The following is a 56629-nucleotide window of genomic DNA, read 5'->3' on the forward strand; positions in this document are numbered from 1 at the left end:
CGATGTACGACCTGTCCACCGTGCTGGGCTCGCAGCTGTACACGCGGGACGGCACCGTCGGCGTCCTGCAGAAGCACATCCGGGACGTGCCGGTGATCAGCCTCGGCCACGCGGGGACGGTCGCCTGCCAGGCGACGGTCATCCCGCAGCTGAAGCACCTGGCGAGCCGCTCCTGGTTCGCCGAGGAGGAGGCACCCGCCGCGCTGTTCCAGCCCGACGCGCCCCTGCCGGCGTTCCGCTACGACGCCCTCGCGCTGGCCGGCGGACGCGACAGCCTCAGCGCCTCGCTGCTGGCGGCCGCCGCGGAACCGGCGGGCCGCGACCCGGTGGAGCGGGCCCTGCGCACGATGGCGGAGCACCTGGTGGAAGAGCTGCGGGACCTGCGCCGGCGGGTCCTCGCACTGCCGCCGCTGGACGGGGGGACGCCGGTGGGGCCGGCCTGGTTCGCGCTGACGGACCGCTACGTGCTGGTCCTGGCGGCCGCGGCCGTGCTCGGCGTACGCCGCCACAACCGCCACGGCCTCGACCCGTTCCTGGCCGATCCGGCCTGGGCGGCGGCCGCCCTGCACCGCATCGCGTCCCGGCTGGGCACCGCGCCCGTGGAGCTGCCCCCCGCGTGCCTGGCGCGCGTCCACCAGGAGGTCCTGGCCCGCTTCGGGGACCGGCGCAGCTACGACCTGCACAACACCCCGCTTCCCGGCTGACGGGCGACGGCCCCGACCACCGCCCCCCCTAGCCCGCACGCAAGGAGTCCAGGGATGTCCCTGCCCGTGTCGCCGCACAGCGCGGCCCCGCTGCACCACTGGCTGACCGACCGCCTCGCCGTCTACCTCGACCGGCTGCCGGAGAGCATCGACCCCACCGTGCCGCTCGCCGAGTACGGCATGGACTCGGTGGGGGCGCTGAGCCTGTGCGGGGACATCGAGGACACGTTCCGCATCGCCGTGGACCCGTCGCTGGCCTGGGACCACCCGACCGTGGTCGCGCTGGTCGCCCACCTCGGCGCCCGGGGCGTGACGGTTCCGGCCGCGGAGGTCTCCCGGTGAGTGCCGCCTCCGTCGCCCTGGTCGGGCTCGACTGCGTCTTCCCGGGCGCGCCGGGCCCCGACGCCTACTGGGACCTGCTGATGCGCGGCGGTGACGCGACCGGGGAGCAGCCGGGCCCGCGCAGGTTCGGGCCGGGGTACGAGACGCCGGTGCGCGGCGGTTTCATCGACGACGCCGACGTGTTCGACAACGACTTCTTCACCGTCTCGCCGCGCGAGGCCGCGGCGATGGACCCGCAGCAGCGGCTGCTGCTCCAGTGCGCCTGGCGGGCGCTGGAGGACTCGGGGCGCTCCCCGCGGTCCCTGGCGGGCGGTGACACCGGGGTGTTCGTCGGCATGATGGGCAGCGAGTGGGGGCAGCTGCACCTGGGTGACTACGGGCGCGTGACCCCGCAGCTGGGCGCCGGGTCCAGTGCCGGCATGGCCGCGAACCGCGTCTCGTACCACCTGGACCTGAAGGGGCCGAGCCTGTCCGTGGACACGGCCTGCTCCTCCTCGCTGGTCGCCGTGCACCTGGCGGTCAACTCACTGCTGTCCGGGGAGTGCGGGACGGCGCTCGCCGGCGGGGTCAACCTGGTCCTGACGCCGGCGCTGGGGCTGGTGTACGCGCAGATGGGTCTGGCCTCGCCGGACGGCCGGTGCAGGCCGTTCAGCGCCGACGCGAACGGCATCGCACGCAGTGACGGCGTCGGGGTGGTGGTGCTGCGGCGGCTGGAGGACGCGCTCGCCGACGGGCAGCGGGTCTACGCCGTCATCCGGGGCACCGCCGTCAACCAGGACGGGCGCAGCAACGGCGTCACCGCGCCGAACCGGCACTCCCAGCGGGAGGTCGTCGCGGCCGCGTACCGCAGGGCCGGGGTCACCCCGGACCAGGTGCGGTTCGTCGAGGCGCACGGCACGGGTACGGCGCTCGGCGACGTCATCGAGTGCGGGGCCCTGGGCGAGGTGCACGGCGTACCGCGCGAGGAGCCGTGCGCGATCGGCTCCGTCAAGGGCAATCTCGGGCACACGGAAGGGGCCTCGGGCATCGCCGGGCTGATCAAGGTGGCGCTCGCGCTGCACCACCGGATCGTGCCGGCGAGCCGGTTCGCGGACCGGGAGAACCCGCAGCTGCGGCTCTCCGAACGGGGGCTGGCCCTGCTGAAGGTCCCGGTCCGGCTGCCCCCCGGTGAGGTCGTGGCGGCCGTGAGCAGCTTCGGCATGGGCGGGACCAACGCGCACGCGGTCCTCGCCGCCGCACCCCGTACGGCCCGTACCCGGCGCCGCCGGGCCGGGGCCGCGCCGGCCGGGGTGTTCACGGTCTCGGCCGACACCCCGGAGGCGCTGCGCCGCAACCTCGCCGCGCAGGCGGAGGCGGTGGCCTCCCGCCCGCGCGGGGACGCCGCCGCGCTGTGCTGGACCAGCAACCGGGTCAAGACGGGGCTGCCCTACCGGGCGGCGTTCACCGCCACCGACACCGTCGAGCTGGCGGCGGCGCTGCGCGGGGCGGCCGAGGACGGACGGCTCGCCGCCGGGATCGCCGACCGGGCCTGGCGTCCGCCGGTCATCGGGTTCCTGTTCACGGGCCAGGGCGTCCAGGAGCCGGGGATGACGGCCGCCCTGTACCGGCAGTCGCCGCTGTACCGGCGCCGGCTCGACGAGGCCGACGCGGCGCTCGCCCCCCACCTGGGCGGCTCGGTGCGCGATCTGCTCCTCGGCGGGGATCCGGCCGTGCACCGCACCCGCTGGGCGCAGCCCGCCCTGTTCGCCGTCGGCCACGCGCTGGCGGCCACGCTGAGCGGCCTCGGTGCGGGTCCGCACGTCGTACTGGGGCACAGCGTCGGGGAGTTCGCGGCCGCCGTGGCCGCCGGGGTGCTCACGCTGGACGGGGCGGCCCGGCTGGTCGCGGAGCGGGCACGGCTGATGGACGCGCTGCCCGAGGGCGGCGGCATGCTGTCGGTGCGGGCGGGGCGCGAAGCCGTCGAGGAGTTCCTCACCACCGGTGCGGGGGTGTCCCTCGCCGCGGTCAACGGCCCGGGGAACACCGTGCTGTCGGGCGGGCTCGCGGCGCTGGAGCGGGTCGCCGCCGTACTGCGCGGGCGCGGTACGCACTGCCGTGCGGTCGGCGTCTCCCACGCCTTCCACTCGCCGCTGATAGCCCCCGTCCTGGAGCCGCTGGCCGCCGCTGCCGCGGGCATCACACCCGCCGCGCCGCGCGTCCCCGTCGCCTCCACCCGGTACGGGCGGCTGCTGGCCGACGAGCCGATGGACGGCGCCTACTGGGCGGGGCAGGCGGCCGGGCCGGTGCTGTTCGCGGACGCGCTGGCCGACCTGGTCGCGCGGACCGCCCCGACCGCGCTGGTGGAGATCGGCCCGGCGCCGCAGCTGATCCAGCTGGCGGGCCGGTCCGGGCTGGCCGACGGGATCCGGCTGCTGCATCCGGCGCCGGGCCGGGACTCGACGGCCCGGGACCTGGCCGAGACCGTCGCCGCCCTGTACCGCTCCGGGCTGGAGCCGCGGTGGGAGGAGCTGTACGAGCCCGCCTGGCGCACGACCGAGCGGCTGCCCCCGTACGCCTTCTCCACCGAGCACCGCTTCTGGCACACCGCGGCCGCCCGCCCGGCGGCCCCGGCGGACCCGGCGGCTCCGTCCGCGCCCCCGGCCGCCTCCGGCGCGGCGGCGACGGCGACGGCCCTCGCGGACGCGGGCGAGCGCGGCGGTTCCGAGGACCCGGTGCTGGCCGCCGTGGTGCGTGCCGTGGTCGAGGTGGGCGGTTATGCGCCCGAACGCGTCGGCCGGCGGTCCCGCTTCTACGAGGACCTCGGCTTCGACTCTGTAATGATCATGCAACTGAAGGACCGGATCGAGACCTCGCTGCCGCAGGCCGGCGGCATCGCGGTGCAGCAACTGCTGCCCGCGCTGCGCTCGGTGGGGACCCTGGCCGACTTCGTCGGCGAGTGGATCAGTGTGGGGGTACGACCGTGACACCTGTGACCGAGACCGCCCTGTACGTCGTGGGCACGGGCACCGCCCTGCCCGGTGACCCGGTGGACAACGCCACGCTGGGCAAGGTGTTCGGGATCAGCGAGGAGTGGATCGACCTCTTCGTGGGGACCCGGAGCCGGCACTTCTGCTGGGACCTGGGCACCGGCATCCTCACCCACAGCCTCGCCGACCTGTGCGCCGAGGCCGCCGGGCGTGCCCTCGCCGGCTCCGGGCTCGCCCCCGCCGACCTCGACTTCCTGATCCTGGCCACCGCCACGCCCGACACCCTGCTGCCCACCACGGCGACCGTGGTCGCCGACCGGCTGGGCCTCAGTCACCTGCCCGCCTTCCAGCTCCAGGCGGGCTGCTCGGGTGCCGTGCAGGCGCTGGACGTGGCCCGCGCGCTGCTCGCGGGCGGCCACCGCGCGGGGCTCGTCGTCGGCGGGGACGTCACCGACCGGTTCCTCGACCCGGAGCGCGAGGCGGTCAGCCTGCCCACGGAGGAGCTCGTCAACTACGTGCTGTTCGGCGACGGGGCGGGAGCGGCCGTGGTGGCCGCGGAGCCCGTCGGCGAGGCCATCGCCGTGCGGAGCCTGCTGCACCGTTTCACCGGGCGCGGCCGCGCCCCCGGCCAGATCGTCGACTGGCAGGGCGCGGCCCGCCCCGCCGCCGGCCGGCAGATGCTGTTCGAGGACTACAAGGCCATCGAGGAGAGCGTTCCCGCCATGGCCTCGGAGATCTTCTGGGAGCTGCTGGCCGACGCCGGCTGGCGCCGCGAGGACCTCGACTACGTCCTTCCCCCGCAGCTTTCGGGGCGGATGACGGCCCGCATCACCGAGCACATGGACGTGGCGGAGCTGCGCGAGGTGTCGTGCGTGGCCGACACCGGGAACACCGGCAACGCCCTGCCCCTGATCCAGCTCGACCGGCTCGCCGGAGAACTCGGCGACGGCGAGCGGGCCCTGGCGGTGGTGGTCGAGTCCAGCAAGTGGATCAAGGGCGGGCTGGCGCTGGAGCGCGTCCCGGAGCCGGGGACCGCCGGATGACCGCCCCCGCCGCCCCGGCCGCGCCCGGTCCCGCCGACCCGGCCGCCCCCGCCGGCCCCGCCCCGGACGCTCCCACCACGGCCGCCGACCCGGTGCGGGAGCTGCGCGCCCTGCACCGCGCGGGCCGGCTCGCCGGGGAATGGCCGCGCGTCGCCCCGCTGCTGGCCGAGCTGACCGACCACGGGGACCGGGAGCCCGAGGCCGTCCGTACCGACCTGGTGCGCGCCGGCCGGGTCCTGGCCGCGCTCCCGGCGGCGGACGTCCTCGCCCGCCATCCGGACACCCCCCTGGTCACGGTGGCCGTCACCGGTCACTCCACCCTGGCCCAGCTCACCGACCCGCTGGTCGCCGAGCTGGCCCGGCACGGGCTGCTCTCCCGGGTGCTGTCCGGGGACCACGGCGCCTACCTGCGCGACCTGCTCGACGGCGGCGATCTGCGCCGTCGGCGGCCCGGCCTGACCCTGTGCGTACTCGACGCCGACGCCGTCTTCGACGAGCTGCCGGAGCCCTGGACCGGGCAGGACGTGGAGGCCGGCTGTGCCCGGCTGCTGGAGCGGCTGCGCGCGGTCACCGCCGCCCACGCGGCGGACGCGGCGGGGCCGCTCGTCCTGAACACCCTGCCCCTGCCCCGGATCCGCCTCCAGCAGCTCGTCGGGCAGCGGGAGCGGGCCCTGCTCGGAGCGGTGTGGCGGGAATTCAACGCCCGGCTGCTGCGGCTGGCCGACGAGCACCCGGCGGTGGCCGTGGTCGACCTGGAGCCGCTGATCGCCGAGGGCGGCCCGGCCTGCGACCCCCGCCTGGCCCTGTATACGCACGCCCCGTACACGGAGCAGCTGCTCGCCGCCTACGCCCGGGAGGCGGTGCACGTGCTGCGCGCCCACCGGGGCATGACCCGCAAGTGCCTGGTCCTGGACCTCGACGGCACCCTGTGGGCGGGGATCCTCGGCGAGGACGGCCCCGAGGGGATCACGGCCGCCGCCGGCACCCTGGCCGGGGAGCCGCACGCGGCCCTGCAACGCACCGCGCGGCAGCTCGCCGCCCAAGGGGTCCTGCTGGCCGTCAGCAGCAAGAACGATGCCGGTCCGGTCCTCGGCGTGCTCCGCGACCACCCGGACATGGTGCTGCGCGAGCGGGACTTCGTACGCGTCCACGCCCACTGGGAGCCCAAGGACGGCAGCCTGCGGGACATCGCCGCCGCCCTCGGCATCGGAACGGACGCGCTGGTGTTCGCCGACGACTCCCCCGCCGAGCGCGCCCTGGTGCGGGCCCGGCTCCCCGCCGCCGCCGTGGTGCCGCTGGGCACCGAACCGGCCCTGCACGTCACCCGGCTGCTGGCGGACGGCTGGTTCGACACCCCCCGGCTGACCGGCGACGACCTCGCCCGCACCGCCCGCTACCACGAGGCCGCCGCCCGCGCGGAGCTGGAGCAGGGCAGCGGATCGTACGAGGAGTACCTGCGCGGTCTGGGCGTCCGCGTCCGGATCGCGCCGCCACGGCCGTACGAAGCCGACCGGATCGCCCAGCTGTCGCTGCGCACCAACCAGTTCAACCTCACCGGTGAACGGCTCGGCGCGGACCGCGTCGCCGCGCTCGCCGCCGACCGCGCGTGCCTGCTGCTCGGGGTGCACGTCGGCGACCGGTTCGGCGACAGCGGCCTGGCCGGCGCGGTCCTCGGCCGGTACGCGGACGACGGGCTGCACCTGGACGGCTTCTGGCTCAGCTGCCGGGTGTTCGCGCGCGGGGTCGAGCAGGCCGTCCTCGCGACCCTGCTGGCGCACGCGGCGGACCGCGGCCTGCCGGCCGTGCACGCCCGGCACCGGCCGACCGCCAAGAACACCAGGACGGCCGGCTTCTACCCCTCACTGGGCTTCGCCGAGACCGCCGCGGACCCCGACGGCTCACTGCGCTACCGCCACGACCTGGCCGCACCGCCCTCCGTACCCGACCACTTGACCATCGACGCACAGCTCGGAGGGGACGACGATGAGCCTGCCGGAACCACCCGCTGATCTCCCGGGCTTCCTCGCCCTGATCAGTGACGAACTCGGACTGGAGCTGACCGAGGAGCAGGCCCGCGCCGACCTGGACACCCTGCCGTCCTGGGACTCCGTGCACCTGCTCCGGCTGGTCATGCTGATCGAGCAGGAGACGGGCCGCCGCGTGCCCGTCTCCGCCGTGCTGCGCGCCCGCAGCATCGCGCAGGTCCACACCGAGGTACTGGCCGCCTCCGGCGCCCGGCCCGCGGCCCGGGGCGGTGCGCGGTGACCGCGCCCGCGTCCGTGGCCCCGGGCGATCCGATCGCGGTGCGCGCCGACGGCACCGACTGGGGGGCGGTCCGCGCGGACCTGCGCACCTACGGGACGGCCCTGGTGTACGGCACCCTCGCCAACTGGCGTCCCCGGAACGCCGACGGGCCCGCCCTGCGGGCCGTGCTGGGCCGTGACTGGGCCCGCTACAACGACATCGCGCACGAGGACATCCGGGAGCGGTACGCGGCGTCGCGCAGGCTGCTCAAGCACGCGGCCGCGGCGGCCCTGCACGCGGACGCCGCGGACCTCGAACTGACCTACGGGCCCACGGGACGCCCGTACCTGCGCGGCTGCGACCAGATCGACATCAGCCTCAGCCACACCGGGGACCTGCTGCTGGTGGGCCTGACCACGCGCGGGCTCGTCGGCGTCGACGCGGAGCTCGCGGACCGGCAGATCTACAGCAAGGGCCTCGACCGGCACATCTGCACCCCGGCCGAGCGCCTGCACCTCGCCGGGCTGGACCCGGAGCGGCGCAATCCGCGTCTGGTGCGGCTGTGGACCCTGAAGGAGGCGTACAGCAAGGCCATCGGACAGGGCATGCAGTTCCGGTTCACCGAGTTCGGCTTCGGGCCCGACGACCGTCCGGCCCGCGTGCACCGGCCCGACGGCACCCCCGGCGCGGGCGCCGAGTGGGCCTTCCGCACGTACGGCCTCGACGTCGGCGGTGTCGCGTTCTGCGTCAGCGCGGCCGTGTACGACGCGGGGCTGGGCCGCACCCTGGACACCGAGATCACCACCATGCTCGACGCCGAGGCCGCCGACGCCCTGGGGCGCGCGCTGCGGGCCGCCACCGGCTGACCGCTGCCGCGGCGGCCGCGGCCGGCCCGCCGGCGGACGGCCCCGTCAGTGGTCCTCCACGACCACGGTGGTCGCCTCCAGGACGGTGCGGCCCGCCTGGGTGAGGGTCAGGGTGAGGGGCGCCGTACGCCGGCCCGCGGCGTCCCGGCCCGGCCCGCCGGTCACCGCGGCGCAGCGCAGCGGCAGGTCGGCCTCGGCGTACCCGCGCACGTGGACCTGGAGCGAGGCGAGGGCGCTGCGCCCGGGTTCGAAGCAGTGGCCGCGCCCCACGGTCAGCAGGGACGTCTGGCGCAGGGCTTCCAGCAGTGCCGGCGCGGGCACGTGCCCGTCCCGCGCGGCCTCCTCGCCGAGCCGGTGCCGGGGCACGGCCACCCCGACCGACAGCCGCCCGTCGCGGGGGCCGGTGGGGCCGTGCAGCAGGACGCCGGCCGGATCGCGGCGCCCCACCTCCGCGGCGTCGACCGGGCCTCCGACGGGGACCGGGTGGTCCTGGCCGGCCGTCGGGCGGAGCGCTGCCAGCCTGCTGTGCTCGCGGTGGTCGCGGTGCACCATCGGGGCGAGGAAGACGAGGTTCGCCGTGCCCGTGGCGCAGGGCACGTCGTCGATCTCGAGCGCGGTACGGAACTCCAGCGCGCGCGGCACCCCGTCGATGACCTTGTCCGGGCGGACGCTCATCGTGGTCGCCAGCCGCCCGGGGGCGGCGCCGGGCCGGCTGCGCCACGGTCCGATGTCGCTCACCTCGATGCCCACCCGGTAGAAGATGCCGGTGCGCTGCGCGGGCACGCGGAAGTGGGTGCGGCCGATGAACTCGCCGACCTCCCGGACCATGTCGGCCGCCGCGACCAGGTCGTGGAAGTGACCGGGGCCGTCGTCGAACAGCGGGTGCGGGTTCGTCAGGTCGCCGAGCAGGACGAACTCCTCCGCCACGGGCGGCGCGGCGGCACCGCCGTGCCGTGCCCAGGGCTGCGGACGGTGCACCAGGTGCCGTGCGGCGGTCCCGGCGGTGGTCGGTCCCGCGGCGATGACTGCGGTGTCCATGGCTGGCCCTCCCTCGGGCCCCACCGGGTGCTGAGGCCGCACGCACCAGGCTGCCGGGGGTCCGGCGGGAGGAACCAGCCGTCGGGCCTGGCAGGTTGCTGCCCGTCAGCTAGTACCCAGCCCGGCGGCGTCCCCCGCTCCGGCGCCCGAGGGGGAGAAGTCGGTGCCGAGGAGCCCGTAGAACGCGACGTTGACACCCGTCTGGAACCGGCTGGTGGACTCCATCTCCTCCATGATCCGGGCGATGTGGCGGCGGCAGGTGCGCACCGACATGCCGAGCCGGCGGGCCACCATCTCGTCCTTGTGGCCCTGCGCCATGAGCCGGATGATCGACCGCTTGAGGTCGTCGGCGATGTCGGCGGCGTCCTCCTCCCCGGGGGTGAACGGCGTGGCCCCGGCCCACATGTGGTCGTAGACCTTGCACAGGAAGGCGACGAGCGTGGGCTCGCGGACCACGATCGCGCCCGGGGAGCGGCCCTCCACCCGCTGCTCGGGCAGGAAGGCCACCTCGCGGTCGTAGATGAGTATCCGGTCGACCAGTTCGTCCGTGGTGCGCACCTCGGCGCCCTCGGCCGTCACCGCGCGCACGTAGTCCGTCGTCGCCAGGTCGCTGCGGACGGTGTGCTGGTACAGGTGCCGGACGTGCACGCCGCGGTGCAGCCGGGCGAGGGTCAGGGGCAGGGCCGTCTCCATGGCGCCGGGCCGGCGGGAGCCGCCCGGCTGGGAGGTGAGCAGCTCGCCGCGGCAGCGCGTACCCCATTCGTCCAGCATCGACTGGAGCACGCCCACGTCGCTGATGACGTCGAAGGCCTCCTCCTGATTGCGCCTGCGGCGGGTTTCGAAGTAGGCGGGCAGCAGTCCCAGCATCTGCGTCTTCACGCTGCTCACCGCCTGCTGCATCTCGCGGATCTCGGCCTCCGCCGGGCCCACCAGGTCCGCGGCCGCCGCGTCCGGGCTCACCGGGACGAGTTCGTCCGGGCGGCCGGGCATGGGGCGGAGCAGGCGGAGCGTGGTGAGCGCCTCCTCCACCCGCCCGGCCTCCAGCTGCGTCATGCGCAGGGCGGACGCGATCTCAGCACGCACGAAACGTCCTAACAGAACGGCGTGTTGATAGGCGGACGCGCTCGCGTCGTCCAACTCGCCGAACTCGGACCCGTGTAGGGAACTCCCCGACATCCCGTTTGACACCCCCATGTGCTGACAGGACTTGCTGCCAGGCAACTTTACGCCTGCCCTTTTTCCTTGGAGACGCCGTGTCCGCTGGTCAGGATGGTCCCGCAAACGAAAGTTGTCGACACGGGGGTCAGACATGAACAGCTCTTCCATCCGAAATGCCGCCACCGCCATCGTTCTGGCGTTCGGTCTGTGGGGGATGGTCCCGGCCACCGCCGCGCAGGCGTCCGGCTCCGGCACCGGAACCGGCACGGCGGTGACCGCTCCCCAGTCCCTCGCCGAACTGAGCGTGATCGAGTCGGCCGCCGACTGCCCGCTGGACGACCGCTGGGAGCTCGCCTGCCTGTGACCCGGCCTTTAGCAGGTCACAAGCGCGGGAGGGCATGATCCGGGCACGGGCTCCCGGATCCCCCGCCGGTAGAGCCGGGCCGTTCAGCCCCGCCTGTTCCGGAAAAGTTTTTCCGGAACAGGCGGGGCTTTCGGCATCATCCGGGCGGCCGGAATAGTCAAAACATACCGCCCGCGGCACTTGTGCCCGGCAGTAGTCAGCGGATATGCGCACTCAAACCGACGACATGCGCGACCTGGGTACGCGAATTCACCCCGAGCTTCTTGAAGATTCTGCTCATATATGTCTCCACGGTCTTCACACTGATGCCGAGCCGGGCCGCGATCTGTTGGTTCGTACGCCCTTCCCCCACCAGCCCCGTGACGACGCGCTCCCGCTCGCTGAGCAGGGACAGCCGGCTCACGTCCGGGGATCCTCCCGCGGGCGCCCCGGTGCGGCGCTCCGCCTCCCGCGCGGCGGCGGCGAGAGCGGGCACGGCGGTCTGTTCCGCGAGCGCGGCCGCCAGCGCGGTGCGCGCCCGTGCCCCCGCGGTGTCGCCGAGGGCCAGCGCGGCCTCCGCCAAACCCAGGGCCAGCAGCCCCGCCAGATGCGCCTGCCCGTGCTCCAGTGCCGCCGCCAGGCCCCGCTCCCCGTGCAGGCCGGCCCGCTCCGGCTCGCCCAGCCCGGTCTCGGCCGCCCCGAGCCAGCGCAGCGCCTCCAGGTGCGCGGCCCGCTCCGGCTCCCCGGTCCGCGCCAGCAGCGCGTGGGCCGCGTCCGCCGCCGCCCTGGCCGGCTCGCCGTCACCGGCCGCCGCACGGGCGGCGGCCAGCAGCGCGTACGCGTGCGCCCGCGCCCCGGGATCGTCCGCCGGGGCCGTCCGCAGGGCCTGCTCGGCCGCGGCGCGGGCCTCCTCCGGGCCCGCCCCCGCCCCCGGCTCCAGGGCCAGCGCCGCCCGTTCCGCGTCGGCGGCGGCGCCTCCCGGGGGCAGGCCGCCGTCCCCGTCGAGCACGGACCGGGCCTGCGCGTGACGGCCGCTCCAGCGCAGCGCGCGGGCCTGCCACACCGCCGTGTCGGTCCGGCCGCCCGGCAGCCGGTCCTCGTGCGAGCGGGGCCCGGTCTCCTCGTAGCCCCGTACCGCCTCCTCGAGGCGGCCCGACAGCACCAGCGCCTTGTTGAGCAGGAGGCGTACCTCCACCGGTACCGGGCCCGTCGCCATCACCCGGCGCAGGGCGGCGGCGGAGCGGGCGGGCCGGGTGTACAGGCCGTCGCGGGCACTCAGCGCCAGGGCGCGGACGTCCTCCAGGCCGACCGCGTCGGCGTGTTCGAGGTGCGCGGCCAGCGCCCGGCGGGCCCCGGCGTCGCCGTCCTCCGGGCCGGTCCCCGTACCGGCCTCGGCCCTCAGCGCCTCCAGGGCCCGCCCCAGTGCCGCACTGCGCCAGCCGGCCCCGGAGGCGTGGTGGACCAGCGCCCGTACCGCCGGGCGGACGAAGCAGAACCGCGTACCGGGGGTGCCCTCGGGCCGGACCAGCCCCTCGCCGTGCAGTTCGTCGAGTCCGGCCAGCGCCTGTTCCGCCGGCACGCCCGCGGTGTGCGCGAGCGCGGCCGCGGTGAACGGGTCGCCGAGCAGGGCGGCGGCGCAGGCGCAGCGCCAGCCCAGGGACGACAGCGTGTGCAGGTCGATCGAGCCGGGCGCGAGCACCGGCGGGACGCCCGTGGCCAGTTCGGCCGTCGCGTGGAAGGACGGGCCGGGCGGGCCGCCCCGGGCCAGGGCGTGCAGCAGTCCCGGCACCCCCGCCGCGTCGCGCAGCACCAGCTCGGCGGCGAGCGGTGGCGTCCCGGCCGGCAGCAGGGCGCGGGCGTCGGCCGGGGGCAGCGGGCCCAGGGCGAGGTGGCGGACCCCGGGCGCGTCGTGCGGCACGGCCGACAGGTGGCGGCCTCCCGGCACGGCGCGGTGCGCGAAGACGGTCAGCACGGCACCCTGCGGCGGGTGCCGGACGAGGTGGTCGAGCAGGTCGAGGACCTCGGGGCCGCAGCGGTGCACGTCGTCCAGGACGAACAGCGTCCCGCGCTCCCCCAGCAGCCCGAGCAGGACGCGCAGGGCACGGGCCGCCGCACCGGGGTCGGCCGGTTCCCCGGCCCCCGGCAGCGTGGCGAGGGCGGGGAGGACGGGCGCCAGCGCGCGCGTGCGCGCCTCGCCGAGCCGCTCGAACAAGGTGCCGTCGGCACGGGCCAGATGGTCGTCCAGGGCGTCGGCCACCACCTCGAAGGGCCGGGTCCGGCCCACCCTGGGCACCCGTCCGGAGGCCACCGTCCACCCCTCCTCGTGCGCGACGGCGGCCAGTTGCCGCAGGAGCCGGCTCTTGCCGCTCCACGGCTCGCCGGTCAGCCGGACGAACCGGGGACCGTCACCGGCCAGCCTCAGCTCCCGGCAGAGGACCGCGAGGTCCCGGGTCCGGGCCGTCGCCGACGGATGCTGCTGGTCAAGCACGGGAATCCCCCTCGTGTGCGCGTTCCCCCCGGGCAGCCTCACCGACCGGCGTCGCCGCGCACAGCCCCGACGGACCGTCACTACCTGCATGTCAGTTACTGCGGAGGGCTACCGCCGTACCCGGCGCCGGGTGTCGGGGCGTTCCCTGACGAGCCGTCCGGGGCGGCCGCCCCGGGGCCGCCGCGACCTGCGGGAAGGGGGAGAAGCACCGACTGGCCGGGGCCGGCCCGGCACGGCGACGATCGGGGCATGTCCCCCCGTACGCGTCTCGGATACGCCTCCGGCTCCCTGGTCACCGGAGCCTTCAACACGCTGCCCGGTCTGCTCCTGCTGCCGTACCTCACCGACACCCTCGGGGTCGGCGCCGCCGTGGCGGGGGCCGTCGTCCTCGTGCCCAAGGTCTGGGACGTGCTGCTCACCCCGCACGCGGGACGGATCGGCGACCGGGCGCACGGCCGGTGGGGACCGCGGCGGGGCCACGTCCTGGGCGGGGGCCTCGGTGTGGCCGTCGGCTTCGCCCTGATGTTCGCCGGGACCGCGGAGGGGCCGGCGGGGGCGCTGTGGACCGCCGCGGGCTTCCTGCTCACCGCGACCGCTTTCGCGTTCTTCCAGGCGGCGTACGCGGCCCTGCCCGCCGAGATCGCCACGAGCGCGGGGGACCGGGTGCGGCTGGTGGGGGGCCGGGTGGCCGGCATCGCCGTCGCCGCCCTGGTCGCCGGATCGGCCGCGCCCGCCGTCGTCGAGGCGGGCGGCGGGGGCCTGTCCGGACACCGCTGGGCCGGGCTGTTCGGCGCCTGCGTGGTCGCCGCCGGGACGCTCGGCGTGTTCTTCGGCACCGCCCGGACCGGCCGGACCGCCCTGGCCGGCCGGACCACCCAGGCCGGCGCTGCCCGGGACCTGCCGCCGGACGCGGGGCAGCCGCGCGGCGCCGGGACCCGCGCGTGGTTCGCCGTACTGCGCGGCAACGCGCGGTTCGCGGTGCTGCTGCGCGGGGCGACCGTCCTCGTCGTCGGCACCGGGGTGCTGCTCGCGGGCTGCCCCTACTACGCCGAACACGTCCTGGAGCGGCCGGGGATGACCGGGGTGCTGGTCGCCGCGTTCGTCCTGCCGAACCTGTTCACCACGGCCCTGTGGTCCCGCGTGGGCGGCCGGTACGGTCACCGGCGGGTACTCGGTCTCTCCTGCGCCCTGTTCGCCGGGGGCACCCTGCTGCTGGCGGCCGCGCCCGTGCTGCCGCCGTTCTGGGCCCCGGTGGCGCTCCTCGTCGCCGGTACCGGGCACGCGGGGCAGCTGCTGTTCCTGTACACGATGCTCGCCGAGTGCGCGGCCGGGGACGCCGTCCGCACCGGACGCAGCCGGGCCGGTGCGATGTCGGGCCTGTTCAGCGCCGGGGAGGCGCTGGGCATGGCCGTCGGGCCGTTCCTGATGGGGCTGGTGCTCCAGGCGTCCGGCTACGTCTCCTCCGGCACCGGGCACGCCACGGGCCAGGGCGCCGGCGCCACCTGGGGCGTCCTGGCCGGGATGGCGCTGCTCCCGGCGCTGGCCACGGCGGCCGGGCTGGTACTGCTGCGCGGCTTCCGGCCCGCGGCCCCGGCCCCGGCTGCCCCGGCTGCCCCGGCGGGGCTCACGCCAGGCGGGCGAAGGCCTCCGGTTCGGGTGTGACGGGCACCGTGCCGCCCCGCTCGCGCACCAGCTCGACCGGGGCGGTGCCGTCCTCGGCGACCGTGCCTATCTCGGCCGCGGACCGCCCGTACGGGTGGGTGCGCAGCGAGGCCAGGACACCGGGCGCGGCGTCCGGCGCGACGAGCAGGCACAGGCAGCTCTCGCTGGAGGCGTGCAGCGGGTCGACGGCCATGGCCTCCAGGGCCATCCGGGCCTCGTACTGCACGGGCAGGGCGCTCTCCTCGACGCGCAGGGTGTGGCCCAGTTCCCGGGCGTACGCGTGCAGCACGGCGGCGAGTCCGCCGCGCGCCACGGTCCGTACGGCCCGGATCCCGTCGCCGGACCCGGCCGCGCGGGCCGTCTCCAGCAGTCCGGCCAGCGGTGCGCAGCCGCTGGGGACCAGGCTCTCGAACCCGAGTCCCCGGCGCACCGACAGGATGTGGGCGCCGTGTCCGCCGAGCGGGGCGCTCAGCAGGACGCGGTCCCCGGGGCGGACGTCGCGGGTGCGCGGCGGGGCGCCGTGGAAGGCGCCGATCCCGGTGGTGTGCAGGTAGACCTGGTCCGCCTCGCCGGCCCGGACGACCCGGACGTCCAGGCCGGCGACCACCACGCCGGCCTCGAGGGCAACGTCGCGCACGGAGCGGGCCAGCCGGTGCAGCCGCTCCAGCGGCAGGCCCGCCTCGACGACCGCCGACAGGGTCAGGGCGAGGGGGCGGGCGCCGGCGGCGGCCAGTTCGTTGACGGCGGCGCACGCGGCGATCCGTCCGATGTCGCCGCTGCCGTAGAACGGCGGGTCGACGACGTGGGTGCCGCTCACCACGGCGGGCGGGTGCTGGCCGAGGGGCGGGCAGGTGCCGCGCACGTCCGCGAGGACGTCCTCCAACAGGGCGCGCGGCTCACCGCCCGGGGGGAGTCCGTCGTCGTGGGCGAGAGCCACCTGGCCGCCGGGGAGGGCGGCCCCGGCGGCTCCCGTGGCCGTCATCCTGTTTCCGGCGGGGTCCGGCCGTCGCGGAAGCGGTTGATGGAGTCGAGGTGCTCGGCCCGCATCTCGTGGTCGCGGACGCCGAGGCCCTCCTGGGGCGCGAGGGCGAGGACGCCGACCTTGCCCTGGTGGAGGTTGCGGTGGACGTCGTAGGAGGCCTGGCCGGTCTCCTCCAGCGGGTAGACCTTCGAGAGGGTGGGGTGGATCTTGCCCTTGGTGATGAGGCGGTTGGCCTCCCACGCCTCGCGGTAGTTGGCGAAGTGCGAGCCGATGATGCGCTTGAGGGACATCCACAGGTAGCGGTTGTCGTACTCGTGCATGAAGCCGGAGGTGGAGGCGCAGGTGACGATGGTGCCGCCCTTGCGGGTGACGTAGACCGAGGCACCGAAGGTCTCGCGGCCCGGGTGCTCGAAGACGATGTCCACGTCCTCGCCGCCGGTCAGCTCGCGGATCCGCTTGCCGAAGCGCTTCCACTCGCGCGGATCCTGGGTCCGCTCGTCCTTCCAGAACCGGTAGCCCTCGGCGTCGCGGTCGATGACGGCGGTGGCGCCCATCTCGCGGCAGATCTCCGCCTTCTCCGGGCTGGAGACGACGCAGATCGGGTTGGCGCCGCCGGCCAGGGCCAGCTGGGTGGCGTACGAGCCGAGGCCGCCGCTGGCGCCCCAGATCAGGACGTTGTCGCCCTGCTTCATCCCGGCGCCGTTGCGGGAGACCAGCTGGCGGTAGGCGGTGGAGTTGACCAGGCCGGGGGAGGCGGCCTCCTCCCAGGTGAGGTGGCGTGCCTTGGGCATCAGCTGGTTCGACTTGACCAGGGCGATCTCGGCGAGGCCGCCGAAGTTGGTCTCGAAGCCCCAGATCCGCTGCTCGGGGTCGAGCATCGTGTCGTTGTGCCCGTCGGCCGATTCCAGCTCGACCGACAGGCAGTGCGCGACGACCTCGTCGCCGGGGTGCCAGCGGTTGACGCCGGGGCCGGTGCGCAGCACGACGCCCGCCAGGTCGGAGCCGAGGATGTGGTACGGGAGGTCGTGGCGCGCGGCGAGCGGGGACATCCTGCCGTAGCGCTCCAGGAAGCCGAAGGTCGGCAGCGGCTCGAAGATCGAGCTCCAGACGGTGTTGTAGTTGACCGAGGAGGCCATGACGGCGACCAGGGCCTCGCCGGGGCCGAGCTCCGGCAGCGGTACCCGCTCGACGTGCAGGGACTTGCGGGAGTCGCGGTCGCGGGTCGCGATGCCCGCGAACATGTCCGTCTCCGACTTGTGCACGGTCACCGCGCGGTACGACTCGGGCAGCGGCAACGCCGCGAAGTCGGCAGCGGTGACAGCGGGAGAACCGCTGCCAGATGCGGTCGACGCGGCGATCGCGTCGAGGATTTCCTTCACAGAGGCCTCCGGCGGTTCGGACGTGACGTTCCACTGATACGCACCCCGGCCCCCGAAGTCCCGGGACCGGCGCGGGCAGTGGGGTCCGCACGGGCGAGGTAGGGGTGCCCCCGGTCCCGGGGTACGGTGCGCGCCGGCACCGGGGCGGCCGCGTGCAAGCCGGGCTTTAGCCCTCCGCCGGACGCTCGTCGCCGCGCACCGGCCGGACCGGCGCGTCTGCGTCGAAAGGGGCCCTCATGAGCACCCAGGAGGAGATCCGGTACTCGTCACTGCGGGAGCGCACGGCGGAGCTCGCCGTCCTGCGGGAGCAGGTGGTACGGGGTCCGGACGAGAAGGCGACCGAGGCCCAGCACTCCAAGGGCAAGCTGACCGCCCGCGAAAGACTCGGACTCCTCTTCGACGAGGGGACGTTCACCGAGATCGAAGGGCTGCGGCGGCACCGTGCCACCGGCTTCGGCCTGGAGTACAGGAAGCCGCACACCGACGGCGTCATCACGGGGTGGGGCCTGGTCCACGGCCGGACCGCCTTCGCGTACGCCCACGACTTCCGGATCTTCGGCGGCGCGCTGGGCGAGGCCCACGCGGAGAAGATCCACAAGCTGATGGACCTCGCCGAGACCACCGGGGCGCCCCTGGTGGGCCTGTGCGACGGGGCGGGCGCCCGCATCCAGGAGGGCGTCACCGCGCTCGCCGGCTACGGCGGCATCTTCACCCGCAACGTGCGCGGCTCCGGGGTGATCCCGCAGATCTCCGTGGTCATGGGCCCGTGCGCCGGCGGGGCCGCGTACTCCCCCGCGCTGACCGACTTCGTCTTCATGGTCCGCGGGACCTCGCAGATGTTCATCACGGGACCCGACGTGGTCCAGGCGGTCACCGGCGAGGCCGTCACCAGCGAGACCCTCGGCGGGGCCGACAGCCACGCGGAGACCTCCGGCGTCGCGCACTTCGCGTACGACGACGAGGAGAGCGCGCTGGAGGACGTGCGCCACCTGCTGTCGCTGCTGCCCGCCAACAACCGCGAGCTGCCGCCCGCCGGCGACACCGACGACCCGCCCGGCCGGCGCTGCGAGCGCCTCGCCGACCTGGTGCCGTCGCGCCCCAACCAGTCGTACGACATCCGCGAGCTGATCGAGGAGGTCGTCGACCACGGGGAGCACTTCGAGATCCACGCCGGATGGGCGCGGAACGTCGTCTGCACCCTGGCCCGGCTCGGCGGCCGGACCGTCGGCATCGTCGCCAACCAGCCGTCCTGCATGGCGGGCGTCCTCGACATCCGGGCGAGCGAAAAGGCAGCGCGCTTCGTGCAGTTCTGCGACGCCTTCAGCATCCCGCTGGTGACGCTGGTCGACGTACCGGGATTCCTGCCGGGCGTGGACCAGGAGCACGGCGGGGTGATCCGGCACGGGGCCAAGCTGCTGTACGCGTACTGCAACGCCACCGTGCCGCGGATCTCGCTGATCCTGCGCAAGGCCTACGGCGGCGCGTACATCGTCATGGACTCGCGCTCCATCGGCGCGGACATCGCGCTGGCCTGGCCGTCCAACGAGATCGCCGTGATGGGCGCCGAGGGCGCCGCGAACGTCATCTTCCGCCGCGAGATCGCCGCGGCCGACGATCCCGACACGGTGCGCCAGATGAAGATCAAGGAATACCGGACCGAGCTGATGCACCCCTACTACGCCGCGGAACGAGGCCTTGTGGACGACGTCATCGACCCCGCCGAGACCAGGTCCCGGCTCATCGACGCGCTGGAGATGCTGCGCGGCAAACACGCGCCGCGCCCCAGCCGCAAGCACGGGAACCTCCCCCTGTGAACCCCGCCGAGGCCCGGCTCCGGCAGGCGGCCTTCCACGTGACCGGCGGGTCCCCGACGCTGGAGGAGGTCGCGGCCATCGCCATGCTGCTCACCGCCCGGATGATGGGCGCCGAGATCGCCCCGCCCGATCCGCGGCCGCTCCGCGCCGCCTGGCCTGCGGAGGACGAGGACTTCCGCGCCCCGGGCTCGTGGGCCTCGTAGGGCGGGCGGTTCCTCCGGTTTAGACCAGCTTTAGCGGTATCCCCCATTCTGTGCGGGCAGGCAGTGAGGCCGCTGCCTCCGCACCCGGCCGAAGGAGACGACGACCATGACAGCGCAGAGCCCGAACGTCATACTCAGCGGCGGTCCCGCGACCAGTGTCGAAGCGCTGGACCGCATCCGCTACGTGGAGGACACGAGCGCGAAGGTGAAGGTCCTCAACGGGAACCGGTACGAACACTTCGAGCCCACCGGGGGCACCGTGGTGGACCCTGAACTCGAGCTCGAGCTCCTGGTGTACGCCTACAGCGGCCACACCTACATCGCCGAGTAGCCGGAACCGTACGGAGGGGGCGCCGCCGCGGCCGCCCCCTCCGGCGCGAGCGGCACGAGGGCGGCTCGCCGTCCGGCGGTGATCAGCACGCCTGCTACTCGGGCAGGTGTGGCGGGTCGGTCAGAGACTTGAACAGGTGCACATCAGCGTGTCCACCGGGAATGCCCGGTGTCCTACCGGTCTCCACGAAGCCGTGACGCTGGTAGAAGCCGGGAGCCTGGAACGTGAAGGTGGAGGCGGAGAGGCGGTCGCAGCCACGCCGCCGCGCCTCGGCCTCGGCCGCCCGCAAGATCCTGCTGCCCCAGCCGTCCTCGCGGCTGTCCTCGCGCACCCACAACAGCTCGATGCCGCAGAGGCCGCCCCACGTGCGTGCGGTCAGCCCACCCACCAGTTCACCAGCCTCATCGGTGACCTTCACCGAGAACGTGCCGCGGTCGGGAGCGCCCGTGGCGGCACTGTTGAAGGCGGTCAGCGCTTCGGTCAGCCGGTCGTCGAGCTCCGGGTCGCGCTCGCCGACGGTCAGGGCCGGGCCGGCGCCGTGGTCAGTCGTCACGGCGCGGAGTATGCCAGCACCCTGGTTCCGCAGCACGCCCTTACCCCCGTTCCCGCCTGCTTCCGGCTCCCTGCGCTGCGGTCTCACGCCGGCTGGACGTTGCCGACGGCGGTGGTGAACTCCCGCCCGGACGCGCCCCGGATGTACGCGAGCTCCATCCAGCGCTCGACGCCCGTGTCGGAGACGTTCTCGTTGACGACGGCCATCAGCACGCCCTCGACGCCGGACGCGATGTCCCGCACGCGCTCGCGCAGCAGCCGGTGCGGCACGTACTCGTACCGCTCACTCATCCGCCGCCTCCCCGAAGGTGGCGAGGAAGCCCTCCCACCCGACGCGCGCCCGGTCGAGCAGCTCGGCACTGGGCAGGGACAGCGACGCGATACCGGTCCGCGGCCCGGAACCCGGACCGATGCCGTCAGGAAGGTCCAGGCTCAATACGCCGCGTGAAGGTGGACTGGTCAAAGGGGCTCCCTATCGCGGATGCGGGGTGGTCACGAAGCGGCCTCGCCTCGCGCTGCTGTGACCAGTCAACGCCGTGCGCCCACGGAGGAACAGGAAGGGCTCCCCTGTGGCCGCACGTCAGGGACCGGAAAACTTTGCGTGCGCGTTACGGCTCTCCTTGCCCGTGGTGTGAGCCCGGTACTACGTTCGGCGGCATGGCCGGGAACGCCGTATTACGGGAACGCATGGCTGACCTGGGGCTCACTCAAGAGGAGTTGGCAGGTCGGATGAACACCGCGCTCCTGGCGATCACCGGTCGTTTCGGTGACGTCTCCGCGCGCACGGTGCGGAACCTGCTCAGCGGCGCCACCCGACGGCCGATCGGGCGTACGCGCGCGGCGCTCGAGGCCGTGTTCGGATGCCCGAGCACGGATCTGGGGTTCGAACCAGCCGCTTCCGCCAGACCTTCGGAGGAACCTGTGCTCCGCCGCTCCTTCCTCACCGCCACGGCCGGCTCATTGACCGCCTGTGGTCCGGGAATCGCGAACAGCCGGTCGGCGGGAATGTCGGACGTGATCCGCCTGCGGAACGGGATGGCCGCGCTCACGGCCCTCGACCAATCCCGTGGAGGACACGGAGCACTCGAGAGTGCCGCCCTCGCCCGGGCGGCCGAGGCCGTTCGACTACAGCGGAACGCCGTGTCGCAGACCGTCCGCCGGCGCCTCCTCTCGGTGGCCGCGCACTACACGTCGACGGCGGCATGGTCGTGCGTGGACGCCAGGCAGTTCGCCCGGGCGCGTGCGCACCTGAACGAGGCCCTGCGTATGGCGGGCATGGCCCAGGACTCCGCAGCCCAGTTGCGGGTCTGGAATTCCACCGCGATGCTCGCGCACCAGCGGCAGGACCACGGCGAAGGCATCGCCGCCTCGCAGGCCGCCCAGTCCACCCTGGCTGCACGGCGTGATCCCCTGCTGTCCTCCCTCGCTCACGCCCGAACGGCCATCGGGCACGCCTCACGCGGGGACCGCAACCCTGCCCTGCACTCCCTGAGCCACGCGGAAGCCGCCCTCGCGAAAGCAGACCCGACGGTGCCTCGGGCGCCATGGATCGGGTTCTACGGACCGGCCGAACTCGCAGCGCTCGCCGCGATCGTGCACGAGCTGCTCGGCAAGCACGCGCACGCCGAAGCCGCCTCTCACCACGCCCTCGCCTCCCTGCCCGAGGAGCTGCGGCGTAACCGGTCGATGACCATCGCCCGGCTCGGCGCCGCACAACTGCACCAGGGCGAGGTGGAACAGGCATGTGCGACGACGAGCACCGTCTTCGAGCTGATGGCCGGTGACCCTCTCCCAGGCCGTCTCCGCACGATGATCGGGGATTTCCACCGCTCCTTGTTCACCGCTGCCGCATCCACCCGGGTGGCCCGTGAGTGGGCGGACCGCTACCGCACCGAATGGAGCACCAGGTGACCATCGAGCTGAACCGCTACGGCCACGACGATCTCGGCGACATCCGCCAGACCCTGCTGGACGTCCACGAGGACGCCTACGCGGATCGGCGGGAGGAGGAGTTCGTACAGCGCTTCCCCTGGTTCGTGGACCACTGGGGCGGCAACCCTGGTTTCACCTGCGTGATCGCCTGGCAGGGGCCCCTGCCTGTCGGCTTCTCCTACGGCGCCCCCGCCGCGCCCGGGAGGGAGTGGTGGCAAGGGCACCTCACCACCCCGCCGGAGCGGGGCGGCACGTTCTCCGTCTCTGAACTCATGGTGCGTCCGAAGTGGCGGAAGACGGGCCTGGGCCCGCGCCTGCACGACGCGCTGCTCGACGGACGGCCGGAGGCGTTGGCGGTCCTCACCGTGGACACGAAGCGGCCCCGGCTCCAGGCGATGTACGAACGGTGGGGGTACCGGAAGATCGGGGAGAACCAGCCTTTCGCGGACTCGCCGGTGTACGCGGTGATGATGACCAGCTTGACCGGCCGGTGAGGGCGCGGCAGCGGATGAACGTCGCCGCACGGCGGTCCACGTCCGTGGTCGAGGAGTCACGACGATGGACCTGAAGTGGTACACGCACGCCGACGCGCAGGACGTCCGCTCCCTGCTCCTGGACATCCACGACGAGGTGTACGCGAACGACCCCGACCCCTTCCACTCCCGCGAACGGTTCTCCTACTTCGTGGACCTGTGGTCGCGGCGCGAGGACTGGACGTGTGTCTCGGGGTGGGAGGACGGCGCTCCGGTCGGGTACGCGTACGGGTCCACGTTCAAGCCGGGCGGCTGGTGGAAGGGGGCCGACCGGCCCGAGGGGGTGCGTGGCCGGATCTTCGCCCTGTCCGAGCTGATGGTGATACCGCGGTGGCAGGGCACCGGCCGGGCGCAGCGGATCCATGACGCGCTGCTCCAGTCGGTGGACGTGCACTTCGCGACGCTCCTGGTGGACTCCGCCCACCCGAAAGTACAGGCTCTGTACGAGGGCTGGGGCTACGAGAAACGGGATGAGGCCAAGCCCTCCGACGACTCCCCCCTCTACGCGGTCATGGTCCGGGATCTGCGGCATCCCCCTGGCGGCGGAGGCGATGTGAGCGAACGGCCCGGCAAGCCGCCCCGGCAGCGGAGTGGGCCGCGAGACCTGGAGGACGTGGGATGACGACCCGGCTGCGTCGGTTCACGGAGGCGGGGCGGGTGCGGGGCCCGCTCATCGCGGTGTACGCCGAGGTGCGGGAGCCGTTGCTGCACCTGCGGAACTACGCCGTCCCGCCGGGGACCTCTGGTGGAGGCGGATCGGCGACGTGGACCCGAAGTACACCGCCTCGCCGGTCCTGGCCCTCCGGGAGACCCGCGTGACGCCCGCCCGCCGGGGTACGGGGCCGGCCCGGCGGGTCCATGACGAGCTGCCGGCCGGTCGCGAGGAGCGGTACGCCTCGTTCGTGGTCAACCCGGCCGCCGGGGAGGGGAAGGTGCAGCGGGTCTACGAGTCGTGGGGCTACGAGGCGATCGGGCCCGTACGGCCGGCCCCGGAGTCGCCCGTGCTCATGGCGATGGTCCGGCCGTCGCACCCGTGAGGTGACGGCCGCCGGTGCCGGAGGCCGGCGCGGGCGGCTGGTCAGTGACCGAGGGGTGCCTCCTGGGCCCGGACGGCCGCCTCGAAGGTGTGCAGGGCGCGGGCCCAGACGCCGTCCCACTCGGCCAGCCGCAGCAGGTGCGGGGTGAGTTCGGCGGAGAAGGCGGTGGCGGCCTCGACGGGGAGGAGGGAGGGGAGGTTGTCGATGGCGATGAGGTCGAGGGGGCGTTCGCCCTCGCGGAGGGTGCGTACGGGCTCGGTCCAGGTGGTGGTCTCGTCGTAGACCGGCAGGACGTTGCAGTCGGAGGTGACGTCGCAGGTGACGTCGCTGACCAGGGAGAGCCGGCGGCCGGGGTCGTCGAGGTCGGCCTTGGTCAGGAAGGGCGGTACGGGGCTGGTGGTCAGGACGGTGTTGACCAGCAGGTCGTGCCCGAGCAGGGCGGGCCGGTCGATGTTCCGGGTCTCGGCGAGGTCCCAGCGGGCGGGCTCCAGCCCGGCCTGGACGAGGGCGTCGCAGGCGCCGCGGCCGCAGCGGCCGAGCGCCCCGATGACGAGCGCGGTGGCGGTGCCGGGGGCGGCCGCGCCGGCGGCGAGGAGGGCGTCCAGGGTGGGGCGGTCCGTGGGGCGCAGCGGGGCGGTGAGGGCGCCGCGGTGGTGCAGGACGGCGAGGGCGGCGCCGACGTAGCCCGCCCAGTAGCCGAACGCGGCGACGCGGCGCCCGGCTTCGTCGGTGAGGTACTCCATGTCGAGCAGGGCGCCGCCGCCCTCGGTGAAGCGGGCGAGCAGCTCGCGGGCGCCGGCCTGGCCCTTGTAGGCGTGGCCGAAGTAGATGTGCCGGTGGCGCAGGGCGGGGGCGCCGGGACCGGCGGGGAGTTCCTTGAGGCCGAGGACGTACGCGTCGTCGGGGGCCTGTTCGTGCCAGGAGCCGGCGGGGGCGGTGGCGCAGCCGGCGGCGGTGTAGCCGGTGAGGGGGAAGGCGCGCTGGTCCGACTCCTCGACGGTGATCCGGATGCCGGCCGCGACGAGGCGGGCGGCGTCCTGGGGGGTGAGGGGGGCCCGGCGTTCGGTGGGGCGGGCCTCGTGCCGCATCCAGAGGTGAAGGGTGTCCGACATCGTAGGGTTGTCCTGTCTGAGGCGTAGGGGTGACCGACCGCCCGGCCTGATCGCGGTCGCGGGGGCCGCGCCGGTTTCCGTCGGGGACGGCCCGCGCGCTAGAGGAGCGGGATGCGTGCGTTGGCCAGCGGGCGGTAGGCGGGGGTCGCGGTGGTGCTCAAGCCTGCCGCGCGCAGTTCGGTGACGACGCCGGTGGCGAGGGCCGTGGCGAGCTCCGCCCCCGGGCAGCGGTGGGCCGCCGCGCCGAAGGTGAAGACGGCCGGATTCACCCTGCCGGGGGTCAGCGCGTGCGGGTCCGGATTGACGGCGGGGTCGCGGTTGGCGGCGGCGAGGAGGACGAGCACCTGCTGTCCGGGCTCCACGGTGGACCCGGCGTGCGTGAAGGGCCCGGCCGCGAAGCGGCGCGTGTTCTGGATCGGGGCGTCATGGCGGACCACCTCGCGCACCAGGGCCTCCACGTCCCGCCCGTCCGCTCCCCGGGCGAGGGCGACGAGGGTGTTGCCGATGAGGCCGGCGGTGGCGTCGTAGGTCTGGGAGAGGAAGCCGATGGCGTTGGACAGCAGCGGCCCCGGGTGCGGCCACCCGTCCCGCCCGGCGGCCGTGACCAGCTCCCGCAGCAGCCCCCGCGCCGGGTCCAGCGCCGGGCCGAGGAGTGCGCGCAGGCGCTCCGCCGCCGCCGCGGCGGCCTGCTGCTGCGCGGGCGTCGCACCGGCGGGGATGCACTGGACGAAGTCGCCGATCGCGCGGGCCGCCTCCCGGCCGGCCCCTTCGGTGAGGCCGCTGAGCTCGGCCACCACCCGGGCCGGCACGGCGAACATCAGCTCCTCGTACGGGACGTCACCGCCCGCCGCCAGGGCCTCGCGGGTCAGGCGGGCCGCCACCGAGGCCGCGTACGCGGTGTCCGCGCGGGCCAGCGCCCCGGCGACGATCCCCTTCAGCCGGGCGGCCGGGGCGCCGTCCGTCATCCGCACCAGCTCACCGAACACCTCCCCGGCGGCCGTCCCCGCGATCCCGGCCGGGACCGGCTCCGCGACGGGCCTCACCCGCAGCGCGCCGCTGCCCAGCACCGCGCGCACCGCCGCCGCGTCGGCGGCCACCCAGACGCCGAGCGCCTCGTCCCGGGCGAAGGGGCGCTCGGCGACCAGGCGCGCGTAGGAGGGGTACGGATCGGGGAGACGCACGGCCTCGACGGGACCGCTGACGGCGGTGGTGCCCATGGGAGAACTCCCCTGTGTGACGGCGGGGGCCTCGGCCGGTGCGGAGGCCGCGGGTGGGGCGTACGGACGGCTCACGGTGCCGGATCGCTCTCCGGGCCGGCGGACGGGACGGGGGCGGCGGCCAGCAGGGCGTTGGCCTCGTCGTACGGGAGGGCGTCCGTGACGAAGCCGAAGGTGCCCGTCCCGGTGATCTCGCGGGCGGCGCGGGTGAGGGCGCCGAGTGCGGCGCGGGAGAGCGCGGAGCCGGTGCTGATCCGGCGTACGCCGAGGGCTCCGAGGTCGGCCACGGACAGCTCGAGTGCGGCGGTCATGAGGACGTTGACGGGCCGTTCGACGGCGGCGCAGACGGCGCGGACCGCGTCGGCGTCCGGCAGGGCCGGGGCGTAGAGCACGTCGGCGCCGGCGGCCTCGTACGCCTTGAGGCGGCGGATGGTGTCGTCGAGGTCGGGCCGGCCCTGGAAGAAGTTCTCGGCGCGGGCGGTGACGGTGAAGGGGAAGTCGAGCCCCTTGGCCGCCTCGACGGCGGCGGCGACCCGTTCGACGGCCTCCTCCAGGGGGCGTACGGGGTCCCCGTCGCGGCCCGTGGAGTCCTCGACGGAGCCGCCGACCAGGCCCGCGTCGGCGGCGAGCCGGATGGTCTCGGCGACGTCCTCGGGCCGCTCGCCGAAGCCGCTCTCCAGGTCGGCGGTGACGGGCAGTCCGGTGGCGTCGACGATGGCGGCGGCGTTGGCGAGTATCTCGGCGCGGCTGACCCGGCCGGCCCCGTCGGGGCGGCCGAGGCTGTGGGCGAGGCCGGCTCCGGTGGTGGCGAGGGCGGCGAAGCCGAAGGAGGCCAGGATGCGCGCGGTCCCCGCGTCCCAGGGGTTCGGGACGACGAAGGGCCGGGGACCGGCGTGCAGGTCCCGGAAGACGACGGCCCGCCGGAGCCGGGCGGCGCGGTCGGTGCTCGGGGGCGTGGGCTGCATGGGTTCCTCGCAGGATGCCGGCGTACGGGCTGGACCGGCTCAACGTACCCGGCGCCGTTGCGCGTTGCTCCGGCCGCCGTGCGGGGCCTGCGGGCGCGGGACGGAGGTGACGGCGCTTTCGGCCGGTCCCCGAAGCAGGAGCGGCCGCCGGCCGTCCGGTGCCGGTCGGGGGCGCGGCGCACGCGCGGGACCACGCGTCGAGCGCGGCGGGCACGGCCGGCGGGAGCGGGAGCGGGAGCGCCGGGCCGGCCGGCCGGCAGGCAGGCAGGCAGGCAGGCAGCGGTAGCCGTAGCCGTAGCCGTCGTGGCAGCCGCAGCGGTAGCCGCCGGCCGTGCGGAAGTCGGCCCGCGGTGCGGCAGGAGGGGTCCCGCACGGCCTCGTCCTCCAGTACCCGGGGGCGGTCCGCCGAAGAAGCCGACGGCCCCGGTGCAGGGGGGCGGTCCGCGCCGCCGTCCCGGCAGGATCCCGGCGCCCCGAACCGGCTCCGGCTCGGCTGTCCGCCGGCCGCCTACGTCCCTTCACCGCTCTCCTCGGCCACCCAGGCCAGGTAGGCGGCCGATCCGCCGGCGACGGGCAGGACGATCCACTCGGGCACCTCGTAGGGATGGGCCCGCGCGACCCACTCGGTGAGGGCCGGCAGACGGTCCCGGGCGGTCTTGTAGGAGACCCGCCACTCGGTGGCCGTCCCGACGCTCCCCTTCCACCTGTAGACGGCGGTGAGGGGAGCGTCGACGTGCGCACAGGCGGCGAGCCGCTCCTCCACCGCGCCCCGGGCGAGCCCCAGCGCCCGCTCCTCGTCGTCGACGGTGGTCTGCGCGATCACGATGTCGGTCCCCACGGCTCTCCCTCTCTCCCGGTCCCGCCGACCCTACGGGCCGTCCCGGTCGGGCGCGCGGCGCCGGCGAAGGCGCCGCGGAACGCGCCGCGGAAGGCTACGGAAGGTCCTTGACGAACACCAGCCCGTCGCTGCCGGCCAGGCGGGCGGGGTCGAAGGGGGCGTAGCCGAACCAGGCCGAGGCGCGCGGCGCGGGCGGCGGCGCGTCGCCGAACACGGCGGCCAGCCGCCGGGCGTCGACGAGGCAGCGGTCCTCCGGGAGCGCGTACAGGAGCCCCTCGAGGGTGTCCGGCTCCGGCGCCTCCACGCCCCGGTGCCGGATCGTGCCGAGGGCCGTGGGCAGGAAGGCGTACTCCTCGCCGAGGCGCGCGGCGGCCAGAGCACCGGCGCTCCACCACTCCAGCGGTTCCCCGCCCATCCGCATCGAGCTCTTCTCCCGCTGGAGATGGGCGTTGTGGGCGTGGACGAAGACCGGTCCCCGCTCGGCGAGGGCCAGCAGGTTGCGGGCCATCATCCGGTCCCGGACCGCCACCAGACGGGCCATCCGGGCGGGCGAGTCGTCGGCCATGCAGTGGTGGTAGCGCAGCAGTCCCGTGGCCGTCCGCGCGTACAGGCGCGCCCGGTCCCAGGCCTCGCGCCCGGCGGCCGCGATCAGGTGCGGGGCCTGCTCCTCCAGCAGCGCCGCCAAGTCGTCCGCGATCAGCCGCAGTCGGGCGGCGTCGGCCGTCTTCCCCACGGACCGGGCCGGGTCCCTCATCGCGGCGGGTTCGGTCCACCGGCCGTCGGGGCCCAGCAGCCGGTCGAGGGCCTCCCCCGTGCAGGGCAGCAGGTCCGCGTCCACCCGGGCCGCGAGGTGGCCGTGGAGGGCGACGAGGGCCTGACGGGGGCTCGCGGCGCCGGTGATCTCCAGCGGGCCGTCGAAACCGGCGAAGCGCACCCGCTCCCCGGCCGGCCGTCCTTCGTTGTGGGCGCGCATCCAGCGCACCAGCTCGCGGTTGGCCGCCGAGGTGCCCCAGCCGTGGCTGATGCCGTGCTCCACGACCTCGCCGAGGACGCCCTCGCCGGTGGTGACGTGGTCGTCCACGACGAGGCCCCTCAGGCAGTCGCTCTCGATCGCGATGGTCCGGTAGCCCTCCTCGACGAGTTGCCGGAAGAGCTCGTTGCGCAGCTGGAGCAGGGTGTCCTCGCCGTGGGTGGGCTCGCCCAGGGCGAGCAGCCGGGGCCGCTCCGGCAGCAGCCGCAGGACCGCGGCAGCGTCGAGGGCATGGACGGTTTCCTTGATGCGGGTCGCCATGACCTCAACGCTATCGTTGAACCTCCGGTTGAAACTTGGGCCGCTATCCTCGCCGAACATGGGCCCGAACCTTAAAACCCCCCGGCAGCTGAGGCCGGTCGACCTGGCACGCGGGCACGGTCTCTCCACCCAGGCGGTCAGGAACTACGAGGAGGCCGGCATCCTCCCGGCCGCCGCCCGCTCGCCCCACGGCTACCGTGCGTACACCCCGCTGCACGCGGACGCCCTGCGGGCGTTCCTCGCCCTGGTGCCCGGCCACGGCCACCGGACGGCGGCGGCGATCATGCGGGCCGTGAACCGGGGGGCGGCCGAGGACGCCTTCCGCCTCGTCGACGAGAGCCACGCGCAGCTGCTCGAGGACCGCCGCACCCTGCGCGCCGTGGAGGGCGCCCTGCGCGACCTGGAGCCGGTCCCGCTCCCCGAGCCCGGCGGCACCTTCATCGGCCCGCTGGCGGCGAAGCTCGGGATCCGGCCCGCGACCCTGCGCAAGTGGGAGGACGCCGGACTGGTACGCCCGCACCGCGACCCCCGGACGGGGTACCGCGTCTACGACGGGGCCGCCGTACGGGACGCCCGCATGACCAGCCAGCTCCGCCGGGGCGGCTACCTGCTGGAGCAGATCGCGCCGCTGATCGACCGGGTCCGCGCGGCCGGCGGCCCGGAGCCCCTGGAGTCCGCCCTGCACGACTGGCACGGCCGCCTGTCCGCCCGGGGCCGGGCCCTGCTGGCCGGCGCCGCCGCACTGGACGCCTACCTCCGCGCCCGTGGATGACCGGGCGCGGCGCACGGCCCGCCCGGCCGCACCGCTCCCGGGATCCCCGGCCGGATCCGCTCCCGCGATCCCCGGCCGGACCCGCTCCGGGAGCCCGCGCCGGACCCGCTCCCCGGGATCCCCGGCCGGACCCGACGCGGCGCGGGGGTCAGCCCGGCGCGGTGAACGCCGCCAGGTCCTCGGCCACCGCCCGGACCACGGCCTCGTGCCGCTCCGCCAGGTAGAAGTGCCCGCCGGGGAAGCTCCGGAAGCCGAACCCCGCCCCCGCCAGCGCGCGCCAGCCCATCGCCTCGGCCACGCTCGCCCGCGGGTCGGACTCCCCGCAGAGCACGCTGACGGGAGTGCGCAGCGGCGGTCCCGGCTCGTACCGCCAGGTCTCGACGGCCTTGAAGTCGCCGCGCAGCGCCGGGAGGATCAGCGCCCGGACCTCCGGATCGGCCAGCAGGGCCGGGTCGGTGCCGGCGAGGGAGTGCACCCGGGCGAGGAGGGTGTCGTCGTCCCGCGTGTGGAGGTCCTCCTCCTCCCGCACGATCAGCGGGGAGCGGCGTCCGGAGACGATCAGGCCGCGCGGCGTGTCGCCGGCCGCCTCCAGCCGGCGCGCCAGCTCGAAGGCGAGGACGGCGCCCATGCTGTGCCCGAACAGGACGAGGGGCCGCTCGCGCCACGGCAGGAGCGCCCGTTCCACCCCGTCGGCGAGCCCGGCGACGGTGTCCGGGACCGGCTCCCCCAGCCGCTCCTGGCGGCCGGGGTACTGGACGGTGAGCACCTCGGCGTGGGCGGCCAGGTCGCGGGAGAGCGGGAAGTAGAAGGAGGCGCTGCCGCCCGCGTGCGGGAGGACGACGAGGACCGGGGCGTTCCCCGGCGGCGCCGTCGGCGGGTGGAAGCGGCGGATCCAGGGGCTTCCCTGCGCGGTGGTGCTCACCCGGCTTCCCCGGGCCGGTCCGTGAGGAGGAGCTTCTTCTGCGGTTTGCCCATGGCGTTGCGCGGGATCGCGGCGACGAATCGGACCTCGCGCGGGCGTTTGTGCACCGACAGGTGCGCGGCGACGAAGTCGGTGAGTTCGGGGCCGGTGACCCCTTCGGCGACGACGAAGGCGACGACGCGCTGTCCGAGGTCCGCGTCCGGGACCCCGACGACGGCCGCCTCGGCGACCTTGGGGTGGTCCAGCAGGGCGTTCTCGATCTCGCCCGCGCCGATGCGGTAGCCACCGGATTTGATCATGTCGATGGAGGCGCGGCCGACGATGCGGTGGACGCCGTCCCGCGGGTCGACGGCGGCGATGTCACCCGTGCGGAACCACCCGTCCTCGGTGTACGCGGCCGCGGTGGCCTCGGGGCGGCCCAGGTAGCCGGAGAACAGCGTGGGCCCGGTCAGCTGGAGTTCGCCGATCTCGGCGCCCGGCTCGGCCGCGATCCGGGTGCGGATGCCGGGCAGGGGGGTGCCGACGGTGCCGGGCCGGACCTCGCCGCCCGCGCGGCCGCTGAGGGTGATCAGGGTCTCGGTCATCCCGTAGCGCTCCACGGGGCGGTGGCCGGTGAGGCGTTCCAGGTCCCGGAAGACGGGCGCGGGCAGGGCGGCGCTGCCGGAGACGAGGAGACGGGCCCCGGACAGCGCGGCCGCGTGCTCCGGTTCGGCGGCGATGCGGGACCACACGGTCGGCACCCCGAAGTACAGGCTGCCCCGGGCGGCGGCGTACGCCCGCGGGTCCGGGCGGCCGGTGTGCACCAGGCGGCTGCCGGTGCGCAGGGCGCCGAGGACGCCGAGGACCAGGCCGTGCACGTGGAACAGGGGGAGCCCGTGCACCAGGGTGTCCTCGGCGCTCCACTGCCAGGCCCCGGCGAGGGCGTCGAGGTCGGCGGCGAGGGCGTCGGCGGTCAGGACGACGCCCTTGGGCGGGCCGGTGGTCCCGGAGGTGTACAGGATCAGCGCGGGGTCCTCGGGGCCGCCGCCGCGGGGCGGGGCGGCGGCGGAGCGGCGGGCGAAGTCGACGGCGGTCTCGACGGCGCCGGAGTCCCGCAGGATGTGCTCGCGTTCGGCGGGGCCCGCGTCGGGGGGCAGCGGTACGAAGGGCACCCCGGCCAGGAGCCCGCCGACGGCCGCCGCCACGGTTTCGAGGGAGGCGGTCGCCGTCACGGCGAAGGCGGGGGCCCCGGCGACGTCGGCGGCGACGGCCCTCGCCGCGCCGAGCAGTTCCTCGTACGAGGCGGTGCGGCCGGCGACGCCGATGGCGTCCTCGCGGTCGCCGTACGTCCCGTCAAGCGCGGTCAGCACGCGGCAACTCCCTGTCGGTGGCGGGCGGACCCCCAGGCTACGCCGCCGCCCCCCGGGGCCGGCGCGAGCGGTCCCCGGGGGGGGGCGGCGGGCCGTGGGGCAGGGCTCAGATCACGCCCTGGACCAGCATGGCGTCCGCCACGCGTTCGAAGCCGGCGATGTTGGCGCCCGTGACGTAGTCGCCCGGGGCGTCGTAGCGGGCGGCGGTCTCGTACGCCACCTCGTGGATCGCGCTCATGATGCCGGCCAGCTCCGACTCGACCCGGTCGCGGGTCCAGGCGGTGCGGCCCGCGTTCTGGGCCATCTCCAGGGCGCTGACGGCGACGCCGCCCGCGTTGGCGGCCTTGCCCGGTCCGAAGGCGACGCCCGCCGCCCGGAAGAGGTGGACCGCCTCGGGGGTGGTGGGCATGTTGGCGCCCTCCGAGACCGCCTTGACGCCGTTCCCGATGAGGGCGCGCGCGTCGTCGGCGCCGAGTTCGTTCTGGGTCGCGGAGGGGAACGCCACATCGGCCGGGACCTCCCAGACCCGCCCGCCCGGCACGAAGCGGGCCGAGGGGCCGCGCCGGGCGGCGTACTCGCTGACGCGGCCCCGCTCGACCTCCTTGATCTGCCGCAGCAGCGCCAGGTCGATGCCCTTGTCGTCGACCACGTAGCCCTGGGAGTCGGAGCAGGTCAGCGGGTTGGCGCCGAGCTGCTGGAGCTTCTCGACCGTGTACAGGGCCACGTTCCCGGAGCCGGAGACCACGGCCGTCAGGCCGTCCAGGGACTCGCCGCGCACCTTCAGCATCTCGGCGGCGAACAGGACGCTGCCGTAGCCGGTGGCCTCGGGCCGGATCGCGGAGCCGCCCCAGCCCTGCCCCTTGCCGGTCAGGACGCCGGCCTCCCAGCGGTTGGTGATGCGCCGGTACTGGCCGAACAGGTAGCCGATCTCGCGGCCGCCGACGCCGATGTCCCCGGCCGGGACGTCGGTGTGCTCGCCGATGTGGCGGTGGAGTTCGGTCATGAAGGACTGGCAGAAGCGCATGACCTCGGCGTCGGAGCGGCCGTGCGGGTCGAAGTCGCTGCCGCCCTTGCCGCCGCCGATGCCCAGGCCGGTCAGCGCGTTCTTGAAGATCTGCTCGAAGCCGAGGAACTTCACCACGCCGATGTCCACGGAGGGGTGGAAGCGCAGCCCGCCCTTGTAGGGGCCGAGCGCGCTGTTGAACTCCACCCGGTAACCGCGGTTGACGTGGACGCGCCCGTGGTCGTCGGTCCACGGCACCCTGAAGATGATCTGCCGCTCCGGTTCCAGCAGCCGCTCCACGAGCCCGGCCTCGGCGTACTCGGGGCGCGCCGCGAAGACGGGGGCCAGGGTGTCCAGGACCTCCCGTACGGCCTGGTGGAACTCGGGCTGGGCGGGGTTGCGGCGCTCGATGTCGGACCGCAGTGCGTCCAGCCTGTGCTTCGGGTCGGTCACGGTCTGATTCCTCTCCGGCGTCCTGGGGGGCGTGCGGGCCCAGCGGGAGGGTACCGCGCGCCGGGGGAACCCCCGGCTGCCAGGGCGGAACCGGCCATCCGGCCCCGCCGGGCAGGAGCGTGGGGCCGGTACCCGCCGGGGGACCGGACGGGAACGGCGCGTATGGGCGGCGCGACGGCCGGGGATGGGCGAGAATCCGGCCACCGCGGTGCACGGCACGCACCCGCGGCACCTACGGGTACGGGGGGACACATGGAAACGGCACGGCTGCTGTCACTGATCGCCGCGACCCTCACGACGGGCCTGGTCGGCGGCCTCTTCTACGGGTTCTCGGTGGCGGTGATGCCCGGCCTGCGCGCCTCGTCCGACCGGACGGCGATCGAGACGATGCAGCGCGTCAACGTGGCCATCCTCAACGGCTGGTTCCTGCTGGGCTACGTCGGCTCCCCGCTGTTCACCGGACTCGCCCTGGGCCTGCACCTGCCGGGTGACGGACGCCACGCCCTGCTGCCGCTGGCCGGTGCGTTCGCCGCGTACCTGCTCGCGATGACGGTCACCGCCCGGGTGAACATCCCGCTCAACACCGCCCTGGAGCAGGCGGGCCCGGTGGACCGGATCACCGATCCGGCCGCCGTGCGCCGCGCGTTCGAGGGGCGGTGGGTCCGCGCGAACGCGTGGCGCACGGTCCTGTGCACGGTGTCGTTCGGCCTCCTCACGTGGGCACTGGCCCTGCACGGCCACCACGCCTAAGCCGTCTCTTTCGGATCTTGCCGGTCAAGCCCGCGTCGTCCGGTGCCGTGCGTCGCAAGGCGGAGAGGCTCCCGATGACCGGACGTCCTCGGGTGCCTCGACAACGCGGCGAGGTGCGGTGCCGGACGACGCGGGTCAGACAAGATCCGGAAGAGACGGCGTAGGCCGAGGGCGGTGCCACATCTGCGGGCTTGCCCTCAACCGCGCTTGAGGTCGTACGTTCGCCGCACGGCCCGCACGGTGTGCGGGCTCCGCACCGGAACGTCCAGGAGGCCCCCATGACGACCCAGCAGATGACCGACGCCGAACTCGCCGGGCAGCCCGCCGCGTACTGGACCGGTATGGCCTACGAGGCGCTCATCGCGTTCACCCGGGCCCGGCAGGCCGAGAAGGGCTACACCCAGCCCCAGTTCTGGCTCCTGCGCAACCTGTCGGCGAACGACATCTCCCCCGACGGGGAGGGGATGACCCTGGCGGAACTGCGCACGGCCATGGCCTCCTACATCCGGCCCGAGGACGATCTGGCCGCGGAGGCCGAGGTGCTCCTCGAGCGCGGCTGGCTGACCCGGGACGCCGGACAGCGGCTGTGGCTCACCGAGGAGGGGGAACGGGCCCGGGTCGAGCTCGCGGCGAACGCCCCCGCGATCCGCGCCGCCCTCCACGAGGGCATCGACGACGCGGACTACGTCACCACGGTGAAGGTGCTCCAGCGGCTGCTCCACAACGCGGGCGGACCGGTCGCCTGACGGGCCGCACTCCCCCGCGCTCCGAGCGCTCCTCGAGTCCCCGTCCGGGCTCCGTGCCCGCCACGGCCGGATTCAGCCGTTCTTGAGTCCGCCTCCACCCGCTGTGAGCAGCATCTCTCCCGCATCACCTCGTGGCAGGACGGATGGGTGAGAAGAAGACGATGGCTGAAGACACGCGTGGTCCCCTCCCGGACGCTGCCGTGCCCGCCGACGACCGGATCGCCGTCGTCGGCCTGTCCTGCCGCCTCCCTCGGGCCCCGGAGCCGGGCACCGCGCGGCGGTCGCCGGACGACGGTGCCGACGCGTTCGACCCCGCCTTCTTCGGGATCTCCCCGCGTGAGGCCGCGTCGATGGGTCCGCGCCGGCGGCTGGTGCTGGAGCTGTGCTGGGAGGCCCTCGAGCACGCGGGGATCGTGCCGGGGTCGCTGCGGGGCGAACGCGTCGGCGTGTTCGTCGGCGCCGTGCGCGACGAGCACACCGCCCCCTCGTACCAGCACGGCCCGGAGACGATCGGCCGCCGCACCGGCGAGCTGCTGGGCCTGACCGGCCCGAGCGTCACCGTGTACACCGGCCGTTCCTCCTCCCTCGCGGCCGTGCACCTGGCCTGCGAGAGCCTGCGCGGCGGGGAGGCCGGCACCGCCCTGGTCGGCGGGCTCGGACCCGAACCGGTCGCCGGCAGCGCTCACGCGGGGTCCGGGGCCCGCGGGCCCGTACGCGGCGAGGGCGGCGGTGTCCTCGTCCTCAAGCCCCTCGCCCGGGCCCTGGCCGACGGCGACCGGGTGCTCGGCGTCATCGCGGGCAGCGCCGTCGACGACGCCGGGGGCGCGGCACCGGCCGCACCCGGCCCCCGGAGCCGGGAGGACCGCGACGGCCGCGAGGACGCGCTGCGGCGGGCCTGCGAGGCGGCCGGCGTCGACCCGCTCGGGGTCCGGTGCGTCGAGCCGTACGGCGCGCTGGGCATCACGGACCTGATCGGGACGCTGCTGGACCTCGGCCGCGACCGCGGCGCGCCGGCGCCGGGCCCGGGGCCCGACCGGCGGCTCGTCGCGGGATGCAACTGTCACGTCGTCCTGGAGGAGGCACCGCGCGGCGCCCCGGCCGACGGGCCCGACGGGCCCGAGGATGCCGACGCGCCCGCGCACCCTCTGCCGTACACCGTCTCCGGCGCCACCGCGGAGGACCTGCGCGCCCAGGCCCGGCGGCTGCGGAGCTGGCTCGCCGAGCACCCGGACGCGCGGCCGGGGGCGCTCAGCCGGGCGCTCGCCACCACGCGTACGGCGTTCGAGCACCGGGCGGTGGTCGTCGCCGCGGACCGGGAGGAGCTGGCGCGGGGGCTGGACGCCCTCGCCCGGGACCACCGGGCCGCGGGCCTGGTCCGGGGGACGGCGAAGGAACGGCGGGACCTGGCCGTCCTCTTCTCCGGCCAGGGCGGCCAGCGGCCCGGGATGGGCCTCGGGCTGTACCGGGCCTTCCCGGTCTTCGCGGCCGCCTTCGACGAGGTGTGCGCGGCGCTCGGCGGCGGGGTCGGGCGGGCCGTCTTCGGTGACGACGCCGACGCCCTGACCCGGACCGGGACCGCGCAGCCCGCCCTGTTCGCCGTCGAGGTCGCGCTCTACCGGCTCGTCGAGTCCTGGGGGGTCGTACCGAAGTTCGTCGGCGGGCACTCCGTCGGCGAGGTCGCCGCCGCGCACGTGTCCGGGGTGCTGTCCCTGGAGGACGCGGCCGCGCTCGTCACCGCGCGCGGGCGGCTGATGGAGGCCCTGCCCGGGGACGGGACCATGGTCTGCGTCCGGACGGGAGAGGAGGAGGTCGCCCCGCTGCTGGTCCCGGGGACGGCCGTCGCGGCCGTCAACGGGCCCCGGGACGTCGTCGTCTCCGGCACGCGCGAAGCGGTCCGCACCGTCGTCGGGCGGCTCGCCGAACGGGACGTCAAGTCCAAGGCGCTGCGGGTCAGCCACGCCTTCCACTCGCCGCTGATGGACCCGGTGCTGGACGAGTTCCGGCGGGCCATCGCCGGTCTGGACTTCCGGCGGCCCCGGACCGCCTTCGTGTCCGCGCTCACCGGCGGGATCGTCACCGAGGAGGTCGCGCACCCGGACTACTGGGTCCGCCACGCCCGCGAGACCGTCCGTTTCCACGACGCCGTCCGCGCCCTGGAGGCCGAGGGCGCCGGCGCCGTTCTGGAGCTGGGGCCCGACGGCGCCCTCACCGCCATGGCCCGGTCCTGCCTCACCGGCCGGGGCTCCGCCGTCGTGGTGCCGGCCCTCTGCCGCCGGGGCGACGAGCCCCGGGCCCTGCTGACGGCGACGGCGAGCCTGTACGCCCACGGCGCCCTCGGCCGGCTGCCGCTCGGACTCCCGCCCGGGCCACCGCTGTACGGCCTGCCCACGTACGCCTTCCCGCGCGGCCGCCGCCGGCCGGGCGACGGCCCCGCCGCCCGGGCGGCGCAGTCCCCCGCCGCGGGGTCCGTCCGGACGCGGCCGGCGCCGGCCGGGGGCCGGGGGACGTTCCGGCCCGCGGACCCGCCCGGCGCGGGCGCGGCCGGCTCGGGCGCGGCCGCCGCCTGCGGGATGACGGCGACGGGGCATCCGCTGGCCGCGTTCCGCCTGGACCTGCCCGGGGCGTCAGCCGTCCTGTTCACGGGCCGCGTCCGCGCGGACAGCCACCCCGAGTTCGCCGCGTCCGGGGGTGTCCCGGCGGAGGCGCTCGTGGAGGCCGCGCTGGCGGTGGGCGGCGCGGTCGGTGCCCCGGAGGTCGAGCAGGCCGCCGCGGAGGCGGCCCTGACCCTGCCCGAGCGGGGCGGCGTCCTGCTCCAGCTGCTGGCGGAGGCCCCCGACGGGGCGGGCCGGCGGCGGCTGACGGTGACCTCGCGGGCCGAGGACACCGACGCGCGGGAGCCGTGGGTACGGCACCTGACGGCCGTGCTGGCCCCGGGCCGGACGCCGTCCTTCGGCCCGGCCCCCTGGCCGCCGCGGGACGCCGAGCGGCTGGAGGGGGCCGAGGCGCACCCGGCGGTGGAGCGGGCCTGGCGGCGGGGCGAGGAGTTCCTCGCGGAGGTCGCACTGCCGGCCGGGCTGCACGGGCGGCCGTACGCCCTGCACCCCGCGCTGCTGGAGGCGGCGCTGCACCCCGTGGCGGCCGCGGCGGGGAACCCGCTGGCGGCGCGGGCCTGGAGCGGTACGGCCCTGTACGCGACCGGGGCCGCCTCCCTGCGGGTGCGTGCCGTACGCGGCGCGGCCGGGGTGGTGGCGCTGGAACTGGCCGACGCGGAGGGCGGGCCGGTGGCCGCGGCGACCGTCACCCTGTCCGAGGCGCCGGGCGGGCGGCCCGGACGGCCCGTCACCCCGCTGGCGGTGGTGTGGGAGCGGGCGGCCGAGGCGCCCGAGCCGGTGGGCGCGGGGCCGCGCCGGGCGCTGCTCGGCGCGCCGGACGGCGGCCACGGCGAATCCGCCCCGCCGGACGGCGGCGACGGCCGGTCCCCGCTGCCGGACGGCGACGGGACGCCCGCGTACGGCGGGCTGCCCGCCCTGCTGGCCGCGGCGGCGGACGGGAGCCCGCTGCCGGAACTGGTGCTGGCCCGCGCCGCGCGGCCCGCCGGCGCGGAATGCGGCGGCCGGGGCGTGGCGGCGGCGGTGGACGAGGTGCGGGAGCTGATCGGTGCCTGGCTCGCCGAGGAGCGGCTGGCCGGTTCGGTGCTGGCCGTGGTCACGGACAGGGCCGAGGAGGTGCTGCCCGGGGAGGGCGTCGCCGATCTCGCCGGGGCGGCGGTACGCGGCTTCGTGCGCTCGGTGCAGGCATGGCTCGGCGGCGCGGGAGCGGGCCGCATCGTGCTGGTGGACGTGGACGGCGGCGACGCGAGCCGCAAGGCCCTGCTGCGGGCGCTGGTCGGCGGCGAGCCCGACCTGGCCCTGCGCGACGGCGTCGCGTACGCGCGGCGCCTAATACGGGCCGGGGCCGTGGTGCCCGGGACGGACGCCGGCGTGCCGGGGACGGTCCGGCTCAGCGGCGCCGTCGAGGGGGCGCGTGCCGAGGAGTGCGCCCGCCACCTGGTGGAGGCGCACGGCGTGCGGCCGGCCGGACCCGGCGGGGAGGCGGCCGCGATCGTGCACCTGACGGGTCCGGACGGGCCCCCGCTGGAGGCTTCGGTCGATGCCGCGCTCGCCCTGGAGGGGCACCCGGCCGCGCTGGCGTTCGTCACCACCGTGGGGGCGGCGCTGGGCGCGGGCGGTCCGGAGGACGCCGCGGCGCTGGGCTCGTTCCTCACCGCTCTGGCCGCCCGCCGCCGCGCGGCCGGGCTGCCCGCCGCCGTACTGGGCTGGGGCGCCGACGCCGGGGGTTTCCCGGCGGGGCTCGCGTCCCCGGCCGGGGACGGCCCCGGCCTGCTGGGGCACGTGCTCGCGCGGAGCCTGACCCTGGTCGCCGCCCGCCCCGAGGAGGGCCCGATGGGCGCCGCCGCGGCTCCTGTGCCGGCGCTGCTGCGGAACCTGGTCGCCGAGCGTCCGCGCCGGGCCGCCAACCGGTGGGCGGGCGGCGGGTTTTCGCCGCGCGAGCGGCTCGCGGCGCTGCTCGCGGAGCGGGGCCCGGCGGTGGGCGGGCCCGAGCCGGCCGCCGAAGCCGGGGCCGCCCCCGAAGCCGAAGCCGGGGCCGCCGCCGGGGGCACGCTGGCGGGGCTGCTGCGCGGGGCGCACGCGCAGGGCCGTACCGCCGAGGGCACGGCGCTGCTGATGGCGGCGGCCGAGCTGCTGCCCGGCTACGACTCCCGGTCCGGGGTGGAGCGCTGGCCGGCTCCGGCGCGGCTGGCGTCCGGGCGGGAGGGGACGGCGGGACTGTTCGCGTTCCCCTCGCTGGGCGCGGCCTCGGGCCCGCACGAGTTCCTCGGGCTCGCGGCGGCCCTGGACGGGCGGCGGGGTCTGACGGTGCTCGCGCATCCGGGCTTCGCGGGTGACGCGGTGCTGCCGCGCGGCCGGCAGGCGCTGGTACGGGCCCAGGCGGAGGCGGTGGCCGAGGCGGCCGGTACGGCACGGCCGGTGCTGCTGGGGCACTCCTGCGGCGGGTGGGTCGCGCACGCGGTGGCCCGGGAACTGCTGGAGATCGGCCGTGAGGCGGCGGCGGTGGTGCTCCTCGACACGTACGCGCGGGGCGGGAACCGGCACGGACTGGCGGTGCTGGCGGCCCGTCTGCTGGACGCGGACGGCCCGCTGGGGCCGCCCGACGACGCGCGCCTGCTCGCGATGGGCGGCCACCTGCGGCTGTTCGCCGACTGGACGCCCGAACCGGCGGCGGCGCCCACGCTGCTGGTGCGCGCCTCGGCGTCCGCGGCCTCGGCCGCGGACGGCTGGGAGTACGCGGACCACCTCGCGGAGGTGGACGGCGACCACTTCTCGCTGCTGGGCGCGGACGCGGCCGCCGTCGCGGACACCGTGGACGGCTGGCTGCGGGAGGTGACGGGCTGAGGGCGGGCGGCGGCCCCGGCGGCCGCCCGCGCGGGGCGGTCGTACGCCGGTCGAGCGTGTCTCCAGCGGTACCGGCGACCGTGGGACACCCATGCCGCCGAGCCGCCGTGCGGGGCATCCGCGGCGGCGTTCGCCCCTGTGAGGAAGCGTCCCGATGAGCACCGAACCCATGACCGGGTCACCCGCCGGAGAGGACTACGTCTCCGCGGAGCTGTACACGCGGATCCAGCAGTTCTACGCCGGCCAGATGGCGATGATGGACGAGGGGCGCGCCGAGGAGTGGGCCGCCACGTTCACCGAGGACGCGGTCTTCCCGCCCTCGGTCAGCAGCCGGGCGGGGCGTGCCGACTCGGCCCGGGCGCACGCCGAGAAGCTCCTCCGGGAGAAGACCGACCTGCGCCACTGGCTCGGCATGCTCGACGTGCGCCCGCAGCCGGACGGCAGCCTGCACGCGCGCGCGTACGTGCTGACCGCGCGCACGGTGCGCGGTGAGGAGCTGCGGATCACGGCGAGCGTGGTGTGCCGCGACCGCCTGGTCGAGGAGGACGGCCGGTGGCGGGTCGCCGAACGGACCCTGCGGCGTGACGGGGCTGCCTGACCGCTCCTGCCGGAACCGGCTTGACCTCGAGTCGGCTTGAGGTTCTACGTTCTGACGCGGGCCCCGGGCCACGACGCGCCGCACCGCACGGGGCCCGGGCCGCGGCGCCCCGCACCACCCTTCCCGACGCATTCCCTGTCGAAATGAGGTACCACGATGTCCGGCAACCCGCTCAAGGTGGGCGTTCTGGTCGGCAGCGTCCGCACCGGCCGCTTCGCCGACAAGGTCACGGACTGGTTCGTCGCCGAGGCCGGCCGCCGCGATGACATGGAGATCCACGTCATCGACCTGTCGGAGCCGGCGCTCGTCGAGGAGCTGAAGCTGAACCTCGACCCGCTGGGCACCCCCGGGGAGGCCCCCGCGCTGGCCTCCCGGATCGAGGGGCTCGACGCGTACGTCGTCATCACGCCGGAGTACAACCACGGTTACCCGGCCTCGCTGAAGCTGGCCGTCGACTACGTGTACAGCGGCTGGCGCGCCAAGCCGGTCGGCTTCGTCTCGTACGGCGGCATGGCGGGCGGCCTGCGTGCCGTGGAGCAGCTGCGGCAGGTCTTCGCCGAGCTGCACGCCGTCACCATGCGGGACACCGTGAGCTTCCACAACGCGTGGGAGCGGTTCGGCGAGGACGGCCGGCCGCACGACGAGGACGGCAGCTCGAAGGCCGCCACCGTGCTCCTGGACCAGCTGGCCTGGTGGGGCCTCACCCTGCGGGACGGCCGCGAGGCGCGTCCGTACGAGGGCTGACCGCTCCGCGCGGACGGCCGGGGCCCGGTGGACGACGACCGTCCGCCGGGCCCCGGCCGTGTCTCGGGCCGGCCGCGTCTCAGGCCCGGGCCAGCGAGCCGGAGCGCCTCTCGGGCGGGGTGTCGCGCAGCGAGTCGGCGACCTCCATGACGTAGCGCCCGTACCCGGACTTGCCGAGGAGGGTCCCGAGCCGGTGGCACTGCTCGGGGTCGATGAAGCCCATGCGCAGGGCGACTTCCTCGATGCAGGCGATGCGCATGCCCTGGCGGCGCTCCAGGGTCTGGATGTACTGCCCCGCGTCGAGCAGTGAGTCGTGGGTGCCGGTGTCCAGCCAGGTGAAGCCGCGGCCGAGGTCCACCAGGCCGGCCTTGCCGCGGGCCAGGTACTCCAGGTTGACGTCGGTGATCTCCAGCTCGCCGCGGGGCGAGGGCTTCAGGGCGCGCGCGATGGAGACCACGTCGTTGTCGTAGAAGTACAGGCCCGTGATGGCCCGGTTGGAGCGGGGCTCGGCCGGCTTCTCCTCCAGGGAGATCAGGCGCCCTTCCTCGTCGGCCTCGCCCACTCCGTACCGCTCGGGGTCGCGCACCGGGTAGCCGAACAGCAGGGCGCCCTCGGTGTGCGGCATGTACTGCTGGAGCAGCCGGGCGAAGCCGGGGCCGTGGAAGATGTTGTCGCCGAGGACCAGGGCGACGGAGTCGTCCCCGATGTGGTCCGCGCCGATGGTGAAGGCCTCCGCGAGGCCGCGCGGCTGCTCCTGCTCGGCGTAGGAGAGGGTGAGGCCGAGCGCGCTGCCGTCGCCGAGGACCGTGCGGAACTGCGGCAGGTCGCGGGGGGACGAGATGATCAGGATGTCGCGGATGCCTGCGAGCATCAGCACCGACAGCGGGTAGTAGATCATCGGCTTGTCGTAGACGGGCAGCAGTTGCTTGGACACCCCCAGGGTGATGGGGTGCAGCCGGGTTCCGCTGCCTCCGGCCAGGATGATTCCCTTCACTGCTCGCCACCTCATGTCGTCTCGGCTTCGTGGCCGCACGGGCCCGCGGCCGCCCAGGCTGCCGGGAGCCGGTCGAGGACGGGTCGAGGCGGGCCGGGCCGGTGTCCGCCGCCTCCGCCGTCGAGCGCCTTTCCAGCGGCGCTGGATCCGCCGCCGCCAGGGTGACTCCGTCGCCACCGGATGGCGCGCCGCCACGAACGAGCGAGGAAAGTGGTACTGATGCCGAGCTTCCCGTCATCGGACACGGATCTGCATGTCAGAGCACAGGAGTTGGCTTCCGTGGCCGTCCGGTACGCGGAGCGGGCCGACGCCGATCGCGCGCTGTCGCGCACCGTGTCGGACGGGATCGTCGACGCCGGCTTCGCCGGGCATTTCGTGCCGGCCCGCTGGGGCGGCCGGGACGGCACCGCGACCGAGCTGCTGCACGCCGTCTCCGCCCTCGCGCAGGGCTGTACCTCGGCCGCCTGGTGCGCCTCGGTCATCGCCGGTGCCGGCCGGATGGGCGCCTTCCTCCCGGAGGAGGGGCAGCGGGAGCTGTGGGCCAAGGGCGCGGACACCGCCGTGGTGGGCGCGCTGATGCCGCGCGGCACGGCCACCGCGGTCACCGGCGGCTGGCGGGTGTCCGGGGAGTGGGACTTCACGAGCGGGGTCGGCTTCTCCGACTGGGCCCTGGTGTGCGCGCTGGTGCCGCGGGACGGCGCTCAGGTTCCGTGGTTCTTCGCGCTGCCCCGCCAGGAGTACCGGGTGGCCGACACCTGGACCTCGATCGGCATGCGCGGCACCGGCAGCAACACCCTGGTGGCCGACAACGTGTTCGTGCCGGCCCACCGGGGCTTCACCCGGCAGGACATGATCGAGGGCCGGAGCGTCGGTTCGGACGCCCGCTGCCACACCGCCCCGCTGCGCCTGCTGAGCGGGCTGCTCTTCGGCGCCCCCGCGCTCGGCGCGGCCCGCGCCGCCCTGCGCGTGTGGGCCGAGGACTCCCGTACGGGCGCGGAGGAGGAGGCGCTCGGGCTCCGTACGGCCGCTTCCCGCGCGGTGATCGCCGTCGATGCCGCCGAGCTGCTGCTGGAGCGCGCCGCCCGCGTCGCCGACGCTCCCACGGCGACGGCGCTCGAGCTGGTGCGCAACCCGGCCGACTGCGCGTACGCCGTCGAGCAGTCGGTGGAGGTCGTCGAGCGGCTGCTGCGCGCGTCCGGCAGCTCCGGCCAGCTCGCCGCCCACCCCATGCAGCGGATCTGGCGCGACGTGCACAGCCTCGCGAGCCATGTGGCGCTGCGGTTCGATCCGGCCGCCGGCGCCTACGGGTCGCGGCTGTTGTCCTCCACCGCCGGGCTCGGCGCCCCCTGACCCAGACGACGACGCAAGCGATGCCGGCACGCCGGCTGATCCAGGAAAGGCAGCTCGTATGAGCGACTCCACCCCCAGCACCCCGCGCACCGCGGCGGAGCCCTTCGTCTCCGCCGAGCTCTACACGCAGGTGCAGCAGTTCTACGCCCGGCAAATGGGTCTCCTCGACGACGGCTTCCCCGATGCGTGGGCGGAGACGTTCACCGAGGACGCCGTCTTCCAGGAGGCGAGCCGTCTGGACGAGCCCCTGCGCGGCCGCGCCGCCATCCGGGAGTCCTCCCGGGCCCGCAAGAAGCGGCTCGAGGCCGACAAGATCGACTTCCGGCACTGGCTGGGGATGCTCGACGTGCGCCCGCAGGCGGACGGCTCTCTGCACGCCCGCAGTTACGCGCTGGCGATGCGCACGAGGACCGGCGGCGAGCTCGACATCTTCGCCAGTGTCGTGTGCCACGACCGCCTGGTCCTCGTCGACGGCACCTGGAAGGTCGCCGAGCGGGACCTCCACCACGACGGCTCCGGCCGCGACTGACGAGGCTGAGGAGCTTTCGTGAAATTCGGGATCGTCTTCTTCCCCACGGTCGGCCCTGCCGACAAGTCCGCCCAGCAGTACTTCGACGAGGCGCTGCGCCTCGTCGACCTCGCGGAGGAGCTGGGCTTCGACCACGTGAAGATGGTGGAGCACTACTTCTTCTCGTACGGCGGCTACAGCCCCGACCCGGTCACCTTCCTCGCCGCCGCGGCGGGCCGCACCAAGCGCGTGCGGCTGGGGACCAGCGCCACCATTCCGGCCTTCCAGCACCCGGTGAAGCTGGCCGGCAAGCTGGCGATGCTGGACAACATCTCGAACGGGCGCGTCGACGCCGCGTTCGGGCGGGCCTTCCTGCCGGACGAGTTCAAGGCGTTCGGCATCGACATCGACGAGTCGAAGGACCGTTTCGTCGAGGGCGTCGAGGCCATCACGCGGCTGTGGACCGAGGAGGACGTGGTCTTCGACGGCCGGTTCCACCAGTTCGGCCCGGTCACGCTGCTGCCGCGGCCGGTGCAGGCCCCGCACCCGCCGGTGTTCGTGACCACCGCGCGCAGCGCCGAGTCCTGTGCCGAGGCGGGCCGCAACGGCCACAACCTCCAGACCGTGCCGAACGTCATGTCCACCGAGGAGCTGCAGAGCCGGCTGGCGCTCTACCGGGCGGAATGGGCCGCCTCCGGCCGTGCGGCGGGCACCGAGCAGATCCACTTCAGCTACCCGTGCGTGGTCTCCGAGGACGGCGAGGAGGCCCGCGCCAAGGGCCGTCTCGACGACGACCGCAACTCGGCGGCGATCCGGGACGCCGTCGCGTCGTGGGGCACCACCCGCTCCGAGGCCTACCCGGGCTACGAGAAGCTGGTGGAGGCCACCCGGACCTCCCACTTCGAGAGCAAGATGGAGCAGCAGAAGCTGCTCATCGGCGCCCCCGACCAGGTACGGGCACAGCTCGAGCAGATCTCCGAGTGGTTCGGTGACGACATCACCATCAGCCTCGGCGTGCACTCGGGCCACCTGTCCTTCGAGGACGCGGCCACCACGATGCGGCTGATGGCCGAACGGGTCATCCCGAAGCTGGGGGCGGGCGCGTGAGCCAGGACAAGCGCGTCGTCACGGTCATCGGCGCGGGCACGATCGGGCTGGGCTGGATCGCCCTGTTCCTGGGCCACGGGCTCAACGTACGGGTCAACAGCCGGCGCGAGGACGCGCCGCGGATCGTGGCCGAGGGCCTGGAGCTGTTCGGTCCGTACCTGCCGGAGGGCAGCGCGGACCCGGCCGGCTTCGCCGAGCGGCTCAGCTTCGAGCCGGACCTGGAACGGGCGGTGGCGGACGCCGACGTCATCGTCGAGAACGCTCCGGAGAACCTGGAGCTGAAGCAGGAGCTGTACGAGCGGATCGGCAAGGCGGCCCCGGCCTCCGCGCTGCTGCTGTCGTCCACCTCCACCCTGAACCCGGACGACATGGGCGCCCGGATGGCCGACTCCAGCCGGCTGGTCGTGGGTCACCCCTTCAACCCGCCGCACGTGGTGCCGCTGGTGGAGGTCGTGGCCGGCGAGCGCACCTCCGCCCGGGCGGTGGAGGAGGCCGTCGCCTTCTTCACGTCGGTGAGCCGCAAGCCGGTCGTCCTGCACAAGCCGATCATGGCGTTCGCCGCGAACCGGCTCCAGTCGGCGCTGCTGCGCGAGTCGGTGCACCTGGTGCGCGAGGGCGTGGTCACGCTGGAGGAGCTCGACCAGGTGGTCACCCACTCCATCGGGCTGCGCTGGGCCACCGTGGGGCCGTTCCTGGCCTTCCACCTGGGCGGTGGCCAGGGCGGCCTGCGCAAGTGGCTGGGCACGCTCGGCTCCAACCTGGAGCGCGGCTGGGAGGGGCTCGGCCGTCCGCCGATGGACGACGAGACCATACGCTCGCTCATCGAGCAGGCGGAGGCCGCGTACGGTTCGAAGACGTACGAGGAGCACGTGCGGGAGCGGGACGCCAAGCAGACGGCGATCCTGCGCTCCCTCGCCGAGGTGAACGAGCGGGCGTGACCCGCGCGGGGGCGTGACCCGCGCGGCACGGAAGAGTCCCGGTACGGCCCACAGGCCGTACCGGGACTCTCGGGTTTGCGGGGGGGGTCAGGCGCCCGAGGGGGCGGCCGCGCGCGGCCGGCCGGCGGCGCCGTCCTCGGCGGGGACCCGGGGGGCGGGGGGCGAGGCCTGCGGGACGGGGCTGAGCAGGCGGGCCTGGAGCTGCTTGAGCTCCAGGGAGGGTTCCAGGCCCAGTTCGTCGGCGAGCAGCCGGCGTACGTCCTGGTAGGCCTGGAGGGCTTCCGCGCGCCGGCCGGCGGCGCCGAGGGCGCCGATGAGCTGGCTGTGGAACCACTCGTTGAGCGGGTACTGGTTGATCAGCTTCCGCAGCTCCGGGATGGACTCGCGGTGCCAGCCGAGCTGTTCCTCGCAGGCGATGCGGATCTCGAAGGCCCGGATGCGCAGCTCCTCCAGGTGCACGATGTGGCCGGCGAGCAGGTCGCCCGCGGGGAAGTTCGACAGGGCGGGCCCGCGCCAGAGGTCGAGCGCCTCGCGGACGGTCCGCAGCGCGGTGAGCGGATCGCCCTGGGCGAGTTCGCCGCGCGCCTGGGAGACGAGCCCCTCGAATATCCGGATGTCCGTCTCGGAATCGTCGACGCGGATCGCATAACCGGGCGGGCTGGTGATGATCAGAGGCCGGTCCGCCGGTACCAGCCGTTCGTTCGCGAACATCCGGCGTGCGTGGTAGATGTACGTCTGCAGCGTCGTCACGGCGCTGCGCGGCGGTTTCTCGCCCCACAGTTCCCGTATGAGCGCGTCGGCCGTCACGATTTCGTTGGGTCTCGTGAGCAGCAGGGCCAACGTCTGGCAGACCTTGGGCGTTCCCGGGCGGTAGGCCCTGCCGTCGTCCGTGACGATCTCAAAGGGTCCGATGAGATTGAAACGCATGGGTGGTTCTCCTCGTCAGCAAGACAGCGGCAATTTCCGAACGGTCATCGACGGAGTTGGGAATGCGATAGGCAGTCCGCCTGAGTTATAAGAAGTCTCTTCCAGGTCTCCGACGCCCGTCAACCAATCGCATGTCAGGGCGCCGTCAACTTGCGTCAGAATTGCGCTGCCTTTCCCCCTGTTCGGGGAACCTGCGTCAGGAATACAAAAAAGCGGCCGCCCTGCCGGAGAAATCCGGCAGGGCGGCCGCCTAGGTGCGGACTACCTGTTTTCCGCGCTTACCCGTTCCTACTCGCCGAGCAGGTACCGGATGTGCTTGACCAGCTCGCCGATGTCCTCGCGCAGCAGGCTGTAGTGGTCGGCGTCGAGGTCGATGACCGTCGGCGGCTCGGCCGAGTAGCCGCTGCTGTTCTCGAGGAACGAGTAGTCGTCACCCTCGGCCTTGAAGATGCTGATCGGCGCCTGGAGGGTGCGCTCGGCCAGCTCGCGGAACGAGTACTCGAATTCGTAGGTCTGGCCCACGACCGAGATGATCCGCTTGGCGAGGTCGACGTCGATGCCCTTGAGCTCGCTGATGAACTCGGCGAAGGACGCCTCGTCCGTCACGGTCTCCAGGCACTTCTCCAGGTCCGGGCCGGAGATGGTGCCGGTGAACACCGAGAAGAGGATGGTCGTGTAGGCGCGGTTGGCGAAGGACGCCTCGCGGCCCCACACCTTGCCGTTCTCGGCGCGCACCTTCGGCGACCCCGGGGCGATCAGGAAGAGGTTGTCGACCTTCTCGCCCGCCTGCTCCAGCTGGTAGGCCGTCTCGAAGGCCACGCGCGCGCCGAAGGAGTAGCCCCACAGGGTGTAGGGGCCGGTCGGCTGGAGCTCCTTGATGGCCTCGATGTCCGCCTTGGCCATCTCGACGATGGTCTCGTACGGGGTCTCGCCCTCGTTGATGCCGTACGACTGGACGCCGTAGAACGAGCGGCCGAGACCGATCTCGCCGGCCAGGGTGCGCAGGTTCATCGGGTAGCCGCCCAGGCCCGGCCAGCACAGCACCGGCTTCTGCTTGCCGGTCTCCGCGTGCAGGCGCACCAGGCGCGAGGACTCCTGGGCGACCTCGCGCTCCAGGCGGCGCGCGAGCTTCTCGACCGTCGGGGACTCCAGGACGGTCTGCAGCGGCAGGGAGACGCCCAGGCGCGAGTTGAGTTCGCGGACCAGGCCGACGGCGATCAGCGAGTTGCCGCCGGACTCGAAGAAGTCGTCCTGGACGGAGACGCTCTCGCGGCGCAGGGCCTTGCCCCAGATCTCCGCGATCTCCTTCTCGGTCTCGGTGCGCGGGGCGACGAAGGGACGCTCCACCAGCTCGGCGTTGACCTGGTCGGAGACGGCCAGCGCCTTGACGTCGATCTTGCCGTTGGCCGACAGCGGCAGCCGCTCGAAGACCACGACCCGGTTGGGGATCATGTAGTCGGGCAGGAAGCTGACGAGGTCGTCGCGGATCAGCTCCGCCGGACCGCGCATGTGGACGCTGTCCTCGCGCATGCCCTCGTGGCCGAGCTGCTCGTCGCTGACGCGGCCGCCGACGAAGAAGTACATCGGCCCGCCCTCGACGCCGTTCTCGGCGAGGACGGCGTCCATGCGGCGCGAGGCCGGCAGCGGGTTGCCCGTCTTGGAGCTGTAACCGGAGGACATGAAGCCCAGGTTCAGCCCGTTCATCATCAGGTGCTGGAGCTTCTTGCCCAGGGTGATGTAGTGCAGCCACTCCTCGGGCGCCCGGCTGTAGACGCTGATGCCGAAGCTGGCGGCCTGGTACACCGACTGGTTGATCGCGATGACGTGCTTCTTGAGGACGATGTCGTCGGAGAAACGGCTCAGCGCGCCGTTCTCGTAGCGGTACTGGCCCTCGGGCAGGCCGGCGACCTTGCCGCCGTGCGTCTGGACGTAGACCTCGGCGTGGTCCTCGCGCTCGCCCGCGTTCGGGACGAGCTCGAAGGTGCCCAGGTAGTAGTCCTCGTCGGCGACGTCGAGCAGCTCGCGGACGGCCGGCTCGTAGGCGCGGTCCTGGATGTCCAGGCCGTAGGCCGGCAGGACCTGCTCGAAGAGGCCGACGATGTGGCCGGTCTCGATCTCCAGGACTTCCTGGATGTTGTTCTTGTAGACCGGCTCGATGCCGCTCTTCTTGCCGATGAAGTGGATGTGCGCGGTCGGCTTGCCGGTGGGGGCCTTCTCGCTGATCAGCACGAGCTGGTGACGGACCGGCTGGTAGTAGTAGTAGCCGGGCCGCAGCCCGCCGACGCCCTCCAGCTCGAAGTACATCTGCGTCGCGTACAGCGCGCCCGGGGAGGCGTAGCCGTACTTCGGGAGCAGCCGCTCCTCGCTGACGTACTGGCCGAACCAGCGCAGGATCTGGCCCAGTTCGGCCGGCGCCAGATCGGCCGCCTTGCGGGAGTAGGCCGCGGTGACCTTGGCGCCGAGCAGCTTCAGCAGGTCGTCCTGGGTGACGGCGCCGCCCTCGTAGAAGCGGTACGTCTTGCGGGCGAAGACCCGGGCGCGCTGCTCGGGGGTGGGCGCGGCGCCCTCCAGGTCGAAGGCCGGGCGGGCGGCCAGCTCGGCGTCGTCGCGCAGGCCCGGGTTGGACAGCTGCGCCTTGACCTGGAGCTTGCTCTTCTTCGACGCGTGGTGGGAGCCGTGGTTGCCCTGGTCCATCAGGGCGGCTTCCTTCTCGCTCAGCTCGACGCAGGCGATCAGGTTCTGGAAGCCGGTGCGGCCGTCGTTCTTGACGATGACGGCGGCGTTGCGGACCCAGTCGTGGTTCTCGATCGCCAGGGATATCTCGTCCAGCTCGACGCGGTAGCCGCGCAGCTTGACCTGGTTGTCGGCGCGGCCGGCGAACTGCACGGTGCCGTCCGGGTTCCACTGGCCCAGGTCGCCCGTCTTGTACAGGCGGGTGGGCGCGGCGCCCTCCTCGAGCTGGATCTCGAGGAAGCGCTCGGCGGTCAGGTCGGGGCGGTGCAGGTAGCCGCGCGCCAGCTGCACGCCGCCGATGTACAGCTCGCCGATCTCCCCGACGCCGACCGGCTTCAGGGTCTCCTTGTCGAGGATGTGGTACGTGGTGCCGTGCACCGGGCGGCCGATGGAGATGGACTGCGGTCCCTCTTCCAGGTCGGCGGGGTCCACCACGAAGGAGGAGGAGTTGATGGTGGTCTCGGTCGGGCCGTAGACGTTGATCAGCGCCCGGCCCGGCATCTCCTGCGTGGTCTGGATCGCCAGCAGGCGGGAGAGGGCCTCGCCACCGCTGAAGATCTGCTGGAGGGAGACGCACTCGCCGAACTTCTCGGTGTCGAGCAGGCCCTGGAGCAGCGTCGGGACGCACTGGAGGGTGGTCACGCCGTGCTTGACGATGGTCTCGATGAGGCCCTCGGGGTCGGCGTAGACGCCCGGGGCGCCCATGACGACGGTGGCGCCGTTGGCCGGGGAGAGGATCTCCCACTGGGCGGCGTCGAAGCTCATCGGGGTCTTCTGGAGCACGACCTTGCTGCGGTCGATCGCGTAGGTCTCGCGCAGCCAGCCGAGCTGGCTGACGATGCTGCCGTGCTCGATCATCACGCCCTTGGGCTTGCCCGTGCTGCCGGAGGTGTAGATGACGTACGCGAGGGAGTCCGGCCGGGCGCCCTCGGCGGCCGGGAGCTCGTGGCCCTCCGGGAGGACGAACGCCTCGGACTCGCGCAGGGTGACGACCCGGACGTCCTGCGGGGCCAGCTCGCGCAGGCGGGACACCAGGCGCTGCTGCGCCAGGATGATCTTCGCCTGGCTGTTCTCGATCATGTAGCGGAGCCGGTCCTCGGGGTACTCCGGGGACAGCGGCAGGTAGGCGGCTCCGGCGCCGAGGATGCCCCACGCACCCACCATCAGGTCGATGGAAGGCTCGACGAAGAGGCCGACGCAGTCGTCCGTGGAGACACCGAGGTGTCTCAGGTACTCGGCCAGGGCCGAGCTCCGGGAGGCCAGCTCACGGAAGGTGAGCTTCTCCTCCCGGTAGGCGACGGCGACCGCGTCGGGGTGCTCGGCCACGCGCTCCGCGAGCAGGCCGGGCAAGGTGGTGGTGCCGCGCAGGGTGGGCTCGAGCACGCTGGTCTCCTGAAGAGTCATTTCCCGCTTCCTTAAGTTCCGTTTGTGGAGCAGCGGGCGCGTCGGCCGCCCCCGCAGGCCGGGCTCCGCGAGGCAGCGAGCCCGGTGGACGACGCCTCACCGCCGGCATGGGGGCGGTGTCCGCGCGGGGCGGGCACCGCGCAAGCGGTGCGGCGTCAGTGGCCGAGACGACTGCTCGGCCGGATGAAACCGAAGAACTGAGGGGCGCAAGGGCAAAGCCTCACCACCCGGAAAGACCGGAACGGCGCGGTGCGTGCGGCCGCCTCCCCCTACGGACGGACGGGCCCTCCCCGGGCCGCCCGTCCGGGCGATCACCGGCTCCGCAGGAGCCGGGTTACTGACCCGTTGTCGAACACCTCCCTCGTGGCGCCCGCGATGAGCGGGGCGATCGGAAGGACGGTCACCTTGTCGATGCCGAGTGCCGCGGGCACCGGAAGGGTGTCGGTGAAGACGAACTCGCTGACGCGCGAGTTCTTCAGGCGGTCCGCGGCGGGGCCCGAGAGGACCCCGTGCGTGGCCGCCACGATGACGTCCCGGGCGCCCTGCGCGAACAGGGCGTCGGCGGCGGCGCAGATCGTGCCGCCGGTGTCGATCATGTCGTCGACCAGGACGCAGACGCGGTCGCGGACCTCGCCGACCACCTCGTGGGCCGTGACCTGGTGGGCCACGTCCTTGTCCCGCCGCTTGTGGACGATGGCCAGCGGAGCGCCGAGGCGGTCGCACCAGCCGTCGGCCACGCGCACGCGGCCGGCGTCGGGCGAGACGACGGTGAGGTCGTCCCGGTCCACCTTGGAGCCGATGTGGTCCGCGAGGACCGGCATGGCGAACAGGTGGTCCACCGGACCGTCGAAGAAGCCCTGGATCTGGTCGGCGTGCAGGTCGACCGTCAGGATCCGGTCCGCTCCGGCGGTCCTGAGCAGGTCCGCCACCAGGCGGGCCGAGATGGGTTCCCGGCCGCTGTGCTTGCGGTCCTGGCGCGCGTATCCGTAGAACGGCAGGATCACCGTGATGCTGCGGGCCGAGGCCCGCTTCAACGCGTCGACCATGATGAGCTGTTCCATGATGGACTTGTTGACCGGGGCCGTGTGGCTCTGGATCACGAAGCAGTCCGCGCCGCGCACGGAGGCGTGGTAGCGGATGTAGATCTCGCCGTTGGCGAAGTCGACCGCCTTCGTCGGGACCAGGGTCGTGCCCAGCTCGGCCGCGACGGCCTCGGCCAGCTCGGGGTGTGCGCGCCCCGAGAAGAGCAGCATCTGTCGGGAGCTCACGCGGCGCCGGCCCCTTCGAGCGTCGGGTAGTCGGTGTAGCCGGTGTGGTCGCCGCCGTAGAACGTGCTCTGGTCGGCCTCGGCCAGCGGGGCGCCCGTGCGGATGCGCTCGGGCAGGTCCGGGTTGGCGATGAAGGACGCGCCGAAGGCGACGGCGTCGGCCAGGCCGGCCTCCACGGCCTCGGTGGCGATCCGGGCGTTGACGACGACGCCGTTCTCCGGGTGGGGGCACAGGACGACCGCGCCGCTCCACCGTGCGCGCAGGTCCGCGACGTGGTCGCGGTTGCCGCCCTCGAGGACGTGCAGGAAGGCGAGGGGCGGCAGGGCCGCGAGGAGCGCCTCGTAGACGGCGCGGGTGTCGCCCTCCTCGATGTCGTTGTACGGGTTCGAGGGCGAGATTCGCACGCCGACGCGGTCGGCGCCGATGCGCTCGCAGACCGCCCCGATCACCTCGGCCGGGAAGCGGACGCGGTTCTCGACGGAGCCGCCGTACGCGTCGGTGCGCCGGTTGGTGTTCTCCGCGAGGAACTGGTGCAGCAGGAAGCCGTTGCCCGCGTGGATCTCCACCCCGTCGAAGCCCGCCTCGATCGCGAGCGCGGCGGAGTCCGCGAACTCCTCGACGATCCCGGCGATCTCCCCGGTCGTCAGGGCGCGCGGCTCCGGGTAGTCCAGCGGCCCCTCGGGGCCGTAGGCCTGGCCGGCCGCGGTGACGGCGGACGGGGCGACCGACCGGTGGCCGCTCGGGTACAGGGAGGGGTGGCCGATGCGGCCGCAGTGCATGAGCTGCGCGACGATCAGTCCGCCGCGGGCGTGCACGGCCCCGGTGACCGGCTTCCAGGAAGCGGCCTGCTCGGGGGTGTGCAGGCCCGGGCTGTTGCCGAAGCCCTGGCCGGTGACCGACGGCTGGATGCCCTCGGTGATGATCAGGCCGGCCCCCGCGCGCTGACCGTAGTAGGTGGCCATCAGTTCGGTGGCCAGACCCTCGCCGGTGGCCCGGTTGCGGGACATGGGCGCCATGACCACTCGGTTGCTCAGGGCCAGCTTCCCCAGAGTGACCGGCTCGAACAGCTTCTCGGACATGTGTGTGTCTCTCCAGACTGAGGTCAACGCGTGGTGCGGGGGCGGTTCGTGTGCGCTCAGCGGCCGGCGAGCTCCGCGAGGTGGGCGGAGTGCGCGACGGCCAGGCGGCCGGCCGCCTCGGCGCAGGAGGCGAGGACGGCCATGTTGGCCCTGGCGGAGCGGCCGTCCGTGGCGGCGTCGACCGCCCGCATCAGGTACTTGGTGATGGCCTGGCCCGAGACGCCGTCCCGGGCGGCCTCGGCGACGGCGGCGCGGATGGCCGTGTCCACCTCGGCGGAGTCGATGGCGTCCTCCTCCCTGACCGGGGTGGTGATCAGGAAGGAGCTGTTGTTGCCGAGGGCCCAGTGGGCCTCGATCGCACGGGCGATGACCCGCTCGTCGTCCAGGCGGTGGGGGGCCTTGTGGCCGCTCGTACGGCAGTAGAACGCGGGGAAGTCGTCCGAGCGGTAGGCGACGACGGGGACGCACTGCGTCTCCAGGTACTCCAGGGTCAGGCCCAGGTCGAGGATCATCTTGGCGCCCGCGCAGACGACGGCGACCTTGGAGCGGGTGAACTGGATCAGGTCCGAGGACACGTCCCAGGTCTCCTGGGCGCCCCGGTGCACGCCGCCGATGCCGGCGGACGAGAAGAACGGGATCCCCGCGAGCTCGGCCGCCACGACCGAGGAGGCCACGGTGGTGGCTCCCGGACCGCCCTGCGCCAGGACGACGGGCAGGTCCCGGCTGGACACCTTGGGGATGCCCGGCAGGGAGGCGAACCGCTCGATGTCGGCGTCCGACATGCCGACGCGGATCTCGCCGGCCTCGATGCAGATCGTCGCGGGCACGGCGCCCCCGGACCGTACGGCGTCCTCCACCTTGCGGGCGGTGGCGGCGTTGTCCGGGTAGGGCAGGCCGTGGGTGATGACGTTGCTCTCGAGGGCGACGACGGCCTTGCCCTCGTGGAGGGCCTCTCGGACCTCCTCGGTGTAGACGACGGGGACGCCGCTGCTCGCGCTCATCGGGATGTCTCTCAACTCTCGTTCCAGTAGCCGGGCCGCCTGACCAGGAGGTCGCGGCGGGCCGCCATCTCGGTGAGGACCTGGGCGTCCCAGTCCTCGGGTGCCACCGGCTCCAGGGAGATGGAGACGGTGTCCTCGCCGGTGGCGAAGGTCCGTGTCACGGCGGCGGTCACCGCCTCGTCGATCGCCCTCAGCTGTTCGGCCGTGAAGTCCCTCGGGTAGTGCCTGATGTGGACGTGGGGCACGGACTCGGTCCTCTCACGGTCTGGGTGTCTGGTGGGTGGGTGGCACACCGCGGACGGGGGAGGCCGCGGTGTGCCACCACCGCTCCCCGCCCTGCTCCCGGGGGGCAGGGCCGGGCGGGGAGTCGTGGGCGGTGATCCGTCGCGTTACGTGCTGACGGATTCCCGCGGGGTCTCTCGGGCCGGCTCCGGCTGCCCGGGTTCCTTCCTGCCCGTCTTCGGCTGGGCCAGGACCACCGAGGCGACCACCGTCAGCGCTCCGACGATCTGGAGCGGCGAGAGCGCCTGGTCGAGGACGAAGTAGCCGAGGAGGGTGGCCGTCAGGGGCGAGGCGAAGCTCAGGAAGGACACCGCCAGCGCGGGCAGCCGCTGCACACCGCGGAACCAGATCGCGTAGGCGACCAGGGCCCCGATGATGCCCAGGTAGGCGAAGCCCCAGAGGTTCTCGGCGGTGATCTCGGCGGGCAGGCCCTCGCCGATCAGCGCGACCGGCAGCAGGACCAGGCCGCCGACGGTGAGCTGCCAGCCCGTGAAGGGCAGCAGGCCCACCCCTTCGGGGCGTCCCCAGCGCTTGGTGAGCACGATGCCGGAGGCCATGCTGAGCGCGCCGAGGAGACCCGCGACGACACCGGTGGCGTTGAGCCCGGCGTTCGGCTGGATGACGAGCAGCGCCACACCGGCCGTGCCCAGGGCGCAGGCGGCCAGGTGGATCCGCCTGATCCTCTCCTTGAGCAGGACGGCGCCGAGCAGCAGCACGATCATCGGCTGGATGGCCATCACCAGCGCCGCGACGCCGCCCGGCAGGTTGTAGGCGGCCACGAAGAGCAGGTAGAAGAAGGCGCCGATGTTCAGCACGCCGAGCACCAGGGCGCGCCACCACCAGATGCCCTTCGGCAGCGTCCGGCCGATGGCCACCAGGATGAGGCCGGCGGGCAGGGCACGGAGCAGCGAGGCCAGCAGGGGCCTGCCCTCGGGCAGTAACTCCGTGGTCACCAGGTACGTGGACCCCCAGACCGCCGGGGCGAGCGCGGTGAGCGCGGAGTCCGCGAGCGTTCGGCTGCTCCTCATCAGGCCGCTGCCGAGTCGGTCGTGCCGAAGTAGCGGTCGCCGAAGTCGCCGATGCCCGGGATCATGAAAGCGTTCTCGTTGAGGCGTTCCTCGATGGACGAGGTGACGATGGTGACGGCCGGGTGCTTGGCGTGGACCGCCGCTATGCCCTCGGGCGCCGCGAGGAGGTTGACGAACACG

51 protein-coding genes (2 of these 51 only partly in view) are annotated in these 56629 nt (G+C 74.4%); 26 read left to right on the forward strand and 25 right to left on the reverse strand.

Annotated elements, in window-relative coordinates:
* The 7 genes in view from ACZ514_RS26210 to ACZ514_RS26240 are tightly spaced (at most 54 nt apart) and all read left to right on the forward strand, a layout consistent with a single transcriptional unit that may run on beyond the window.
* On the forward strand, positions 1–704 hold the end of the coding sequence (locus tag ACZ514_RS26210) for an acyl-CoA dehydrogenase (protein ID WP_468699771.1). 1084 nt of this gene lie to the left of the window's left edge; 704 of the gene's 1788 nt are visible here — the last part of the coding sequence; its start codon lies off the left edge, out of view; it ends in the stop codon at positions 702–704.
* 54 nt (positions 705–758) lie between these two features.
* A complete protein-coding gene (locus tag ACZ514_RS26215) occupies positions 759–1046 on the forward strand; it encodes an acyl carrier protein (protein WP_468170471.1) in 288 nt (95 codons plus the stop codon).
* Positions 1043–4009, forward strand: coding sequence for a type I polyketide synthase (locus ACZ514_RS26220; protein ID WP_469125820.1), 2967 nt, complete (start codon positions 1043–1045; stop codon positions 4007–4009). The genes ACZ514_RS26215 and ACZ514_RS26220 overlap by 4 nt, the downstream gene beginning before the upstream one ends.
* A gap of 5 nt (positions 4010–4014) precedes the next feature.
* Positions 4015–5055, forward strand: a complete 1041-nt coding sequence (locus ACZ514_RS26225; protein WP_469125821.1) for a 3-oxoacyl-ACP synthase III family protein — start codon at positions 4015–4017, stop codon at positions 5053–5055.
* On the forward strand, positions 5052–7064 hold the full coding sequence (locus ACZ514_RS26230; protein WP_469125822.1) for an HAD-IIIC family phosphatase: 2013 nt from the start codon (positions 5052–5054) through the stop codon (positions 7062–7064). Before ACZ514_RS26225 ends, ACZ514_RS26230 begins: the two co-directional genes overlap by 4 nt.
* Entirely contained in the window at positions 7039–7320 is a 282-nt protein-coding gene (locus tag ACZ514_RS26235) for an acyl carrier protein (RefSeq protein WP_468170483.1), read from the forward strand. The genes ACZ514_RS26230 and ACZ514_RS26235 overlap by 26 nt, the downstream gene beginning before the upstream one ends.
* Positions 7317–8165, forward strand: a complete 849-nt coding sequence (locus ACZ514_RS26240; protein WP_469125823.1) for a 4'-phosphopantetheinyl transferase family protein — start codon at positions 7317–7319, stop codon at positions 8163–8165. Before ACZ514_RS26235 ends, ACZ514_RS26240 begins: the two co-directional genes overlap by 4 nt.
* Before the next feature lie 45 nt (positions 8166–8210).
* Here the strand turns inward: ACZ514_RS26240 and ACZ514_RS26245 are convergent, their stop codons facing one another.
* Positions 8211–9203 carry an AfsA-related hotdog domain-containing protein gene (locus ACZ514_RS26245; RefSeq protein ID WP_468170489.1) on the reverse strand — a complete coding sequence of 331 codons (993 nt, stop codon included), beginning with the start codon at positions 9201–9203 and terminating at the stop codon, positions 8211–8213.
* A 105-nt stretch (positions 9204–9308) separates the two neighbouring features.
* Complete coding sequence (locus tag ACZ514_RS26250) at positions 9309–10286, reverse strand: LuxR C-terminal-related transcriptional regulator (RefSeq protein WP_468170492.1); 978 nt, start codon at positions 10284–10286, stop codon at positions 9309–9311.
* Between the two features lie 226 nt (positions 10287–10512).
* On the opposite strand from ACZ514_RS26250, the gene ACZ514_RS26255 reads away from it, so the two are divergent.
* Positions 10513–10725, forward strand: coding sequence for a hypothetical protein (locus tag ACZ514_RS26255; RefSeq protein WP_469125824.1), 213 nt, complete (start codon positions 10513–10515; stop codon positions 10723–10725).
* Between the two features lie 196 nt (positions 10726–10921).
* Here ACZ514_RS26255 and ACZ514_RS26260 read toward each other — a convergent pair whose 3' ends face one another.
* Entirely contained in the window at positions 10922–13192 is a 2271-nt protein-coding gene (locus ACZ514_RS26260; RefSeq protein ID WP_468170498.1) for a helix-turn-helix transcriptional regulator, read from the reverse strand.
* A gap of 249 nt (positions 13193–13441) precedes the next feature.
* Here ACZ514_RS26260 and ACZ514_RS26265 point away from each other — a divergent pair, with 249 nt between their 5' ends.
* A complete protein-coding gene (locus tag ACZ514_RS26265) occupies positions 13442–14854 on the forward strand; it encodes an MFS transporter (RefSeq protein ID WP_469125825.1) in 1413 nt (470 codons plus the stop codon).
* Here ACZ514_RS26265 and ACZ514_RS26270 read toward each other — a convergent pair.
* Positions 14817–15836 carry an AIR synthase-related protein gene (locus ACZ514_RS26270; protein ID WP_469125826.1) on the reverse strand — a complete coding sequence of 340 codons (1020 nt, stop codon included), beginning with the start codon at positions 15834–15836 and terminating at the stop codon, positions 14817–14819. The genes ACZ514_RS26265 and ACZ514_RS26270 overlap by 38 nt on opposite strands.
* Positions 15833–17215: a crotonyl-CoA carboxylase/reductase gene (ccrA, locus tag ACZ514_RS26275; RefSeq protein ID WP_468699780.1), complete on the reverse strand. Its 1383-nt coding sequence runs from the start codon at positions 17213–17215 to the stop codon at positions 15833–15835. The genes ACZ514_RS26270 and ccrA overlap by 4 nt, the downstream gene beginning before the upstream one ends.
* Before the next feature lie 236 nt (positions 17216–17451).
* On the opposite strand from ccrA, the gene ACZ514_RS26280 reads away from it, so the two are divergent.
* The 3 genes from ACZ514_RS26280 to ACZ514_RS26290 all read left to right on the forward strand — a co-directional run bounded on the left by ACZ514_RS26280 (position 17452) and on the right by ACZ514_RS26290 (position 19563).
* Positions 17452–19029, forward strand: coding sequence for an acyl-CoA carboxylase subunit beta (locus ACZ514_RS26280; protein ID WP_468170510.1), 1578 nt, complete (start codon positions 17452–17454; stop codon positions 19027–19029).
* Positions 19026–19232 (forward strand): acyl-CoA carboxylase epsilon subunit, encoded by a 207-nt coding sequence (locus tag ACZ514_RS26285; protein ID WP_468170513.1) that lies wholly within the window; start codon positions 19026–19028, stop codon positions 19230–19232. The genes ACZ514_RS26280 and ACZ514_RS26285 overlap by 4 nt, the downstream gene beginning before the upstream one ends.
* Before the next feature lie 106 nt (positions 19233–19338).
* The gene (locus tag ACZ514_RS26290) at positions 19339–19563 is read left to right on the forward strand and encodes a DUF5988 family protein (RefSeq protein WP_467896434.1); all 225 of its coding nucleotides are present in this window, start codon (positions 19339–19341) and stop codon (positions 19561–19563) included.
* Between the two features lie 94 nt (positions 19564–19657).
* Here the strand turns inward: ACZ514_RS26290 and ACZ514_RS26295 are convergent, their stop codons facing one another.
* The 3 genes from ACZ514_RS26295 to ACZ514_RS26305 form a co-directional block, all read right to left on the reverse strand.
* Positions 19658–20116 (reverse strand): GNAT family N-acetyltransferase, encoded by a 459-nt coding sequence (locus ACZ514_RS26295; protein WP_469125827.1) that lies wholly within the window; start codon positions 20114–20116, stop codon positions 19658–19660.
* 83 nt (positions 20117–20199) lie between these two features.
* Entirely contained in the window at positions 20200–20406 is a 207-nt protein-coding gene (locus tag ACZ514_RS26300) for a hypothetical protein (protein WP_468170519.1), read from the reverse strand.
* Positions 20399–20551, reverse strand: coding sequence for a hypothetical protein (locus ACZ514_RS26305; protein ID WP_469125828.1), 153 nt, complete (start codon positions 20549–20551; stop codon positions 20399–20401). The genes ACZ514_RS26300 and ACZ514_RS26305 overlap by 8 nt, the downstream gene beginning before the upstream one ends.
* A 221-nt stretch (positions 20552–20772) precedes the next feature.
* Here ACZ514_RS26305 and ACZ514_RS26310 point away from each other — a divergent pair, with 221 nt between their 5' ends.
* The 4 genes from ACZ514_RS26310 to ACZ514_RS26325 all read left to right on the forward strand — a co-directional run bounded on the left by ACZ514_RS26310 (position 20773) and on the right by ACZ514_RS26325 (position 23617).
* Entirely contained in the window at positions 20773–22026 is a 1254-nt protein-coding gene (locus ACZ514_RS26310; RefSeq protein ID WP_469125829.1) for a helix-turn-helix domain-containing protein, read from the forward strand.
* The gene (locus tag ACZ514_RS26315; RefSeq protein WP_469125830.1) at positions 22011–22541 is read left to right on the forward strand and encodes a GNAT family N-acetyltransferase; all 531 of its coding nucleotides are present in this window, start codon (positions 22011–22013) and stop codon (positions 22539–22541) included. Before ACZ514_RS26310 ends, ACZ514_RS26315 begins: the two co-directional genes overlap by 16 nt.
* A 64-nt stretch (positions 22542–22605) precedes the next feature.
* A complete protein-coding gene (locus tag ACZ514_RS26320) occupies positions 22606–23202 on the forward strand; it encodes a GNAT family N-acetyltransferase (protein WP_469125831.1) in 597 nt (198 codons plus the stop codon).
* A gap of 142 nt (positions 23203–23344) precedes the next feature.
* Entirely contained in the window at positions 23345–23617 is a 273-nt protein-coding gene (locus ACZ514_RS26325; RefSeq protein ID WP_469125832.1) for a hypothetical protein, read from the forward strand.
* Positions 23618–23658: 41 nt separating this feature from the next.
* On the opposite strand, the gene ACZ514_RS26330 is transcribed toward ACZ514_RS26325, so the two are convergent.
* From ACZ514_RS26330 to ACZ514_RS26350, 5 genes are all read right to left on the reverse strand, one after another.
* The gene (locus tag ACZ514_RS26330; protein ID WP_469125833.1) at positions 23659–24729 is read right to left on the reverse strand and encodes a saccharopine dehydrogenase; all 1071 of its coding nucleotides are present in this window, start codon (positions 24727–24729) and stop codon (positions 23659–23661) included.
* Positions 24730–24827: 98 nt separating this feature from the next.
* Positions 24828–25946: a cytochrome P450 gene (locus tag ACZ514_RS26335; protein WP_468170536.1), complete on the reverse strand. Its 1119-nt coding sequence runs from the start codon at positions 25944–25946 to the stop codon at positions 24828–24830.
* Between the two features lie 71 nt (positions 25947–26017).
* Positions 26018–26911 carry an isocitrate lyase/PEP mutase family protein gene (locus ACZ514_RS26340; RefSeq protein ID WP_468699786.1) on the reverse strand — a complete coding sequence of 298 codons (894 nt, stop codon included), beginning with the start codon at positions 26909–26911 and terminating at the stop codon, positions 26018–26020.
* 508 nt (positions 26912–27419) lie between these two features.
* Entirely contained in the window at positions 27420–27749 is a 330-nt protein-coding gene (cutA, locus tag ACZ514_RS26345; protein ID WP_468699787.1) for a divalent-cation tolerance protein CutA, read from the reverse strand.
* Between the two features lie 94 nt (positions 27750–27843).
* On the reverse strand, positions 27844–29040 hold the full coding sequence (locus ACZ514_RS26350; protein ID WP_469125834.1) for an erythromycin esterase family protein: 1197 nt from the start codon (positions 29038–29040) through the stop codon (positions 27844–27846).
* Positions 29041–29098: 58 nt separating this feature from the next.
* Here ACZ514_RS26350 and ACZ514_RS26355 point away from each other — a divergent pair, with 58 nt between their 5' ends.
* Positions 29099–29812, forward strand: coding sequence for a MerR family transcriptional regulator (locus tag ACZ514_RS26355; RefSeq protein ID WP_469125835.1), 714 nt, complete (start codon positions 29099–29101; stop codon positions 29810–29812).
* A 148-nt stretch (positions 29813–29960) separates the two neighbouring features.
* Here the strand turns inward: ACZ514_RS26355 and ACZ514_RS26360 are convergent, their stop codons facing one another.
* The 3 genes from ACZ514_RS26360 to gdhA form a co-directional block, all read right to left on the reverse strand.
* Positions 29961–30734 carry a thioesterase II family protein gene (locus ACZ514_RS26360; RefSeq protein WP_468170551.1) on the reverse strand — a complete coding sequence of 258 codons (774 nt, stop codon included), beginning with the start codon at positions 30732–30734 and terminating at the stop codon, positions 29961–29963.
* Entirely contained in the window at positions 30731–32083 is a 1353-nt protein-coding gene (locus ACZ514_RS26365; protein WP_468170554.1) for an AMP-binding protein, read from the reverse strand. Before ACZ514_RS26365 ends, ACZ514_RS26360 begins: the two co-directional genes overlap by 4 nt.
* Positions 32084–32189: 106 nt before the next feature.
* Positions 32190–33539 (reverse strand): NADP-specific glutamate dehydrogenase, encoded by a 1350-nt coding sequence (gene gdhA, locus ACZ514_RS26370; protein ID WP_468170557.1) that lies wholly within the window; start codon positions 33537–33539, stop codon positions 32190–32192.
* Positions 33540–33791: 252 nt separating this feature from the next.
* On the opposite strand from gdhA, the gene ACZ514_RS26375 reads away from it, so the two are divergent.
* The 5 genes from ACZ514_RS26375 (at position 33792) to ACZ514_RS26395 (ending at position 41830) form a co-directional block, all read left to right on the forward strand.
* Positions 33792–34289, forward strand: coding sequence for an anthrone oxygenase family protein (locus ACZ514_RS26375; RefSeq protein WP_469125836.1), 498 nt, complete (start codon positions 33792–33794; stop codon positions 34287–34289).
* 278 nt (positions 34290–34567) lie between these two features.
* Complete coding sequence (locus ACZ514_RS26380) at positions 34568–35035, forward strand: MarR family transcriptional regulator (protein WP_469125837.1); 468 nt, start codon at positions 34568–34570, stop codon at positions 35033–35035.
* A 161-nt stretch (positions 35036–35196) separates the two neighbouring features.
* On the forward strand, positions 35197–40488 hold the full coding sequence (locus ACZ514_RS26385; RefSeq protein ID WP_469125838.1) for an acyltransferase domain-containing protein: 5292 nt from the start codon (positions 35197–35199) through the stop codon (positions 40486–40488).
* Between the two features lie 154 nt (positions 40489–40642).
* Positions 40643–41086 (forward strand): nuclear transport factor 2 family protein, encoded by a 444-nt coding sequence (locus ACZ514_RS26390; RefSeq protein WP_468699794.1) that lies wholly within the window; start codon positions 40643–40645, stop codon positions 41084–41086.
* 156 nt (positions 41087–41242) lie between these two features.
* Complete coding sequence (locus tag ACZ514_RS26395) at positions 41243–41830, forward strand: NADPH-dependent FMN reductase (RefSeq protein WP_468175438.1); 588 nt, start codon at positions 41243–41245, stop codon at positions 41828–41830.
* A 79-nt stretch (positions 41831–41909) separates the two neighbouring features.
* Here the strand turns inward: ACZ514_RS26395 and rfbA are convergent, their stop codons facing one another.
* Positions 41910–42824 (reverse strand): glucose-1-phosphate thymidylyltransferase RfbA, encoded by a 915-nt coding sequence (gene rfbA, locus ACZ514_RS26400; protein WP_468175441.1) that lies wholly within the window; start codon positions 42822–42824, stop codon positions 41910–41912.
* 279 nt (positions 42825–43103) lie between these two features.
* Here rfbA and ACZ514_RS26405 point away from each other — a divergent pair, with 279 nt between their 5' ends.
* Genes ACZ514_RS26405 through ACZ514_RS26420 form a run of 4 tightly spaced genes read left to right on the forward strand, consistent with a single transcriptional unit; the run spans position 43104 to position 46727 of the window.
* Complete coding sequence (locus tag ACZ514_RS26405; RefSeq protein ID WP_468175444.1) at positions 43104–44174, forward strand: acyl-CoA dehydrogenase family protein; 1071 nt, start codon at positions 43104–43106, stop codon at positions 44172–44174.
* Positions 44175–44232: 58 nt separating this feature from the next.
* Entirely contained in the window at positions 44233–44703 is a 471-nt protein-coding gene (locus ACZ514_RS26410) for a nuclear transport factor 2 family protein (protein ID WP_468175447.1), read from the forward strand.
* Between the two features lie 18 nt (positions 44704–44721).
* Positions 44722–45789, forward strand: a complete 1068-nt coding sequence (locus tag ACZ514_RS26415) for an LLM class flavin-dependent oxidoreductase (RefSeq protein WP_468699796.1) — start codon at positions 44722–44724, stop codon at positions 45787–45789.
* Positions 45786–46727: a 3-hydroxyacyl-CoA dehydrogenase NAD-binding domain-containing protein gene (locus ACZ514_RS26420; protein ID WP_468175454.1), complete on the forward strand. Its 942-nt coding sequence runs from the start codon at positions 45786–45788 to the stop codon at positions 46725–46727. Before ACZ514_RS26415 ends, ACZ514_RS26420 begins: the two co-directional genes overlap by 4 nt.
* Positions 46728–46814: 87 nt before the next feature.
* On the opposite strand, the gene ACZ514_RS26425 is transcribed toward ACZ514_RS26420, so the two are convergent.
* The 8 genes from ACZ514_RS26425 to upp all read right to left on the reverse strand — a co-directional run.
* A complete protein-coding gene (locus ACZ514_RS26425; protein WP_468175457.1) occupies positions 46815–47654 on the reverse strand; it encodes an AfsR/SARP family transcriptional regulator in 840 nt (279 codons plus the stop codon).
* A gap of 288 nt (positions 47655–47942) precedes the next feature.
* Positions 47943–51791, reverse strand: a complete 3849-nt coding sequence (locus ACZ514_RS26430) for an amino acid adenylation domain-containing protein (protein ID WP_468175460.1) — start codon at positions 51789–51791, stop codon at positions 47943–47945.
* 311 nt (positions 51792–52102) lie between these two features.
* Positions 52103–53044 (reverse strand): ribose-phosphate diphosphokinase, encoded by a 942-nt coding sequence (locus ACZ514_RS26435; RefSeq protein WP_469125848.1) that lies wholly within the window; start codon positions 53042–53044, stop codon positions 52103–52105.
* An 11-nt stretch (positions 53045–53055) separates the two neighbouring features.
* A complete protein-coding gene (locus ACZ514_RS26440; RefSeq protein ID WP_469125839.1) occupies positions 53056–54138 on the reverse strand; it encodes an alkene reductase in 1083 nt (360 codons plus the stop codon).
* A gap of 56 nt (positions 54139–54194) precedes the next feature.
* A complete protein-coding gene (locus ACZ514_RS26445; RefSeq protein WP_468175467.1) occupies positions 54195–55139 on the reverse strand; it encodes a pseudouridine-5'-phosphate glycosidase in 945 nt (314 codons plus the stop codon).
* Between the two features lie 11 nt (positions 55140–55150).
* Positions 55151–55384, reverse strand: coding sequence for a tautomerase family protein (locus ACZ514_RS26450; protein ID WP_468175470.1), 234 nt, complete (start codon positions 55382–55384; stop codon positions 55151–55153).
* A gap of 144 nt (positions 55385–55528) precedes the next feature.
* Complete coding sequence (locus tag ACZ514_RS26455) at positions 55529–56449, reverse strand: EamA family transporter (RefSeq protein ID WP_468175473.1); 921 nt, start codon at positions 56447–56449, stop codon at positions 55529–55531.
* Positions 56449–56629, reverse strand: the final stretch of a protein-coding gene (gene upp, locus ACZ514_RS26460) for a uracil phosphoribosyltransferase (protein ID WP_468175476.1). 485 nt of this gene lie beyond the right edge of the window; only the last 181 of its 666 coding nucleotides appear in the window; its start codon lies beyond the right edge, outside the window; the stop codon is at positions 56449–56451. Before upp ends, ACZ514_RS26455 begins: the two co-directional genes overlap by 1 nt.

Source organism: Streptomyces sp. NPDC034086, assembly GCF_055575515.1.

Bases quoted from the DNA above. Each gene is read 5' to 3' on its own strand.
- ACZ514_RS26215 (WP_468170471.1), top strand. From the start codon at position 759: ATGTCCCTGCCCGTGTCGCCGCACAGCGCGGCCCCGCTGCACCACTGG.
- ACZ514_RS26230 (WP_469125822.1), top strand. From the start codon at position 5,052: ATGACCGCCCCCGCCGCCCCGGCCGCGCCCGGTCCCGCCGACCCGGCC.
- ACZ514_RS26235 (WP_468170483.1), top strand. From the start codon at position 7,039: ATGAGCCTGCCGGAACCACCCGCTGATCTCCCGGGCTTCCTCGCCCTG.
- ACZ514_RS26245 (WP_468170489.1), bottom strand. From the start codon at position 9,203: ATGGACACCGCAGTCATCGCCGCGGGACCGACCACCGCCGGGACCGCC.
- ACZ514_RS26255 (WP_469125824.1), top strand. From the start codon at position 10,513: ATGAACAGCTCTTCCATCCGAAATGCCGCCACCGCCATCGTTCTGGCG.
- ACZ514_RS26265 (WP_469125825.1), top strand. From the start codon at position 13,442: ATGTCCCCCCGTACGCGTCTCGGATACGCCTCCGGCTCCCTGGTCACC.
- ACZ514_RS26270 (WP_469125826.1), bottom strand. From the start codon at position 15,836: ATGACGGCCACGGGAGCCGCCGGGGCCGCCCTCCCCGGCGGCCAGGTG.
- ACZ514_RS26280 (WP_468170510.1), top strand. From the start codon at position 17,452: ATGAGCACCCAGGAGGAGATCCGGTACTCGTCACTGCGGGAGCGCACG.
- ACZ514_RS26290 (WP_467896434.1), top strand. From the start codon at position 19,339: ATGACAGCGCAGAGCCCGAACGTCATACTCAGCGGCGGTCCCGCGACC.
- ACZ514_RS26300 (WP_468170519.1), bottom strand. From the start codon at position 20,406: ATGAGTGAGCGGTACGAGTACGTGCCGCACCGGCTGCTGCGCGAGCGC.
- ACZ514_RS26310 (WP_469125829.1), top strand. From the start codon at position 20,773: ATGGCCGGGAACGCCGTATTACGGGAACGCATGGCTGACCTGGGGCTC.
- ACZ514_RS26315 (WP_469125830.1), top strand. From the start codon at position 22,011: ATGGAGCACCAGGTGACCATCGAGCTGAACCGCTACGGCCACGACGAT.
- ACZ514_RS26320 (WP_469125831.1), top strand. From the start codon at position 22,606: ATGGACCTGAAGTGGTACACGCACGCCGACGCGCAGGACGTCCGCTCC.
- ACZ514_RS26330 (WP_469125833.1), bottom strand. From the start codon at position 24,729: ATGTCGGACACCCTTCACCTCTGGATGCGGCACGAGGCCCGCCCCACC.
- ACZ514_RS26335 (WP_468170536.1), bottom strand. From the start codon at position 25,946: ATGGGCACCACCGCCGTCAGCGGTCCCGTCGAGGCCGTGCGTCTCCCC.
- ACZ514_RS26340 (WP_468699786.1), bottom strand. From the start codon at position 26,911: ATGCAGCCCACGCCCCCGAGCACCGACCGCGCCGCCCGGCTCCGGCGG.
- ACZ514_RS26350 (WP_469125834.1), bottom strand. From the start codon at position 29,040: ATGGCGACCCGCATCAAGGAAACCGTCCATGCCCTCGACGCTGCCGCG.
- ACZ514_RS26355 (WP_469125835.1), top strand. From the start codon at position 29,099: ATGGGCCCGAACCTTAAAACCCCCCGGCAGCTGAGGCCGGTCGACCTG.
- ACZ514_RS26375 (WP_469125836.1), top strand. From the start codon at position 33,792: ATGGAAACGGCACGGCTGCTGTCACTGATCGCCGCGACCCTCACGACG.
- ACZ514_RS26380 (WP_469125837.1), top strand. From the start codon at position 34,568: ATGACGACCCAGCAGATGACCGACGCCGAACTCGCCGGGCAGCCCGCC.
- ACZ514_RS26385 (WP_469125838.1), top strand. From the start codon at position 35,197: ATGGCTGAAGACACGCGTGGTCCCCTCCCGGACGCTGCCGTGCCCGCC.
- ACZ514_RS26390 (WP_468699794.1), top strand. From the start codon at position 40,643: ATGAGCACCGAACCCATGACCGGGTCACCCGCCGGAGAGGACTACGTC.
- ACZ514_RS26395 (WP_468175438.1), top strand. From the start codon at position 41,243: ATGTCCGGCAACCCGCTCAAGGTGGGCGTTCTGGTCGGCAGCGTCCGC.
- ACZ514_RS26410 (WP_468175447.1), top strand. From the start codon at position 44,233: ATGAGCGACTCCACCCCCAGCACCCCGCGCACCGCGGCGGAGCCCTTC.
- ACZ514_RS26425 (WP_468175457.1), bottom strand. From the start codon at position 47,654: ATGCGTTTCAATCTCATCGGACCCTTTGAGATCGTCACGGACGACGGC.
- ACZ514_RS26430 (WP_468175460.1), bottom strand. From the start codon at position 51,791: ATGACTCTTCAGGAGACCAGCGTGCTCGAGCCCACCCTGCGCGGCACC.
- ACZ514_RS26435 (WP_469125848.1), bottom strand. From the start codon at position 53,044: ATGCTGCTCTTCTCGGGGCGCGCACACCCCGAGCTGGCCGAGGCCGTC.
- ACZ514_RS26440 (WP_469125839.1), bottom strand. From the start codon at position 54,138: ATGTCCGAGAAGCTGTTCGAGCCGGTCACTCTGGGGAAGCTGGCCCTG.
- ACZ514_RS26445 (WP_468175467.1), bottom strand. From the start codon at position 55,139: ATGAGCGCGAGCAGCGGCGTCCCCGTCGTCTACACCGAGGAGGTCCGA.
- ACZ514_RS26455 (WP_468175473.1), bottom strand. From the start codon at position 56,449: ATGAGGAGCAGCCGAACGCTCGCGGACTCCGCGCTCACCGCGCTCGCC.